The sequence below is a fragment of the Helicobacter equorum genome, assembly GCF_900198655.1.
Taxonomy (GTDB): Bacteria; Campylobacterota; Campylobacteria; order Campylobacterales; family Helicobacteraceae; genus Helicobacter_F; species Helicobacter_F equorum.
This window is the reverse complement of the sequence record NZ_FZPO01000030.1, coordinates 1-57,671: the sequence shown is the minus strand read 5'-3', so window position 1 is coordinate 57,671 and position 57,671 is coordinate 1. Positions and strand designations below refer to the sequence as shown.

Below are 57,671 nucleotides of genomic sequence, written 5' to 3'. Positions count from 1 at the left end.
TCAAATTCGAAGTTTTTTGGAATCTCAACTTGTAGCATTTGCTCCATATTATTAATAGAATCTTGTTGCTTAGTGATATAGTTTGCATATTTAGATTCTATACATGCCTGTTCTTTGGCTTGCAAACTTACATCTGTAAGATCCAATCCAAAATGTTTGCAAAGTCCCTCAAGGGCTTGAGAATTTATCTCATTGATACCAAGAAGCTGTAAGAGTGAAGCTTTATCGCCAATGCCCTTTAATCCTAATGAATCTAAGAGTTCTTTATTTACCTTGCTAGGCGTAATAAAATTATGTGTAAGAAACTCTAGTATCCTAACAATGTCTTGCTTATCTTTTAGAATCTTATCGTATTCATCTTGTGTGAGTAAGCCAAACTCATAGCCATATTCCCCTAAGCGCAAATACGCATTGTCTTCTCGCAACAACAATCGATACTCTGCCCTGGAAGTAAAAACCCTATAAGGCTCATTAGTGCCTTTTGTTACAAGATCATCAATCATCACACCGATATAAGCAAGACTGCGTTGTAAGATAAATGGTTCCTTGCCTTGAATGCGTAATGTAGCATTAATCCCTGCCATAATACCCTGTGCTGCCGCCTCTTCATAACCTGTAGTGCCATTAATCTGCCCTGCTAGATACAAGTTTGTGCATTTTTTGCATTCAAGTGTATGATACAATTCAGTAGGTTGTATATAATCATACTCTATAGCATAACCATAGCGCGTGATTTTGGCATTTTCTAATCCCTCGATAGAATGAATCATCGCCTCTTGTACCTCCACTGGAAGTGAAGTTGTTAGTCCATTGACGTAGTATTCTACACAATCGCGTGTTTGTGGCTCCAAAAATAATTGATGTCGCTCTTTGTGTGCGAAACGATTTACCTTATCTTCGATACTAGGGCAATATCTTGGTCCCACTCCTTGAATCTGTCCGGTAAAAAGTGGTGCTCGATAAAAGTTTTGGCGGATAACTTCATGTGTTTTTTGATTGGTGTATGTTACAAAACACGGAATCTGTATGGGATTAAAATCCTTAGTTCGTGCACTAAAATGTGGCGGATTCTCATCACCATTGTGTTTTTCAAGATTACTAAAATCAATGCTACGCCCATCAATCCTCGCACAAGTCCCTGTTTTTAACCGCCCCACTTCTAAGCCCATTTGACGAAATGAATTGCATAATGTGCGCGCACTAAGCTCACCAAAACGCCCATTTTCTAGTTTGGTTTCACCCACATGAATAAGCCCGTTTAAAAATGTGCCTGTAGTGAGAATAACACATTTTGCTTTGTATTCTTTGTTGAGATTGCTTTTGACTCCTATGACTCCAAAGCTTCCATTTGAATCTTGTTGCAACAACAAATCCGTAATAAGTTCTTGAGAGAGTGTAAGATTTGGGGTATTGAGTGCAAATCTTTTTGCAATGATAGGATACATATCCATATCAATTTGTGCGCGTGTGCCACGCACAGCTGGTCCTTTGGAGGCATTAAGAGTGCGAAATTGCAATCCACACAAATCCGTAATTTGCCCCATGACACCACCAAGTGCATCTATTTCCTTGACTAAATGCCCCTTGCCTAATCCTCCCACTGCAGGATTACAACTAGCAAGAGCAATATTTTGGATTAAAATTGTAAAAAGATGCGTTTTTGCACCCATTTTTGCACTCGCAATTGCTGCCTCTAATCCAGCGTGTCCTCCGCCCACGACAATCACATCAAAAGTATTTTCCATGATAATTTCCATTATATTGTGATGATTTTAAGATAAGGGTGGCATTATAGCAAATTTTTGGAGTGTCTTTTGCTTTGAGATGGTTTGAAATACTCTAAGATTCTAATAGGCAAGGATTATGCAAGAATACGACAAAACAACAGATATAGTGGCTAAAAAGCAACTTTGTGCACAAGCGTTTGCTGATAAAAATTATAGTCAATGCGTGGGATTGTGTGTGGAGATTCTCACACTTGATCACTTTGATATAGATACTTGGAATCTTGCAGGGATAACGATGATAGAACTCAAAGAATATGCTAGAGCTATCGAATATCTCGCAGAGGGGCTACACCTTGCGCGCGAGAGACTAAAAAGTTTGCAAGTACAAGTGCTACACAAATATGATGAATCTTCTACACAAGACATACAAGATCCGCTGCATACGACACTACGCCAAATATTGCGTCTTTGTGAGGGTTTATGGCTTAATCTTGCGGAAGCCTATCGACGCGATAATAATCCCCAAGAAGCTATCACAATTTTACACCAGGCCTTAGAATCTATTCCGGTTTTAAACGAAAATCCCACCTTACATTTTAATCTAGCAAAAGCCTATGTGGATGCGGGAGATCCACTAAGCTCGATAGAACATTATGTCATATCATTACGCTTAGATCCTAATGATTTGGGGGCAATGTTTAATCTTGCAAATGCTCAAGTTACCTTGGCGCGTTTTCCTGAAGCGATAGAACTTTATGAAATGGCGTACAAAAGAGGATTTCTCCAAGCCGGTGTGAATCTCGCCAATACCTACATTAAACTAGGATTTTTTACACAAGCGCTTGAAATATTTAGAGAGCTTTATCCTGTCTTTGAAAATGAAAGTGTGTTTTTATTTAACTATGCCAATGCCCTAAACTACCTCAACGCAGACTTTGATGAAACCAAACATTATTATTTGCGTGCTATAGAGTTAGATCCTCAAAGAGTGGAATATACTATCAATTATGCGCATTTTTTACTAAAAAATCATCATTTTACTGAAGGTTTTGGCGTATATGAAATGCGCAAAAAATTTGATAATATGCTTCCTATCAATCTTCCACATTTATGGAATAAGGGCTGTGAAGACACACAGAATCTACACCATAAAAGAGTGCTTGTGCATTATGAGCAAGGTTTTGGGGATTGCATAATGTTTGGGCGTTTTATCCCTATACTTACTCAAATTGCCAAAGAAGTCATTTTTTGCGTCCAAGAACCGCTAAAAAATCTCTTTGGCGATGCCCTTGAGCATATTCCCAATCTCACAATTCACACACAAATCCTAGATGCAGAATCCTTTGATGTGAGTATTTCACTGCTTTCACTTCCCTTAGCGCTTGGCATACATACAAAACAACAAATCAAAGAACAACAACGCTATCTTGTCTATCAAAACATCATTAAACGCGCACTTGTGCGAGGTGATATACAAGAAATCTATGGTATGAAGCCCAATATCCTAAAAATTGGTATTTGCTTTCATACAGATTCAAATTTCGCTGAAGTAGAACTAAAAAATATCGATCCTAAAGCACTTTTGACAATGTTACGAGAAGTTTTTCCCAAAGATTCAAAAACACAAATTTATAGCGTCAATTATAATGGGATTGAACGCGCATTGTGTGAAGAATTTGGGGTGCATGATTGCAAAGAAGAAATGCAAGATTTTTTGCAAACACGCAAAATCTTAGAAAAACTAGATGTAATCATTACGATTGATACCGCACTTGCGCATTTATCTGCAAGTCTTGGCAAAAGCACACTTGTATTACTGAATAAACGCTTTGATTGGCGGTATGATAAAGGTATAGATAGTGTGTGGTATGAAAATATTTTGGGTTTTGTGCAAAGCGATATGGGAAAATGGGAGAGTGTGCTTCATAATCTCAAAAGCTACCTAAACAGCGGATATAGCGAATATAGTCATGATATGCTCAATTGATATTTTGGAACGACTTTATGGGCTAAAACTCCTAGAAAATGCGCCCAAATGGTGGTGGGTTAATGCTGGGAGTTTTGAAGTGATACTAGGTTGTGTGCTTGTGCAAAATAGCAAATGGGAAAATGTGCAAAAAACGCTCCACGCCCTACGCAAAAATGGAATCTTACCTATCTTTAGCGGGGATTTTGAAAAAGATTATCATGATGAGCTACAAAATTATCGTGCAATTTGCAATATCGCCACACTTTCACAAGATGTGCTAAGTTCTTATATCTTTGGTTTGCAAAACCAAAAAGCACAACGACTAATTCTCTTGGCACAAAACTTATTGCAAGATTTTGAGAGCTATACATCTATGACACACAATCTCACTAAAGAATGGCTACTAGCCCAAAAGGGATTAGGACTTGAAAGTGCTGATTGTGTGCTAAATTATATGTGCAAGCGTGAGGTAATGGTAGTAGATCGCTATACTTACAAACTTTTGTGTGCTCTTGGGATAGAAATTCCCGATTATGATGAATTACAAAGCTTTTTTATGTGCGGTGTGAAGGAAAATATGGATCGTGCCTACGCTCTATATGGTGAGGCTAACCTCCCCTATATGTACGCAAGATTCCATGCTAAAATTGTAGAATTTGGCAAATGCAAATATGATCCAAAGATTCTTATAAGCTAATACACTAAAACTCATAGCCTATAGACATTCCTACTGCCTGTGTAATGTTATGAGGCTCGTGGTATAAGCCTATGAATCTGCCATTGCGATATGCACTATCGGCACTAGAATCTGCGATATTCCAATATTGCAAATACGCACCAAACACAATAACACCACTATAGCCATATTCATCTAAATTGCGTTTGATACCTATATCCAAACGCACACCATATCCTCTAGTTTGTGTAAAATAGAGATTTCTATCAAAGCCAATATCTTGAAAATGGCTTATATTATACCCGCGCAATAACTGCTGATAAGTAAAGATTCCATACAATGATATATGGTGAGAAAACGCATATTGCATATGAATAAAAAGAGGCATATATATATAACTTTGCTCTCTAGCATAGCCACTACTTGCACTAATAGCATTATCCAAATCCCAAAAGCCAAGTCCAAATCCTGTATATACAAATGTCTCTCTACCTCGATAAATAAAAGAGCCAAAGCGATATTCTAATGTGTAATATGAATCTTGTGAGGCACTTCGTAAGGGTGTGCACAATGTGGTATCGGTGATACTACACTCCGACCCATCATAACGAGTCATCCCACCAAAATAAGTCGCATATATTTGATGCCTAAAATGCTGATGTGTCATATACGCATAACCCCCAACACCATACATAGCACCGCTTATATTCATCACTTGTGGCTCGCTATATTTATAATACCCTCCACTGACATTCATACCAAAGCCAAATTCTTGTGCGTAACTCATCGCACAAGATAAAACGATGTAATAGAATCTAATCCACAAAAAGTTCAGAGTGCGCATCAAAAACACCACCTGCAAAAAGCACAAGGAACAATGCACCTATGCAGATTCTATAAATCCCAAATGGCACATAACTAAAGCGAGAGACAAACGCAAGAAATACCTTTATAGCCACAATCGCACACAAAAATGCCACAACCCCACCAATTAAGAGAATGCTAACATTTGTATTATCAAGAATATGGAGGTTTTTATACACATCATAGCCTGTGGCAGCAAACATTGTAGGTAGCGCCAAAAGAAACGAAAATTCTGCCGCCACACGACGATTTAACCCAAGTAATAAGCCACCTATGATTGTAGCCCCACTGCGTGAAGTGCCAGGGATCATCGCAAGACATTGCATAAGTCCGATAAGAAATGCTTGTTTGTAGCTTATTTGTGTAACTTCATTGGTTTGATGCACTTTGTTTTTGTGCCAATACTCTATCAATAAAAACGCAATCCCACCCGCAATAAGCATAATTGCCACGACATAGCCATCAAAAAGTTGCTTGATGTATTTATACAAAAACAACCCACAAATACCAGTAGGTACAAAACCTATGCAAAGCTTAATCCAAATATCCACACCTTGAAGTAATCGAGGATAAAATAAAAAAAGCACTGCCAAGATAGAGCCAAACTGAATAGCAATCTCAAAGGTTTTTAAAAACTCATCTTGAGGCAATCCAAGCATACTTGAAGCCAAAATCATATGTCCCGTGGAAGAAATAGGAAAAAATTCCGTCAATCCCTCTACTATACCTAACACCACCGCATCAAAAAAATCCATACTTTTAAACTCCTTGTATAATATCCCTACCTTTTATCGTGGCAAACAAAACGTAGATTGTAGCAAATTTACATTTAAGCTAGTTTTATGCATAATTCAAGAAATCTAAAAACACACGAAAATTTGGAGCATCCTTCATGAAAAAGATTTTACGATCTATTATATATAGATTAAGGACCATCCTTACAGCACAACTCAATACAAAACTTGATACATTACTTATGCTTTCTGCTCACAATCTCTCATTACGCAACGCTTCATATGCACAAATGCTTAGTGCTACTCCTAAGGGGGGGGGTTAGGCATAGAGTCTAGTGAATTTAGTGTTTATAGCCAAAATGGTGAAGATGGGATCATAGATTTTTTGCTTCATACCCTAGATCTTAGTTCATATCCAAAAGCTTTTGTGGAATTCGGTGTGGAAAACTACACAGAGGCTAATACAAGATTTCTACTTAAATTTCGCAATTTTCAGGGATTAGTAATTGATGGTTCGCAAGATAATATCAATTTTATTAAACATGATGAAATATATTGGAAACATGATTTACACGCGCAATGCGCATTTATCACCAAAGACAATATCAATGGTATTATTCAAGATTGGTTAGATTCTAGAGAACTAGATAACGTCGCGATTCTTAGCATTGATATTGATGGCAATGACTACTACATATGGGACAATATTACTTGCGTTTCTCCAGCTATCATTATTATAGAATACAATGCGATTTTTGGTGCAACAAGAAGCATTAGTATCCCATACAAAGAAGATTTTATGCGGTATGCGGCTCATTATAGTGGACTCTATTTTGGTGCGAGTATAAAAGCACTCATAGAACTAGGCAAACACAAGGGATATGCTTTCGTTGGGGCTGATTCAAGTGGCACAAATCTATTTTTTGTCAAACAAGAATGTGCCAAAGCTTTAGATTCACTCATAATTTATCCCTTAGAAGAATATTGCAAACGCCATCATGTGCGGCAAAGTCTAGATGAAAATGGAAATCCAACTTTCTTAAGTCACACGAAGCGTTATGAAGCTATCTCTTCTCTCCCATTACATGAAATGCATACACACTAACCTTTGAACTCTATTCTTTCTATCCACACACTTCCAAAGGTTACAAATTCTCTCAAACTAAGGAATCTTAGAATCTCTTGGGGCTTTGATATACAATATAATAAAAACATTGATTTAATTTTTTCCCTGAAGACAATCTTATATTCATTATGCAGTATTGTTTGCAAAGGATTTTAAAAGAGTATTGATAAAAATGATTCCACTTAAAGGAAGTATTTGATATATACTAACCTCATATCACAATCCCAAGCATACACAATAATTCTACACAAATATGGATTTAAGTGTAATGTTTTGGTTTTAGTTTTAGTTTCACAATCTCACTAGGAGCCAAAAACCGCATTGCTGGTCCCCAAAATCCCACCCCTGAACTTACATAAAGTTGCGTCTTAGAATCTACTTGATAAAGCCCATGGATATAATGCTGATCAAGCCACACAAAAATCGAGAGTGGGAAGACTTGTCCAGCGTGTGTATGCCCACATAGCACAAGATCAAAAGCACTTACATCATTTTGACGCACGAATTTTGGTTGATGTGCCAATAAAATACTTGGCTTATTTGGGTTTAATCCATTTCTAGCAGCAGATAAATCAGGGGGTAAAATACCAAATCTATGCCCTGCCAAATCACTTACGCCCGCTAAATTAAAACTTTGTAATTCTATATTTTGATTTTCAAGTATCGTAAGATTGAGGGTTTTGAGAAATGCACTAATAGATGTTATGCCATGGTAATATTCATGATTGCCACTTACATAATACACACCTTCTTTGCTTTGGAGGTCATTAAGTGGGAGTAAAAAATCTTTGGCAAATTCAATATTTTCATCAACTAAATCCCCGACAATCACAACAATATCAGCATTAAGCGTATTGATACGATCCACAACACCTCGGACAAACTCCCCTTCAATCATCTTACCCACATGCACATCACTAATCAAAGCGATAGTTTTTGGGGTATCTAAACCCTCTATTTCTACCTCTACTTCTTGCACTTTGGGGATACTTAGAGCATTTTTAATACTTTTTGTGCTAAATATTATAAAAAGTGCCAAAACTCCCAAATCTAGCACGATTTTTAAAAATCTCCGTCGTTGTGAATCTAAAATGTGGGATTTATCCTCTATCACTCTGCCCACGCCACGCACCATATCGCCAATAATACACGCCAAAAAGAGTGCATAACTCACAATCACACACGAACCAAGTGCGATGTATGTATGATGATCAAATCCACGATCTTTTGCCAAAAAGAAAAAAGCCACTTCACCAATATACAAAAGGCTAAGTAGCACAATAAGCAACACTCTATGATGAGAAAAAATAAATGTATGGCGTAAAAATCGCCTATAAGTATAGATTTTTATCAATGCCAAAACAACAAAAATAACCCCAACAACAAATAGAATCTTCATGCAAAACCTTATTATGTAGTAGTCACAAATTTACAAACAAGATTCTAACATAACTTTTAGCTCACTAAATTTTTTGTATCAAATGTGATTTTTATAAATCTTTTATGCAAGTTTTGGTGTAATAGCACCCCATATAAATTTTGCAAGGAGTGAGTATGGCATTACAAGTGTATTACGATAAAGATTGTGATTTAGGGTTAATCCAAAAGAAAAAGGTGGCAATTATTGGTTTTGGGTCTCAAGGACACGCGCACGCAGAAAACTTACGGGATTCTGGAGTAGAAGTTGCTATTGGGCTCTATAAAGGTGGTAAAAGCTGGGCAAAAGCAGAAGCAAAAAACTTCAAAGTCCTTGAAGTAAGTGAGGCAACAAAATGGGCTGATGTGGTGATGATTCTAATCCCTGATGAATTGCAAGGCGATGTCTTTGAATGCGATATCAAAGCAAATTTGAGCGAAGATAAAATCATTGCTTTTGGACATGGGTTTAATATCCATTTTGGACAAATCAAAGCACCAAAAGGCGTAGGCGTGATTATGGTAGCACCAAAAGCACCCGGACACACAGTGCGAAGCGAATTTCTAAAAGGTGGAGGAATACCTGATCTAATCGCGGTAGAACAAGACACAAGCAAAGGAGATGCAAAAGCGATTGCGCTAAGCTATGCGAGTGCGATTGGTGGTGGTAGAAGCGGGATTATTGAAACGACTTTTAAAGATGAAACTGAAACCGATCTTTTTGGCGAACAAGCCGTGCTCTGCGGTGGTGTAAGCAGTCTTGTTAAGGCGGGATTTGAAACACTTGTAGAAGCTGGATACCCTGAAGAAATGGCATATTTTGAATGTTTGCATGAGCTTAAGTTGATCGTGGATTTGATCTATGAAGGCGGCTTGGCAAATATGCGATATTCTATCTCAAATACCGCAGAATACGGCGATATGGTAAGCGGTCCTAGAGTGATTAATGCCGAATCTAAAAAAGCGATGAAAGAGATTTTGAGCGACATTCAAGAAGGACGCTTTGCAAAAGACTTTATTTTAGAGCGTAAAGCAGGTTATGCAAGAATGAATGCGGAGCGCAAAAATCTAGCCAACCATAAAATCGAGCAAGTGGGTGAGAAACTTCGTGCTATGATGCCTTGGATTGGCGCAAATAAGCTTGTCGATCAAAACAAAAACTAAAAAACGAGGTTGTGAGAAAACAAGGTGGTAAAGAAGGCTATGGCGCTTATGTTTTGTATGTGGAACTATGCTAATAGTCTATCTTCTCTTATGCAAACACAAATAGATTCTAAAAGCCTATGCGGTGCGAATTTCTAAGGAATATAAAACACAAGAAGAGGTTTAGATCGTCTTAATGAATGTTTTGGTGGGAGAATCCACACCTTGACACTCATACAACCAAAAGAATGACTTTGATATTATCTCTCTTGGAACACAAAGTGTGAAAAAGTTACATGAAACCTTATGCGATTTGAATGGTGATGTGGCATTTGCATATGACAAAGACAACACACCTGTCATTCAAAGAGGCAAACTTGTAGCTGAAATTCCTTATTTGGATCATTTTGATGATATAGTGTTTATCCAAGCCTTTATCTGGTAGTGCTTCTTCTCCTGGCATTGTGAGCCTTGCATTGTAAAATGGTAAAACCATAGAATGCACAATACACGATGGTGTACTTGGAAGTGATGTGTTTTATGATGAAAAAGGGCACGTATATCTTGAATGTGTGGCACTAGAGATTAGTAATCTCACATAGCATACAAAAATACCCAAAATTTTGCTATAATTGCAGACTTGTTTTCGGAGTATAGCGCAGTCTGGCTAGCGCACACCCTTGGGGTGGGTGAGGTCGTGGGTTCAAATCCCGCTACTCCGACCATGAATACATATTTTCTATCCTAATCCCTATCCCTCAGACTAAACTTTTACAAAACTTAAATACTCTCACACACATTTGCCATCTTTAGTAGTGTCCAAAAATCGCTCATACATTTAGTATCATCATATGTGAATATCACTCATCACTCCCTTAAGAAGGCAAGACTTTTTGCGTTAGGTTTAGATTAAAACCACTTAATGTGCTAAAAGTATGCCCTACACCTGCGCTCTCCGAATTTGAATTAAGCAATCTAAACTCCTCTATACCTAATTCTCGCAAAATCTGTGCGCCAATGCCTAATGTTTTGAGATCTTGTTGTGGTTTGGTATCAAGACAGATGAGATACCCACTCTCTTCTTGAAGCATTTCTATACTCTGTAAAAATGCTCTATGTGCTTGAAGCGAATCTTCAAAATGCTCATAATCCTTTTGGATTATATGGAATTTCACCAATGGATTTTTTGGGGGTAGATTCTGTGTAAAAGCATATACGATATGTTGATGATGAATATGATCTATAAATATATATTTGAGACATTTTTTATCAAGAAATTTCGCCTCCATTTTGCTTTGTAAAGTGATAAGCTTTTCGTATTGAAGACGATATTGAATAAGATCTGACACATATAGAATCTTAAGATTATGTTCCTTGGCAAATTCGGTAATATCAGTGTTACGCGCCATAGTGCCATCATTTTTCATAATCTCACAAATCACACTCACAGGCTTAAGACCTGCTAGGCGACAAATATCAACACTTGCTTCCGTATGTCCCGTGCGCACAAGCACTCCACCTTCTTTGGCAATAAGTGGAAATATATGCCCTGGTCGCACAAAATCCTTTGGTGTGCTATAATCTTGACACATAAGCTGTATTGTCAAATCTCTCTCATGTGCCGAAATACCCGTCTTAGCACTTGCCGCATCAATAGAAATTGTAAATGCTGTCTCATGATTTGAGCTATTTGTTTCCACCATAGGCGCGAGATCCAATCGCGTGGCAATTTCTTGGGTCAATGAGACACAGATAAGCCCACGCGCTTCTTTTGCCATAAAATTGATTTTTTCTGGGGTGCTAAAAATCCCCGCCATAACCAAATCACCCTCATTCTCCCTATCTTCATCATCCATTACTATAATCATTTCACCCTTTTTAATAGCCTGTAATGCCTCTAACACGCGTTGTTTATACATAGAATCTAACCTTAAAGTAATATTACATTTATTATAACTTGTCATTCCTTAAAGACTTGAAAGACTTGTTGTTATATAATCGCGATATTTTAGCAATACTTCTTACCAAAAAGGAAAATCATGAATATTCGTATATCATTTTTTATATATATCGCGGTGGTTTTTTGTGTCTTGTGGCTTAGCGGGTGTTCACACAAGGATACAATCCAATCTTTTAACGATAAATACTATAGCGGAAATCTCGCCTCTGCCTATAAACTTGCAAAATCCAAATATGAAAACAAAAATGATATGGTGCTATGGGGCTTTGAATCTGGAATCATAGCCTCACAACTTAATAAGCAAGAGAGCTTTGCATTGCTTGATGAAAGTGAAAAAATCTTTAGTCAATATGAGCAAGAAGGGTTATTTTCTGGAATTTTTAGTGGAGCGGCATCGGTGGTCGTCAATGAAAACGTCACAACATATCGGGGCAATATCTATGAAGGTGTGCTGATGAATTATTACAAAGCACTTGTGCTTATGAAAGAGGGTAAAAATGCCCTTGCTAGAGTGGAATTCAATCGCGCCAATGATCGCCAACGACGCGCCAAAGATTATTTTGCAAAAGATATCCAAAAAGCTATGGTGGATCAAGAAGCACAAAATGCCAAAGACACAAGCACACAAAGACTTAGCACACAACAAACCACCAACGAAGCAAACTCGATTCTTGCACGACAATATTCTAACCTCAAAACATATCAAGCCTATAATAATTTCATAAATCCTGCAGTCAGTTATGTTTCTGCGCTTTTCTTTATGCTTGAATCTGATTGGGCAAAATCATTAGATCTCTACAAAGAATCCTATGGTATAAGTAAGGCAAAAGTCATTGATGAAGACATACAAATTTTGGAATCTCGTCGCAAACAAGCAACAAATTTTTACACATGGCTTATTATTGAAGATGGTATAAGTCCCACAAAAGAGGAGGTTACTATTAATCTCCCTACCTATCTTGTAAGTAATAATATTTTACATGCTGGTGTGGCATTTCCCAAGCTTGTAGCGGGTAAAGAATTTTATACAGACCTCAAGGTAGCAGGTAAAGACAAAACCTTTAATGTCTCAACGATAGCGGATCTTGAAGGTGTGATCGCAAACGAATTTCAAGCACAATTTGGCTTTATTATGACACGCGCCATAAGTTCTGCAGTTCTTAAAGCAACCACACAAGCTACATTAAGCGATCAAGTCGGCATATATGGAAGTTTAGTGGGTATGATTTATTCTTTAAGCACCACATCAGCGGATGTGCGAAGCTCAAGTGTCTTGCCTAAAAAAATCCATGCGGTGCAAATCCCAAATACACAGGGCAAATACCAACTCATAGGGAATCAAAAACCGCTCATCAATCTTGAAATATCTCCTGCTTGTCAGCCACAAAACGACACAGCCTTGAGTGCACAAAAATTGATTTTGTGTCAAAAAAATGATAACATTCTTTATATCAGATTGCGACCAACAACCATAAGTATCCAAAAATTGCGTGGGCAATAAATAACCAAACACATAGAGGATGTAACCATGAAAATAGTGCCTAAGATAGTTGTGACTTTATTAAGCATTGTGCTTTTAAGTGCGTGTAGTAGCGGTCCAGAATATGTAGATTCGGGGGATTCACGATCATATGCAAGTATGGGTCTAGATTATCACGATATAGAAAGTGTCGTGGAAAAATCTGTTGATTCATTGCTCTCAAGCGGATATGTGCAAAATATCAAACAACCAAAAGTGCTTGTTATTTCAGATATTATCAATGATACTATGCAAAACGTTGATGTCGAACAACTTAGTAGAAAAATCACACGAAATATGCGCAATAGCGGTAAATTTAAGCTCTCTTTGGCAATTTCTGGCACTGGAACAAGTGGCGATAAGATGATAGATTCTGTGCGAAAACAAACGCGTGGCAATGAGGAATTTGATCAATATAGTGTGATTGAAAAAGGACAATTAAAAGGTGCTCAGCTTTCACTTTCTGGGAAAATTTGGCAAAAAAATATCAAAGTCAATGGGAAGCAACGCACGGATTATTTCTTCTTGCTCACACTTGTTGATTTAGCTACAGGTGAAGTGGTGTGGGATGATGAAGCAAATATCATCAAAATAGGTTCCAATAAATCTGTGAGTTGGTAAGATACAGATACGTACATGCAAAGATTTATCTTGGCGATAGGTATTTTGTTGCTAGGGTGTCATGATACCCCTACTCCGCCAAGCTGGTATTATGAAAGCCAAAGTGATACAAACAATCTCTATGGTGTAGGAAATGCAAAAAATCTCCAAACTGCCAAAGATAATGCCATTGCCGACATGCTCTCTCATATGCAAGTTTCCATAAGCTCAAATTCACATCTTAAGCAACAATATCGTGATGGTGTAGAATCTAGCACCATATCTCAAAGCATTGACAAAGACATTACTAAAACCACGCTTAGTAATGTATCTTACACAACAAAGCATGTCGGAGGTGAATATTTTGTGCGCGCCCAAATCACAAAGCAAGACTTCATAGCACAACTCCAAAAGACACAAAAACAAGCCTTACAAACACTACAATCCCTGAATCTCACATGTCAAGATATCACACTCTCCCAATACAAGACCCTTGCACAAGAACTTGATAAGGCGTTTGGTACAAAAAGCTATCTTGATGCGTTGGGAGAAACACTCGATATTTCTTTATCGCCATATATGCAAATTTTAGAATCTAACTCACCAAAACCTACTATTGCCCTTGTGTTTGAATCCTCGCTAGATTCATCGTGGCTAAAAAATTACCTACAAAAGGAATTAATCAAATTTTATCGCCTAAGTCCGCAATCCTCACAAAAAATCACCATTTCCTTTAGTATGCCTACACCTACAAGTATCAAACTACATGTCACTATCACAGATTGTAATGCAAATCCGACATTTGTAACACAAATTTCAGAATCTTTACCAACAAATGCTAGTCTTGATACACTTGGGAATCGCGTGGGTGTGCTCCTATACAAAAAACTTCTAGAAAACATACAATAAAGGCTCTCACAATGCAAATGAACACGCAAACTTTTATATTTTCTGCACTATGGTTCGCGCTTATTATTGTCTTGGCAAATTTTAGTGTGCAATATCCTATCTTTGGCACACATTTAACATATGGTGCATTATGCTATCCACTAAGCTTTTTACTCATGAATATTTTGAGTGAAAAATATAGCAAGGATCAAATCTTAAAAACCTTGCATTTAGGACTTGTGTTAGCATTTATTCCCAGTATTTTTGCAACAGAGTTTCGCATCGCATGTGCAAGTGTGTGTGCATTTTGTTGTTCGCAAATACTTGATGTATATGTGTTTTTTTATCTCAAACAAAAATTCCCAAAAATTTGGTATCTTAGAAATAACGGCGCGACTATGATATCTCAACTCGTTGATACAATGATTTTCTTTCATATTGCATTTTTATTCACCAAACCATACGAAGATGTGATACTTATGGCATTATCAGACTATGCCATAAAAATCATTCTTACCTTATGTAATACGCCACTTTTTTGGAATTTTGCCATACGCGGTAAAAATCTCTATAAAACAACTTTTGCAAACAGAAAGGATTCATTATGACTAATCTTATATCTAGGCTTTTTGGTGCATTTGCCTCTATGACATTTCCCTCGATCATTCAGTCTTTTATTAATCGCGTATATGTCGCTTTGTTTCGTATCGACCTTAGTGAATTTGAGGAAAGCAAAAACTTTACAACACTCAACAAACTCTTTACGCGCAGGCTAAGACAACCGCGTATCTTTGATACGACTCCAAATGTGCTTATTTCTCCTACAGATTCACTTATCACAGAATCTACGACAACCTCTAAACACAAAGCACTGCAGATTAAGGGTATGGAGTATGATATAAATGAACTTTTGGGCGAGAAAATTCCGCAAGATATGGAATTTTCATATATTAATCTTTATCTCTCTCCGCGAGATTATCATCGCTACCACGCTCCTTGTGATATGTATATTGAAGAGATTCGGTATTTTGGTGGAGAACTCCTCCCAGTGCATATCCCAGCGCTTAAAAAATTCAATAACCTCTTTATTCGCAATGAGCGTGTTGTGTTAAAAGCCAAAATGTATAATGGCAAAACAATCTATTTTGTCGCAGTGGGTGCGCTCAATGTGGGTTCGATTGTTTTTCATTGTGAGCCAAAGATTCACACCAATGCCAAAAAAGGCAATGAAACTTATACCTACGCCTCACCCATCGCCATACAAAAAGGCGAAGAGCTTGGAATGTTTAATATGGGATCGACCATTGTCCTTTTTATTGAGGATTTCACACCACAGATTCAAAGTGGTGATAAGGTGCGATATACACAGAATCTTGGGACTTTAGCATAAGGAGAAAAAATGTCAGCAACACTACAAACAACGACGATAGAAATTAAAGACTTACTGCAAAAACTTGATGCACTTTTGGTAGCACATTTTTATCAACGCGATGAAGTCGTAGCTCTCGCGGATTTGTGTGGAGATAGCTTAGAACTTTCAAGAAAAGCTTCCCAAAGTCCAAAGAATCTTATTGTATTTTGTGGCGTGGCTTTTATGGGGCAAAGTGTCAAAGTTTTGGCTCCACAAAAACGCGTGATAATGCCAAAAATGGCGTGTTGCTCAATGGCGCGAATGATAGATTCACAATATTTCGATAGAAGTATCGCCATATTAGAATCTTATGGTATACCAAAAGAAGACATTTTCCCCATCACCTATATCAACTCAAATGCCGATGTCAAAGCCAAAGTCGCCAAGATGGGTGGGCTTGTCTGCACAAGCGCAAATGCCAAAAAAATCTTTGATTATGCCAAGTCTAAGCAGAAAAAAATCTTTTTTCTCCCTGATAAATGTCTAGGACAAAATCTTGCAATAGCGGATGGCAAAACATCTTGCGTTATAGGGAATGCAAGTAAAGAAAAAGTCCTTGGTAGTGATGTTATTTGTTATGATGGTTTTTGTTCGGTACATCAGCTTTTTAGCGTGAGTGATGTGGAGTTTTATAGACAAAAATACCCAGATATACAAATCGTTGTGCATCCAGAATGCGATCCTAGCGTGGTGAGTATAGCGGATTTTGTGGGATCGACTAGTCAAATTATTTCATATGTGCAAAGCCTGCCTTTAGAACAAAAAGTTGCCGTTGGTACCGAATTTAACCTTGTCAATCGGTTACGCCCAAAACTCAATGGAATAAACACAACCTTTGTGCTTTCTGCCTCCAAACCAGAATGTCCAACGATGAATGAAACAACACTACAAGATGTGCTTGATTGTTTGAGGGCATATGAAGATCATATGCCAATCAATGAAGTATTTTTAGATGATGATACACAACATTGGGCAAAAATAGCCTTAGATAGAATGCTAGAACTCTCCTAAGGGAATCAAATGCTAGCCCCAATTGTGCTTTTTACCTATAATAGAGTAAATCATACAAAACAAGTTATAGAAAGCCTCATACAAAATGCTCTAAGCCCACAAAGTGATCTTATTATCTACTCTGATGCTCCAAAAAATACAGAAGCTACTCAACAAGTCAAAGCTGTACGCGAATATCTAATAAACCTCAAAAATCTTATCATGCAACAAGGGGGGGGGCAATTTAAAAGTATTGTAATTATTGAGCGTCCGTATAATTTTGGGTTGGCAGATTCTATTATAGATGGAGTTACTACCACGATGAATAAATATGGTAAAGCGATTATCTTAGAGGATGATATCGTAGTCTCACCTGTATTTTTAGATTATATGAATGATGCCCTTAATCGTTATCAAGCACAGACAAAAGTATGGAGTATCAATGCATGGTCTTATCCTATAGATTCTCACGGCTTAGGTGATAGTTATTTTTGGTCTATACCTCATTGTTGGGGATGGGGAAGCTGGGGTGATAGATGGCAATATTTTAAGCGTGATATCCAATGGGTGGAACAAAATTTCAATAAAGAAGATATGAATGCAATCAATCTTTATGGGAGTGCAAATTATTTTAGAGACTTTATTCTCAATAAACAGGGTAAGATAAAGAGCTGGGCGATATTTAATTACCTCATAGCCTACAAACATAATGCCTTAAGTCTCGCCCCTAGTATGTCTTATGTCTATCAAATTGGTTTTGATGGAAGTGGAGTGCATTGTGGAGAAGAGGGAAGTGTATTGAATCCATCTACTATTAATACAAAGTTTCCAATAAGTTATCCCACAGAAGTTAAGATCTCTCATCTTGCATTTGAGAGAATTTGTGCCTTTGAAAAATCTCTAAAAAAACCTCTATACGCAAGGATAAAAAATAAACTCTTAAGAATCTTCAAAAAACTTTTGGCAACTACCTAAGGGTTATATGATTTCTTCTTAAAACTCCTTTTATATTATCTATGTATGGAGTTTAATTCTTGATAGAGATTCTGAACATTTTTTATACCAAACTTATTAACATGCAAACAAAAACTTGCATACATTACATTGTGATATGCTTATTCAATGTAAAATTAAATGAATGTAGGTGGATTAGGTGGGTTTGATGTAAAATGAGCTTTGGTATGAAATAAGTGGTGTTTTTTATATGCACTTTTAGCAATGTGGCTTATCATCTTAAAATGAGACTAGAGAAGCATATTTCTAATCTTTATGAATGAAGTATATCAAGGCAAATTAAATTTTTCAAAGCTTCTTTAGCGTTAAACGAACTAGGGAATATACAAAAAGAATTTAAAAATTTTACTCCAAAGCAAATCATTTGGGGCATTGAAAATGTATCTTTTATGCCACCTTGGGGTGATAATATTAGTAACAATTTTTAGGATAAGGTGTATCACTCATGCCACTCACAAACGCAGAATTAGCAGATAGATAAATATTAAGAAAGGCGCCAGTAGCGCTACCTATAACACTTAAAACTTTCTTCTTTTGTGGCAAGTTTTCATTAAATTCGCATTGACAGATATTTAAAGAAGTGTAGATTCTGTATTGTTTAATTGTTTTCCTACTCATCACACCACCTTTTGAGATTCTGCACTATTAGGTAATGTATTAGCTTGCGCATAGCAAATGAGAAGTATTAACATCAAGATATATTTTTTCGCTATTCAATCTCCCAAAAATACAATTGCCTAACAATCACATTGCTTCTTTCATCAAACATTTACACATCGCTATCATTATAGCATTTCTCTATATTCATAACATTAGCTATAAGTTTTATTGGTTAATCTCTTAATTCCAACACTCAATATATAATTTAAAAAGAAAAAGGTATAAATATAAAATACACAAGCTATTTTTCAGCCTCTGTATCAGGTAGCGTCTCAACCAAAAGTAATTTATGATTTTGCTTATCAATCATGATATGGCTTTGCTTAGCATCTTGTAGCACCAACCCATCACGCCCATTTTTGGGAAAAAGATACTCATAAAATACTTCATTGTGATTCTTCCAAGGGCTATGACATATAATCTTTGCATCTTGTAGCAACTCATCAATATGTTGCAAGACATTATTTTTTTCTTTGGCACAAGTTTGGAGAGACATAATGCGATCTTTGAGAAACTGCACACGCTTAAGGGTTACGACATATTCAGCTATCGCTTTTGTGATCTTAGGATCCACTTGTTCTTTTAGGTGCTTTTTTTCTTCCACGATTGTTTTTAACTGTGCGATTATAGGCTTACTTTGCTTAATAAATGTATTATCCTTACCCAAAAGATGCAACAAGGCATTTATTTGCTTAATGTAATGCTCTATTTGGGCGTTGTTTTGCGTTATGGTATCACGCAATTCATAATATTGTGCTGCTATATAAATCTCATTTTCACTTCCCACAAGTGTTTGAAGCTCAAGCGTATGAGAAATATAGATTTTAGCGTGAGAATGGAGCTTATGTATTTTTAGATTCTTTGCATACACACTGCCACCACTAACCTCATCGATTTCAACATCACACCCATCGATTTTTCCCATTTCTGAATGTTTGATTTTAATATTTTGTGCTTGCACACTGCCTTTTAAAAAATCGATCTCACAATTTGTAGCCTTGATACTTGAGCTTTGGTGGGTTTGCCCATGAATCTTGACATCTATTCCGATAATCTGTGCTTTTTCGCCAATAGATCCTACAATATCTATTTGTGCTGCTTCAAGGATTGTGCCCTGCCCCAACGCATCATCGTGTGGATTTGGACATGTGATACTAATCATCATATTTTTTTCGATACCACCGACAAGACTTCCTGTTGATCGCATATTGACTTCTCGAAATTCCTGCATTTCAAGGAGTTTAAGCGTATTATCGCTAAAAGATACGTAACCCTTACTAAGTGTTATATATATGATTGTGTCTTGGGATTCTGTCTTGCCAAAAAGTCTTTCATCATAATGTATCTCTAATGGCTTACTTTCTTTAGAATCTGTATATTCTCCTTTGGATTGTGCTGTATCGTTTGGTACCTGCACATAATGTCCGCATAAATTTCTCCCACTCACGCCACTTTGGGGCACACTCACATACAAAACCTCTTCATTAGAATCCACCGCATACGAAGCAGATTCTAAACTCATGGCATTTTTATGCTCCCATGCTTTTTTGGGAAGCAAAAGAGCACTAGAGCAAATCTCTGGCTTATACACATGTGCGCGCATTATCTCTATACACACATCATTAGAAAGCACATTTGCGACATCTTTGCATTGTTCTTTAAGGGAAATTATCGCTTGGGATTTTTTTGTATCATCTACAGATTCGACAATAACACCCAAGAGGGCTTTTTGTCGCTCGATTTCTGCATATAGATTCTCCCAAAATTTCTCTTTTGTGGTATCTAATCCCTGTTTTAAGATTAGTGTCAATGTATACGCATAAGGATCAAGCTCCAAACTCACAAAATGTACCAAATCCTCTGCACTAAGCTCACGCACACTAATATCAAAACTCTGGATAAGATCAAATCCTGCTACATTATACGCATCGTTATTTTCCAAAAGATCGGTGCATTCTTCTGGGCTAAGTTTGATATTTTCTTCCTGATGAGGAAACTGCTTAAAAGTATGAATGCGCAAAATATCATATGTCGCACCTTCAAGTGCATAGGTGACACAAATACTTTCTAAGCATTCTTTGATGTTTTGAATCTCACGCACTATCACAGAATGAAAATCCTGCATTCATATTCCCCTTAAAGCTTTTGGTGTTATAATTCCGAAATATTGTAGCTTTTTTACACTTAATTTATTTTTGTATTAACTAAAGAGGATTTGTGATACGCAAAGCATTTTTAACAAATAGTATTGGCACTTTATGTTCTCGAGTCTTTGGGCTTGTTCGCGATCTTTGTATGGCGTCATTTCTTGGAGCTGGAATTTTGAGTGATATTTTTTTTGTAGCATTTAAGTTTCCTAATCTTTGTCGCCGAATTTTTGCTGAAGGTGCATTTATACAGAGTTTTTTACCAAACTTTATTCAAGCTCGCAAAAAAGGGGCGTTTAGTGTGCTAGTCTTTGGGATATTCTTTGGGGTTATCTTTATCCTTAGTCTGTTTGTATGGGAATTTAGCGGACTAGTTACAAAAACTTTGGCAAATGGGTTTTCTGAAGAGCAAATAGCATTAGCAAAGCCTATTGTTGCTATTAACTTTTGGTATTTGGAGCTTATTTTTGTAACAACATTTTTAAGCTCATTGTTGCAATACAAAAACTGCTTTTGGGTAAGTGCTTACAATACCGCCCTCCTCAATATCTGTATGATTATTGCACTTTTTTTTGTGCGTGATATTGAGGATATGCGTGCGATATATATTTTAAGTTATGGAGTGCTTTGCGGAGGATTGGCACAAATTGCGTTGCATTTTTATCCGCTCTTTAAACTTAACTATTGCCGACTTTTTAGTGTCGGCATACAAGAGATTTGGCGTGTGTGTAAGCAAAAAAATGGGACACAAACTCCAAGATTCAAACAAATACTTGCAGATATCCGATCTTTTTTTATGCGATTTTTCCCCGCAATGCTTGGTAGTTCTACGGCACAAATCGCCTCCTTTCTTGACACGGTAATCGCCTCATATCTGGGTGCTGGGGCTATTAGTTACCTCTATTATGCTAATAGAATCTTTCAGCTCCCATTAGCACTCTTTGCTATTGCTATCTCTACTGCTCTTTTTCCTACCATAGCAAAAGCGGTAAAAAATGCTCAATACACACAAGCTCTTCAGTTAATGAAAAAATCTTTTTGGTTTTTGTTGCTTGTATTGTGGATGTGTGTAGTTGGTGGTGTCATACTCAAAGATGAAATCACATGGTTACTTTTTGAAAGAAATAAGTTCATGCGAGAAGATACACTTGCTGTGGGTATGGCATTTGGTATGTATATGTTAGGACTGCTTCCATACGGATTGGCAAGGATTTTTTCTCTTTGGCTTTATGCGCACAACCTACAAGGCAAAGCTGCCAAAATCTCTGCAACATCTCTCCTTGTTGGTGTTGGATTCTCACTTGTGCTTATGCACCCTTTGGGTGCAAGTGGCTTGGCATTGGCGTCTTCACTTGGTGGAGTGCTACATTTTATCCTTACGATTAGAATCTTTGGTATGCAACACTTTATGGATATACTCAAAAATACAAAAGGCTGGATTTTCCTTGCTATAATTACAGCTTTAGAAATTCTTATTTTATATATTTTTAAACTTTACGAACACCATTTTGGCATACTCACATAAAGGAACACAATGAACATAAAACTCTATGATAGTGCAAAAAAACAAAAGTGCGATTTTGTAAGCCTCAAAGACAAACAAGTGCGATTATATGTTTGTGGTCCAACCGTGTATGATGATGCGCATTTAGGACACGCGCGTAGTTCCATTGCTTTTGATCTGTGGCGACGCATCCTTATAGCCAATGGATATAAAGTGTGTTTTGTTAAAAATTTTACAGATATTGATGATAAGATTATTAAAAAAGTCCAAGATTCACACACCACAAACTCACAAGATACTAGCGACCTCTACACACGCTTAGAATCTCTCACCGCACATTATATAGATTCCTATCTCCATGATATGGATGCTCTTGGAGTGTTGCGCCCAGATTTGGAACCCAAAGCCACCCAAAGCCTCCAAGCTATTGTCGGTATGATAGAAACTCTCCTCCAAAAAGGCTATGCATACAAGGGAGAAAATAATGACGTATATCTAAGTATCGCCAAAGATTCACGCTATGGCACTCTCTCTCATCACAATCAAGATCACACTAAAAGTCGCGTAGAATCTGCAGGTGATAAACTTGAAAGCAAAGATTTTGCACTATGGAAAGGCTATAAGGGTGAGCAAGACATAGGGTATGAAAGCACACTTGGCAAAGGGAGACCAGGTTGGCATATTGAATGCTCGGCGATGATAGAACAACATTTAGCATATGATGATTGTGAGTATGCCATTGACATTCATGCTGGAGGTGCGGATCTGCTATTCCCTCATCATGAAAATGAAGCCTCACAAACACGCTGTGCCACTCAAAGAGAACTTGCAAAATATTGGCTACACAATGGGTTTGTAAATATTAATGGCGAAAAAATGAGTAAAAGTTTAGGCAATAGTTTTTTTATCAAAGATGCGCTTAAAGTCTATCATGGCGAAATTTTGCGAAACTATCTTCTTGGCACACATTATCGATTGGTTTTAGATTTTAACGAGGAAGATTTGCTTGTTTCTAAAAAGCGCCTTGACAAACTCTATAGACTAAAAAAACGCATTAAACCTACACTTTTATGCGCACCAAATACACAAAATGCTGATGACCTCTCTGTATCTTGGCAACAACACGCAAATAAGGCAAATGCACAATTTATCAGTGAATGTCTGCACGCGCTTAATGATGATCTTAATATCTCTAAAGCTTTGAGTGTGATTGAAGAGATGATGAGTAACGCCAACGAACGCCTTGATACAAATCCAAAAGATACCTTGCTTATGCAAGAAATCGCCCACAATCTAGCAATTATAGAACTTTTGTTAGGGATTGGAACTCTAGATTCTACGACATATTTTCAGCTTGGCATTGATAAATCCACTAAACAACACATACAAACTCTTATTGATCAACGACTTGAAGCAAAAAAACAAAAAAACTTTGCTCTTGCAGATTCTATCCGCAATGATCTAAAGGCGTTGGGTATAGAAATTATGGACACACCGCAAGGCACAATGTGGGAAAAACAAATCTAAAATTAAGAGAATGCAAATGCCAAATATTTACCGAAACCTAGAAATTGATATCTTACGTGGAATCTGTGTTATTAGTATTATCATGATTCATACAACATTCTGGAGTGGCGGAGCTTATGTTCCGTGGCCTGTGCAATCTCTATCCCTTCTTATTGATGTTCCAGCTTTCTTTTTTATTGCCGGAGCAAGCATAGCCTATACACAAAAAATCCAACCTATCAAGGTAATCTACAAGATGATATTTTATTTTGGTGTCACACTCCTTATCTATGATATCATACAAAGTATCATAACTCATACAATAAATTTCGACGCCACACTTAGCGCACTTGGTCTATATAACCTTAAAACACCCCTTTTACCAGTATTTGGGGGATCGTATTGGTTTGTGCCAGTATTTTGTGCAGTAAGTATCCTAGCGGCTATCATCTTAGAATACTTCCCAAAAGCTATAGCAGGATTTATTCTTGGAGGGTTAATATTGTATGTATTAGGTTACTTTATGAATTTTCCTGTAGGAGGTAAATTTTTACATACAAGCTTGAATTTTTGTATATTTTATACAAGCTTGTATCTTTTGGGTTATCTTTTTATCCAAAAACAATATTTTTGCAATTACCAATTTGCTCTTAGTCTAATAGTTGTGGGATTTTTAGGTTTTATCTTGACATACTTTCTTAAAGGAGGAAACCAAGTTTTCATCTTACAATCTTCCAAATTCCCAGTATCCCTGCCTTATGTCTTGGCTTCACTTTTTGGCATAGGATTGCTTCTTATAACTTGGAATCTTTGGAAAAAATTCTCAAGTATAAATGGGGGGGGGGTATCATCAAATTCCTTACATTTGCTGGACAAAATGCAATCTATTTCTATATCGCGCAGGGTATTTCCTCAAGTTTTTTACTCAAAATTGCCCCAAAGATTCAGATTTTTTGGATACCAAAACTCGCTTTATGCTTTTGTATTAATTTTCTTTTGTGTGTTTTATGTGTAGCTATCTTAAAGATATTCTTTGGATATCTTGAATCTTTTTTACAAAAACTACGCTAAAAGCTACAACAAGTCAATGTGAAAAAATGAAAAAAAGATAAATAAAATTTTACTAATGTATTGTCTAGTTGGCAAAAAAAACTTACAATTACCAATATTTGCAACATATCTCTTATTGTATTAAGGAGACACTATGGCAGACGCACAAACACAAAATATGCCACGGATTCTCATCCTTGGTGGTGGTTATGGCGCCCTAAAAACTGCACTTGGCTTACAGAGACGATTGTCGCAAGGCAAGGCACACATCACGATGATTAGTAAACATGACTACCACTATCAAACGACCCTTTTACACAAAGTCGCCGTAGGAACGCTAAGTGCGAGAAAAGCAAGAATCTATTATCGCAAGATTCTTGATCCACAAAAAATCACCTTTATTAAGGACAAAGTATTAGAGATTCACCCAGAAACAAAAAATGTTGTTTGTCGTCGCACAGGAAGTTATAATTATGACTACCTTGTAATTGGGCTAGGCTTTAAGCCCGAAACCTTTGGCATAAAAGGCGTAGATAAACACACATACAAACTCTCTTCACTCAATGCAGCCCTCAAACTCACAGACAATATCGAGAACAAATTTAAAGATTTTGTGCTAACCAAAGATCCCAATGATCTTCGCATTATCGTGTGTGGCACAGGATTTACAAGTATAGAGTTCGCTGGAGAACTTGCGACACAACTTGATGATCTTTGTCAAATTTGTGGTATAGATCGCTCAATCCCACGTGTGATTTGCATAGGACGATCTGAAGAGATTCTTCCTGTTTTCAAAAAACCTCTTGCTGATGCAGCAAAAAAGAAATTGCTTGATTTAGGCGTAGAAATCATCACTGGCGCAGAAGTCAAAGAATGTAAAAATGATGGTGTGATAATCCAACTATGCAATACAGGAGAGCAAAAAGAGATCAAGGGCAACACGATCCTTTGGGGAGCAGGTGTGCGTGGAAGTGATGTTATTGAGCACTCAAGTTTTACAAATAAACGCGGAAGAATCCCTGTAGATTCGTATTTACGTTGTTTTGAATACCCAGAAGTATTTGTCGTAGGCGATAGCGCACTTGCCACAAGCAAAGATGTCATCCACGCACCCACTGCGCAATTATCCGCACAAATGGGAGATTTCGTGGGCACATACCTTAGTAACCTCATTGTAGACAAACCAAATAGAAAAGACTTCCGATTTATCCATCGTGGTACCATGTGTAGCATCGGACATACTGATGGTGTTGGGGTAGTGTTTAACAAAAATATTAAGGGCGAATTAGCGGCGTTTATGAAAAATACTATTGAAAATAGATGGCTTTTAAGCATTGGTGGATTGCCTATGGTATTTCGCAAAGGACAATTCCGCTACCGCACAAGCAGCTAGATTCTAGACCTAAAAAATGTATATTCTCTTTAGTCCAAGTGAAGGCAACCGAATACACAACATCACTCCCAAAATTCTAGCCTCCTTATCCTAACCACTTTTTGGGACATCACAGCCTTTAAGATATTAAAAAATATCTTGATAAAAATACCCAAAAAATTTATTTGATTTATCTCTTGATCTTTGAAGTTCCAAGCCTATAATTTCTTCAAATGCCTTGTAATTATCACTCATACCTAAGCGTATTGGATCTAAATACAAAATTTTGCGCGCTTGATAACAAAAGTGGTGAAGGTTTTGGCGAATGGATAAACTTCATAAATAAGCTAAAAGAACAAGTTTCACAAGGCTAGATTTTTTAAGCTAAAATTTGTTTCCAAAAAGTTTTCAAGCATTTTTATAATTTTGCTCGTAATTTTAATAAAAAGGAGCAAAAATGCTTAAAAAACTTTTAGTTTATGCGCTATATTTAAGTATAGCTTTTAGTGCGGCAAATGCTGCAAAATTAACAGGGGTCGGCGCTACTTTTCCTATGCCTGTTTATAAGGAACTTTCAAAAATTTATTTTGAACAAACAAAAAATCAAGTAAGCTATTCAGGTGGTGGCAGTGGCAAAGGGATAGCAAGCATAAGTGCTAAAAATGGTGATTTTGGTGGAAGTGATGAGCCACTAAACAGAGAAGTTTTAGCTGAAAAAAATTTGATTCAATTTCCAGCTGTAATTGGTGCAGTAGTGCTTGGATATAATTTGCCAAATATTAAAGATTTGCAATTAGATTCAAATACATTAGCTGATATTTATAGTGGCAAAATAACAAAATGGAATGATGCAAAAATAGCTCAATTGAATCCAAATTTAAAACTACCTAATAATGAAATAATTGTTATTGTTAGAAGTGATGCTAGTGGAACTACATTTAATTTCACAAACTACCTTGCAAATAATGAACAATGGCGCTCTAAATACGGAGTAGCAAAAAGTATAAATTGGGATGCAAAAGTAGTACCTGTTGCTTCAAATCCACTAGTAGCTACAATGATACAAAAAACTGCTTTTAGTATAGGGTATTTAGAATATTCTTATGCTCAAAAAATGGGCTTAGCAAAGCTAAAAAATTCAAATGGAGAATTTGTATCACCAGATCCTGTAAGTTTCAGTGCGGCTAGTAAAAATGCAAATTTTTCTAGCGAAAATGACTTTTATAAAATCCTTACAAATGCCAGCGGTAAAGGCTCTTATCCACTAGTAGGAGCGAGTTTTATTTTATTGCATAAAGATGGCAAAAATAATAAAGAAGTAGCGGATTTCTTTAACTGGGCTATGAGTGATAAAAAAGCCCTAGATGCTACAAGAGCACTAGGATATGAGCCGATTGATTCGCAAACTAGTGAAAATATCAAAAAATACTTAGAGCAGAAACTTTCAAAATGATAGAAAAAAACTTTAATTTTTTGGTAAAACTATGCGCATTTAGCATAGTTTTACTTATGCTTGCATTGCTTTTAGTGCTTATTTTCGGTTCATCTACTGCTTTTGAACGCTTTGGCATAGGCTTTTTATTTGATAGTAGCTGGGATATCAGCAAAGAGCATTTTGGCGCAGCCGCGGCAATTTATGCGACTTTGCTTAGCTCGGCAATTGCGATGATTTTTGCTTTGCCTGTTTCACTTGGAATAGCAATTTTTCTTACGCATATTTTAGCTAATCGTTTCAAATCGTTTTTTAGCATTTGTATAGAGCTTTTAGCCGCAATTCCTAGCATAATTTATGGAATGTGGGGCTTTTTGTATTTTGTACCAATTGTGGGGGCTATTTTTGGTGGTTCTGGTGTGGGGCTCTTAGCTAGTGGTGGTGTTTTAGCGATTATGATTTTGCCACTAATTGCCTGTATTGCAAAAGATGCGATAAATGCAGTGCCAAGAGCTATGGTTGAATCTGCTTATGCGCTTGGTAGCACTAGGGCGCAAGTGCTTTGCTCTGTGGTTTTAATACACGCAAAAGGTGGCATTTTAGCCGGAGTAATTTTAGCACTTGCTAGGGCTTTGGGTGAAACTATGGCGGTAGTTTTTTTGATGGGCGGAATTTTAAAAGTTCAGCCTAGTTTAGTAGAGCCCGCAAGCTCAATCGCACTAACAATTGCTTTACAATTTGGCGAAGCAATAGGAAATGCCACGCACCAAAGCGCACTTTTTGCCTTGGCTCTTATTTTATTTGGTATTTCTGCAATTTGCTCATTTGGAGTTAGATATGCTTTTAACAAATGAAATAAAAGACAAAATTTTTAGTGCAATATGCATATTTTTTGGTTTTCTTGGTGTTAGTTTTTTGCTTTTTATTATTGCTTGTTTAATTTATAAAGGAATCGGCGGATTTAGCCTTTCTTTATTTACTATGCCTACTGCTTTTGGTGGTCTTGGCAATGCAATTTTAGGGCAAATAATTTTAGTATTTATGGCTAGTATTTTGGGATTATTTTTTGGTTCTTTTGCTGGTATTTATATTAGCGAATATATCAAAAATAAGGCCCTAAAAAATGCCTTTAAATGTTTAGTAGAAGTAATGCTTAGCACACCTAGCATTATTGTGGGTGTATTTATTTATGCCACTTTTGTAAGATTTTTTGGCTCTTATAGCGGTATAGCTGGTGCATTAGCACTTGGTTTTATTATGCTTTGTGTAGTAGCTAAAACTTATTTTGAAGCACTAGAATCTGTAAGTGTAAAACTAAAAGAAGCTAGCTTTGCTTTGGGTGCAAATAAAATGCAAGTAATAATGAGTGTAATGATAGCAAATGCTAAACCTGCACTTATTACTGGCGTAATTTTAGGTATAGCTAGAATAGCGGGTGAAAGCGCGCCATTATTATTTACAAATGCTAATAATGACTTTTTTAGCTTTGATATTTTTAGCTCATTACCAAGTCTTAGTGTTAGTATTTATGAATTTAGTTTAAGCAGTGAAGAAGACTTACGAAATGCAGCGTGGAGTGGGGCAATGCTATTACTTATTATGGTGCTAGGAGCAAATTTAATAAGCAAAATAGCATTTATGAAAAAACAATAAATTAAGGAGAATACAATGAATAGAAGAAGTTTTATTAAAACGACAATGGCAATTAGTTGTGCTAGTTTTTTTGCGCCATCTTTAATGGGTAAAACGCAAGATAAAAATGCGATTTTAGGCTTTAAGGCAATAGATATAAATACAAAAGATACTTTTGTAGTGCCAGAAGGTTATGAAGCTAAACCGCTTATTTCGTGGGGCGATCCATTATTCTCAAACGCAAATGCTTATGATGAAAGTAAAAATATAAATGAAAAAGCTATACAAAATGCTAATTTTGTAATGGGCGATAATAATGATGGTATGTTTATGTTTGAGCTTGAAAATAACAGAGCCTTAATAGCTGTAAATAATGAATATATTAACCCAGAAATAATGTTTAATCACAAAGGCAAAAATATAAGCCTACGTGATGTAAGATATATGCAAAATTCTTGCGGAGTTAGTATCTTTGAAGTAAAAAGACTAGAAAATGGCTTTTATGAACTAGTAAAAGATAGCAAATATAACCGCAGAATCACAGCCCAAACTGCTATGAAAATTTCAGGTCCAGCAAAAGGTAGCGATAAATTAAAAACAAAATTTGATAAAAGAGGTGAGCTTGTATATGGCACTATAAATAATTGTGCTAGTGGCAAAACTCCTTGGGGAACTTATTTAACTTGCGAAGAAAACTTTAATGATTTTTTTGATGCTAGTGCAGAATTTAGTCAAGATGCTTCACAAAAAAGATATAAGCTTAAAAAAGGTGGTGGTTTATACGGCTGGAGTCTTGATGAAAGATTTGATTTATCAAAAAATCCAAATGAACCAAACCGCTTTGGCTGGGTAGTAGAAATTGATCCTTATAATCCAAACTCTACACCTATAAAAAGAACAGCCCTTGGTAGATTCAAACACGAAAATGCCGAGGTAGTGCTAGATAAAAGCTCTCATGTAGTGGTGTATATGGGTGATGATGAAAAAAATGAATTTATATATAAATTTGTCTCAAAAAATAAATATGATGGCGAGGCAAAAGATCTTTTAGATGAGGGCACTTTATATGTAGCAAAATTTAATGGCAAAGTAGGGGATAATAAAGGCAGTGGTGAGTGGATAGAGCTAGTATATGGCAAAAATGGACTTAATGCCAAAAACGGCTTTAACTCACAAGCTGATGTAGTAATAAATGCAAGACTTGCCGCTAGTATAGTAGGCGCTACACCTATGGATAGACCAGAATGGGTAGCAGCAGATCCAAATTCTGATTTTGTTTATGTAACACTTACAAACAATGATACAAGAGAAGAGGTAAATGCCCCAAATCCTAGAAAAAATAATATTTACGGACATATCTTGCGTTTTGTAAATAGCGATTCACATATAAGCACAAAATTTAGCTGGGATATATTTGTATTAGCCGGTAATGAGCCTTTTAGCAAAACTGGTGCTAGCAAAAACATAAATAAAGATAATATCTTTAATAGTCCAGATGGATTAAAGTTTGATAAATATAGCAGACTTTGGATTCAAACAGATGGCAAATATAGCAATAAAGGTGAATATGTAAATATGGGTAATAATCAAATGCTTTGTGCAGATCCATTAAGTGGAGAAATAAGAAGATTTCTTAGCGGACCTATTGCTTGTGAGATTACGGGTGTAATTATCAGTGATGATTGCAAAACTATGCTTGTAGGCGTGCAGCACCCGGGCGAAAAAGGCGCAAATAGCACTTTCCCCTACGGCAAAACACCGCGAAGCACAATTATGCAAATAAGAAAACTTGATGGTGGGATTTTAGGTTCTTAAAAACTATAAAGAAGCATTAGCTTTTTTATTAAGGAGTATGCAATGAGTAGAAAAGATTTTATGAAAACAGCTGGGATTATTGGCATTGCTGGTTATATGGTTTTTGCTGTTATTGGCACTATTGCTTATGTTAGTTTTTTTGCAAATCATTCAAATAGCAAAAAAGCAGATTCAATTATAAGTTTGAATTCTGTAAAACAAAAAGTAATAAGCCTAACACAAACAATGCACAAATATTATATGGATTTCAAAAAGATGGCAATTTGTATAATAGCTATCTAAATAAAAGACTTGAATTGAATCCATAATCAAAATCAGTAATTATAAAACACCTAAAAGGGATACAATGAGTATTTTAGATATAAAAAATTTTAGCTTTTATTATCCAAATAAAAGCGAAGCGAGCGTTAAAAATGTAAATTTAACGTTAAAGAAAAATAGTGTAACTGCACTAATAGGACCTAGTGGATGTGGCAAAAGCACTTTGCTACGATCTGTAAATAGAATCTGTGATATCACAGAGGGTAATCGCTATACTGGTGAAATTATTTTCAAAGGCAAAAATATTCTCAAAAAAAGCACAAATTTAATTGATTTACGCAGTAAAATAGGTATGATTTTTCAGGCACCTACACCTTTTAATATGAGCATAAGAGCAAATGTGCTTTATGGATTAAAAATTAAAGGCGAACGCGACAAAACCATACTTGAAACAAAATTAGAAAGCTCACTAAAAAGAGCGAATCTTTGGAATGAAGTAAAAGATCGGCTAAATAGCGATGCTACTGCATTAAGTGGCGGACAAGCCCAGCGACTTTGTATCGCAAGAGCTATCGCGCTAAGCCCTGAAATTTTACTTTTTGATGAGCCGACTTCCGCGCTAGATCCCATAAGCACAGCGGCGATTGAAGAGCTAATTTTAGAGCTAAAACAAAAATACACCGTATTGATTGTCACGCATAATATGGCACAGGCTATGAGAATAGGTGATTTTACTGCATTTATGTATATGGGTGAAATGATTGAATCTGGCGCTAGTGAAGAAATATTTAAAAAGCCACAAACTAAACTTTTAAAAGCTTATTTAGGAGGCAAAATAGGATAATTTATTTTTTTTTAACAATTCCACAAAAAAGCCCGAGTTTAAAAATTCACAATAAACAAAGGAGAAGCAGTGACAAAAATTATAATAATTGACAATGAAAAAGATGTGTTAAAGCTTTTAAAACATCATTTCAAAGCTGAAGATTACGAAGTGACTTGTTTTAAGTCTTGTATCGGTGTTTTAAAAGAATGCCAGAATGCAGATTTGCTTTTAATTGATATAGATTTAATTGCAGAAAATGGATTAGATTTTATTAAAAATATTCGTGAAGAAGGCATTGAAATAGGCATAATTGTAATTAGTGCAAAATGCGAACAAAGTGATAAAATAAATGGCTTTTTAAGTGGTGCTGATGACTATATAGCAAAGCCTTTTGATATAATTGAGTTAAAAGCTAGAATAAAAGCTGTTTTGCGCCGCATACAAGGTATAAAAAATGAGCTAAATTTTAAAAATATACATGTGGATTTATCTCAAAATAAAGTGCGAGTAAAAAAGAAAAATATAAAACTTTCTGCACTAGAATTTCGTATTTTAGTGCATTTTTTAAGCAATAAAAAACGGCTAATTGAACGCTATGAATTAGCTAGTGAAGTTTGGGGTGATGATAGTGTCAAAGATAAGGCAATAAACATTGCTATTTCACGACTAAAACGCAAATTAGGAAAAAGCGGCAAAGCCCTTGGCGCAGTCCGCGGACAAGGGTATATATTGTGCTAAATTTATGTTGATTTCGCACCGCTTTTACTTTTTATCAAAAAACACTTTTATGAAGCATCATACTTGAGTTAATTTTTTAAATCAATGCTTGTGAGCACTCCTTCATATTCATTTAGAGTCTATAAAACATATTTTTCAAATCACTTTGTGATATAAAATCTAAAATAGATTCTTGTCCCAATGTGTTTATTCATTTAATGATTTGATTATTTCTCTACCTACTTTATAGGCTAAATGTACAGGTACAGCATTGCCTATTTAAGCCTTGTTTTTATTGTGTGTTAAGAGCTTTTTTTTGCATTTTCAAACAAAAATATCTTAGATGATATTTTCTAGGTCTCATCGCTTTTAATCTATTTATCATCAGCGATTTTTTGGTATAACTCTAAGCTTTCTAGGACTAGATTCGTGTCTATTTTTGCATTACAAAGCCCACATGTATAAGTATATATCCGCCCACAAATACCGGGCCACCGATGATATTCAACCTCACTCTGCACTTTGTGCCAAGTGCTTTTACGATTACAAGGTTATTTTCATCTATGCTTAATGCTTTTGAGGGTATTGAAAGGCACATTTAACTCTCTTAGTAATTGCATTGGGACGGATTGTAGTATCATCAGAGATTATATTGTTAATTTTGCTGTTTTGTATAGAAATGTTTATCATATCCTAAAGTCATGGTCACTTCCCATTAAATTTTAAATCTTTAGGCAATCTATCCACTATCTCCAGCACCTCCTCTCTACTCAAGGGCTTTGTTTTATCGCATACAAACGCCTAGTGAAACTCTAGGCTTACTTTCTCAATCCTTGTGCATTTCTTAACGCATAAAAGATGTAGCACTAGATTCGTAACGCGAGCTAGTAACTTCCTAACAAGATTTCTGCAAACCTTACCTAAAATTCAAAAGAACTAAGATATAATTAAGGAATATTAAGAGATTTTAGGAGTATATATGCTTATCACCCCTCGAACATTGAGTGGATTCAAAGATTGCCTACCAAAGGAGGCAATGGCAAAAAAGAAATTATTACAAAAAGTTAGTGAAGTATTTTTGAAATTTGGCTTTGTGCCTATTGAAACACCGCATTTGGAATATGCTGAAGTGCTTGTCAAGCAAGGTAGTGATGAGATTCAAAAAGAACTTTATCGCTTTAAAGATAAGGGTGATCGTGATGTTGCACTGCGATTTGATCTCACCGTCCCATTAGCGCGTTTTATTGCCCAATACCAAAACCAACTCCAACTTCCCTTTAAACGTTTTGCTATAGGCAATGTGTTCCGTGGTGAGAGAGCACAAAAGGGGCGATACAGGGAATTTACGCAATGCGATTTTGACTTTATTGGAAGCGATTCGCTCTCTTGTGATGCAGAGATTCTCCAAGTTATCTATGCTTCACTTGTAAATTTAGACATTGATGAATTTAGTATACGCATTAACCATCGTAAGATTCTTAATGGTATTTGCAAGCATTTTGGTATCACACAACCTCAAGATATTAATGCAACCTTGCGTATCATCGATAAGCTTGATAAAATCGGAGAGGAAGGGGTATTGAGTGAGCTTGATAGCGAACTTGGCATAAAAGAACAACAGGCAAAAGAAATCTTGCAATGTGTTTCAATCAAACAAAATGGCTCTGGTGAAGAATTTTTTGCGAGTATCGCACATCTCAAACAATGGAATGATGAACTCAAAGATGGTATTGAGGATATTGAGCGACTTTATGAGATTCTAAAACCACTCCAAATGGATAAAGATTGCTATCGTGTGCATTTTTCTATTGCTAGAGGACTTGGATATTATACAGGTATCGTATATGAAACAATCCTCACACAAATTCCAAGTATTGGTAGTGTATGCTCTGGAGGACGATACGACAACCTAACCACTACATTTTCCAAGCAAAAAATGAGTGGTGTGGGTGCGTCTATAGGTGTTGATAGGCTTCTTGCAGCAATGAAAGAACTTAAGCTTTCAGAGGGTAAATCCACTTCTGCACGCGCGTTGCTTGTCTGTATGAGTGAGGAATATATGGCTTATGCACACACTCTAGCAGAATCTTTTAGGCGATCAAATATTGCTATTGAAATATACCCCGACATCGTTAAACTCAAAAAACCATTTAGCTACGCAAACACTCTAGGGCACGAATTTGTACTTGTCATAGGAGAAAGTGAGTTTAAAGCAAAAAGCATAACACTAAAAAATATGACAAGTGGCATGCAATTAGAAGATATATCTTTCCTCAAAACGCTAGAGATTCTCAAACAAAACTAGGGAACAAAGGAGCAAATATGCAAACACGAACAAAACAAAATAGCACAAACAAAATCACGCCAAAATCTATGAAAATGCGGTTTCCCATAGATTCTGTATGGAATCTAAAAGCGCTTTTTACCTCACAAAAACAAGCACAAAATGCGTGTATAAAAGTACAAAATGCGTGTAAGAATTTTGCCAAAACTTATGAGGGCAAGTTGTATACTCTCGCACCAAAAGAATTTGAAATCGCTATCAAAGAATATGAGAATCTTTGTGAGAATCTAGGTAGGATTATGACTTATGCGTTTTTGCTTTTTGCGCAAGACACGACAAATGGCTCAATATATGCGGAATTTGAGCATAAAGTCAATAAGGCACAAAATGATATTGTCTTTTTTGACCTAGAACTTGCAAGACTAGATTCACAAAAACTTAATGCCTTCATACAATCCGCTCCACAATACAAATTTTATCTCCAAAATATCGTCGCACAAGCCAAACACAACCTAACCCTCAAAGAAGAACAAATTATTCTTAAGCTCTCCCCTATCGGAAGTGATGCGTTTGGGCGACTTTTTGATGAGCACCTTGCACAAATGAGATTTAATATGGGTGAAAAAAATCCCTTAAATGAAGAAGAGATTCTCTCGCGCCTACACCACCCACAACAAAAAATGCGCAAAAAAGCACAAAAGGTTTTTAGTAAAAAACTTGCTAAATCACGGCATTTGCTTACCTATATCCTAAATATCGTTCGAAAAGATGTCGCACTTACTAAGCAATTGCGTGGCTATCCAAAAAATGAAAGTTTCCGTCACATCAGTAATTGCATATCACAAAAAAGCGTCGATACACTTATAGAATCTATTACGAAAAACTTCCATATCGTGCAACAATACTACAAGCTCAAGGCCAAAATGTTGGGGCTAAAAACACTCAAAGACTATGACAGATATGCACCACTAGAAACCAAAACACAAGACACAATAAGCTATAACAAAGCATTAGAGCTTGTCTTACACTCCTTTAATACATTTTCTCCGCATTTTAGTGACATCATCAAAGAAGCAATCAAAAATGGTTGGGTAGATTCACATCCTAAGCCAAATAAACGAGGTGGAGCATTTAGTCATGGTGCAGTGCCTAGTGCGCATCCTTATGTATTGCTAAACTACACGGATTCAAGGCGTGATATTTTTACCATAGCGCATGAGTTTGGTCATATGATTCACCAAGAGCTTAGTAAAAAAATGGGGTATCTCAATATGGACACGCCACTCACTACAGCCGAAACAGCATCAGTATTTGGCGAAATGCTACTCTTTGACACACTAAAAACCCAATTTGGCAAAGAAGAGCTTATCCCATTGTATGCTGGAAAGCTAGAGGATATCTTTTCCACACTTTTTAGACAAATTGTTATGACAAATTTTGAACGCGCTATACATAACACAGAAGGTGAGCTACAATCCCAAGACTTTGATAGAATCTGGCTAGAGGAAAATGCCAAAATGTTTGGAGATTCACTCAAGCTTACCAAAAACTATGCTTCGTGGTGGTGCTATATCCCACACTTTATCCACTCTCCATTTTATTGCTATGCCTATAGTTATGGGCAACTTCTTGTATTGGCGCTTTTTGGACTCTACAAACGCGCACAAACCCCAAAAGAGAGACAAAAATTTATCAAAACCTATACCGAGTTTCTCTCTCTTGGTGGTAGTCAAAGCCCAAGAAAACTTGTCAAAAAGTTTGGCTTTGATATTGAAGATAGCGCATTTTGGGATATTGGTATTCATGAAGTGCAAAAACTTTTTAGCGAGTTTGAAGGACTGCTTGCATGATTTGCCAAAATATCAAGCTAAAAGCCCTGCTTACCAAACATGCAAAAGAAATTTTGTATCTCCTTATTGAGCAAAATATTTCCTTTAGTATTTTGTGTGATATCTCTAAAACAACCTTTGATCCACCATTGCCATCAGACATTGACAAAAATCTTGATACACTTACTCTATTTGTGCTTGCAGGCTACACATTTGAGAGTATTGAGATAGGAACACATAGCATTAGTTTTGAGGCTGGATTTGGAGCGCGTAATTTTGGGAGTTTGGTAACTATCCAATACGATGGAATCGTGCAAATCCTATTGCAAGATTCTACATTGGCACAAGAAATATCGCTTTTTATTAATGTCAGCAATCCTAATTTGTATAGCGGTCTTGAAATTACGACACAAGATTCAGAGGGTTTAGAGCACTCATTTTTTGCTCTCTCTTCAAACCCCAAAAATGCGTATTTATTTGAAACAAAAGATGACAAATCATAATCCTACGGAGCAGTTGTGAAGCTTTTTTTAAAATTCTTTATCTCGGCAATTGTTGGGGCTTTGTGGTTTCATTTTGGTGGAAATGACTCAGCTATGGCGCTTGTATTGTTTATGGTTGTGCTTGGTATGATGTTTATGAAACCTATACAATACCAAGATCCAAAACGACGCGAACAATATATGCAAAAAATACGCGAAAGCAGGGAACGCAAAGTAATGCTTGAAAAAGAACGACTCGAAGAAAGAAAACGAGCCAAGCAAAATTTACGCGAACAAGAAGCAAAACTTAAAAAAGATTTTGAAAACAAACTAAAAAATAATCGCTAGATTCCACGCGCATCAAGAGCACGATTGAGCGTTTTGGTAAGCTCGTATTCCAAATTAGGATTAAACTTTCGCAAGAGTGTATCGGCATTAATAATAATCTCGTGCGTTGTATGTTTATGCACTACAAGTGCAAATAAAAAAGCTTTTTTCTTATAATCACTAAGCTCCATTTCATCATAATATGTAAAAAAGTCATTAGAAGCTTTTTGCAGAGCTTTTGTATCGCTTTTGGGATTATCCACAATCTCCATAATCGCTTTAAGCCTATCTTGAACTTTTGGCGTTTCCTCATCAAGTACTACGACCTTTTTAGGTGTAGGACCAAATAAATACAATAAAACAATGACTCCAAATAAAAAAGTAAAAAAGAAGCTCACAAGAATAAAAAGTGCTTCAGGAGAGAGAGTATCCATTAGTATTGTATCCTTAGATTTTTGGCTAGATTATACCAAAAGCACCCAATGTTTGCAAATCCTACCAAGTCATTTCAGTGCGCCATATCAAAATCAATTTTACTCTTAGTCTCTAAAATCCCCTATATTGCAGAAGTATTATAAAAGTGGTTAGTTGGACCATTACCCTTTCCTAGATTCAATGCATACAAAATAGCATTAAATACATATTCTTTAGCTATTTTGATAGAATCTAATGGCATTTTGCCAAGTGCAAGATTAGCTGCGATTGCAGAGCTTAGCGTGCAACCCGTGCCGTGCGTATTTTTGGTTTCTATGCGTTCAGATGGCAATACGAAAAAATCCTTTCCATCAAAAAATACATCACTGCAATCCTCTTGTCTATGCCCACCTTTTAGCAATACCATCTTTGCTCCAAGATCACACAAGCTCTTTGCGGCGTGCTTCATGTCTTCGATACTTGTAATCTCAAATCCGCACAATTCCTGTGCCTCTGGAATATTTGGTGTAAGTACATCAGCAAATCTAAGAATCTTCTCCCGAAACACATTGCGTACATTCTCTGGCATCAGTGCAAAACCATTTTTTGCAAACATCACCGGATCGATGACAAGATTCTCTGGCTTATAGTGCGCAAGATTATGCGCAACACACTCAATAATTTCACAAGATCCAAGCATACCAATTTTGGTGGCTTTGGGTGGGATATCCTCAAAAACAGCCACAAATTGTTCATCAATAGCTTTTGTAGGCACATCAAAACTAGAAATAACACGCACGGTATTTTCTGCTACTACACTTAGCACGATACTCATCCCAAACACATTGTGCGCACCAAAGGTTTTAAGATCCGCTTGTATGCCTGCTCCTCCACTGCAATCACTTCCTGCGATACTTAACACTGGAATACAATCTTTATTTTGTGCTTTCATACCATACTCCCAAAAAAGATACAGGATTCTAACATGTTTTTAACATACATACTAGATATCTAAGTAAAATACAAGTTTTTTGATTTTTTGGTAATACTTGGGGGGGGGGTTGTGCAATGATAACGATTTTTAAATCTTTCTATAAACCATAATGAAGATCCAAAACCGCATTCTATACAAATTTCATTGATATTTTTACTAGAATACTCAAGTAAAATTTTGCCTTTTCAAATCGCCTCTCATCAAGTCAATGTTTTGGAGAAAGCCCAAAAACTTGCTTAAATTTTCTACTAATGTTGCTTGATCGGTTTTGGCGTATTCTGTTATTTGCGCAACATTATCAAACTCTTTTTGACAATACAAAAATGCCAAGTATGAATATAAGGCAAAGCCTTGCATGATCTGCTACGCAAAGCTTATAAAAACTCGAGTATATTGCACACTTAGATACAAAAATAATTCTTCAAATTTATGCGACACAAAAGGCAATAATTCCTCTCTAGATTCTTGAATATAAAACTCAAAGTTTTTTGTGATTGTAGAGAGCATATCAGAATCTCGGATCGGAGATGAAATACCTCAAATCCTTGTACCCAAGAATGAAAGTGCAGGCGCTCTTTATGCTTGCTTACAAACTCAAGCAAACTTACATTATCAAAAAAATAATAAAAGTGCCCATATCTAGGGTTGCTAGCTTGATTTATATCACTTGTTGCCCATACATCAAGTGCTGTTATATTGCTTAGACAATAATTATCTGCTTGCAAAAATAAGTCTTCGTTTGCCCTAATCACAAAATCACCACTTTTGGTGTACATAATCTTTTCGCCACACAACACGATTACAAAACAATGCATATCAATATACACCTGTTGTTTAATGCCACTTTGTGTTTGGGTATACTTTGCAAATGCTACATGTGATGTGCTAAAAAGTTTTATGTGGGGTGATTTTTGTAAATCCCTAGGAAAATACGCAATCCTATCCATACAAACCTTTATATACATATCAAGAAACCCTATCATTATACAAGTTTTTTGTTATATCAAGGTATTACATAAAGAAGATAAGACTTATGAAACTTAGGATTGAAGCGACGCATGTCTTTTTAAGTATAACCACATTTCGTGCAACGTAGAGCTAAGCCATGTGTCTAGAATCTTTACAAGAAATATACACCAAGCTTGAATTAGTTAGCAAAGACTCCATAACGCATGATTTTTTCATAACGCTTTTTCATATATTTTTCATCATGCTCAAGTTCTTCGAGAGATTTCAAAAAATACTCTTCTATGGCTTTTGCTGCTCCCGCCTTGTCTCTATGTGCACCTACCGATGGCTCCATAATCACATCATCAATGAGTTGCATTTTTTTAAGTTTATCAGGAGTGATTTTTAGTGACTTTGTTGCAGTTTCTAGCTTACTTGGATCATTCCATAAAATTGCAGCACAACCCTCCGGTGATATAACACTAAATACAGAATACTGCATCATAGCAAGTCTATCAGCCACAGCAACAGCCAACGCACCACCACTCCCACCTTCACCTATCACAACAGAAATAGTATGTGTTTCAAGCGCTGCAAAATCCTGAAGATTTTTTGCAATAGCCTCACTCTGTCCGCGCTCCTCTGCACCCACACCAGGATATGCACCCGATGTATCAACAAGCATTAACACAGGCAAACCAAATTTTTCCGCAATTTTTGCGGCACGCAATGCTTTGCGATAACCCTCTGGATGAGGCATACCAAAATTACGCATAAGCTTATTTTTTGTACCTCTTCCCTTTTCCTCACCTATCACGACAGCGGGTTGCACACCAATTTTTCCTATAAAGCACACTATAGTCTTATCATCACGAAAATGACGATCGCCACAAATTTCATATTTATCTTTAACAATTAAATCAATATAATCCATCGCATAAGGTCGATCTGGGTGTCGCGCAAGTTGCAATTTTTGATAATCACTCATATTACCATACACTTGCGCTATCTCTTTATCCAAAGCCTTTTTAAGAATCTCTATTGCAGCATGATCACCACGGATATCAGCAGACTCTACATCATCTTGTAAACTTTTGATTTTTTGCTCAAAATCAAGGTAAGTAGCCATCTTTGAAGCCTTAAATCCTTTTAAAAATAATTACACCATTGGTGCCACCAAAACCAAAAGAATTGCTCATCACAGCATCAACTTTTGCTTGTCTCGCAGTATTTGGAATATAATCAAGATCACACTCTGGATCAGGAGTTTCTTGGTTGATTGTAGGTGGAAGCACGCCTTCTTGCATTGCCATAATAGCAATCACAGCTTCTAGAGCACCTGCTGCACCCAAACAATGCCCAATCTGACCTTTTGTAGAACTTACAAATGGGACATTTTCTTTTGATCCAAAAGCACTCTTTAACGCCATAGTTTCAAACAGATCGTTATAAGCTGTGCTTGTGCCATGTGCATTTACATAATCAATTTTTATATTTGCCATCTTAAGTGCAGCTTTCATCGCACGCAACGCACCCGCTCCACCTGGAGCTGGAGTCGTGATGTGATTAGCATCACTGCTTTCACCAAAACCTACAAGTTCTGCATAGATTCTAGCTCCGCGTGCCTTAGCACTCTCATAATCCTCAAGCACCAATGCACCAGAACCCTCACCCATAACAAAGCCGTTTCTATCTTTATCAAAAGGTCTTGAAGCCTTTTGTGGCTCATCATTTCTGTCAGAAAGCGCTTTCATCGCCGCAAAACCACCGATACCTACAGGACATATCGCAGATTCAGAACCAACCACAAGCATTTTATCTACTTCACCTATCATAATAGACTTTGTCGCTTCGATAATAGCATGTGTGCTTGCTGCACAAGCTGTAACGCTAGAAACATTGGGTCCCTTAAGACCAAATTCAATGGATGTAAAACCTCCGAGCATATTCACAAGTGCAGAAGGAATAAAGAACGCACTAATTCTCCTTGGTCCTTTTTCGGCACATACTATAGAATTTTTTTCAATATTGCCAAGTCCACCAATCCCTGCCGCAGAACTTACACCAAAGTTATCAGCAATATTTGCACTAACTTTTCCATCACTTTCGAGCAATCCAGAATCTAGCATGGCTTCCTTGGAAGCTTTGAGGGCAAGTTGAATGAATCTATCAGCTTTTTTGACTTCTTTGGGATCCATTACTTCATCAGGGCTAAAATCGGTAATTTCGCCAGCAATTTTTACAGGAAAATTTTCCACATCGAAACAAGAAATTCTTTTAATTCCACTTTTTCCCTCAATGATAGCCTTAAAAGAATCGCTCCTATTAAGTCCTAGTGAATTAATCATGCCAAGACCTGTTACTACTACTCGACGCACATAATCTCCTTGTATAGTGTAATAAAATTAAAATACTCTAAAGGGTAGATTCTCCACAATAAAGAGAATCTAAATCACTTATTACTTAGCTTTTTCAATATAACCTACAACATCTTTTACAGTTTTGATAGCTTCAGCATCTTGATCTGGAATCTCAATACCAAATTTTTCCTCAAGTGCCATGATCATTTCAACAACATCCAATGAATCTGCATTAAGATCATCGATAAAGTTTGAATTTTCCTTCACCTCATCAGCATTTACACCTAATTGTTCAACAATTACTGCCTTTACATCATCAAAAAGTGCCATATAAAATCTCCTTGCATTTAGAATTAACTTACAAACAAGTCGGAATTATAACCAAGAAAAACAAAAATAACCTTAAACTTTATAGCCAACCTACATATAAAGCCCACCATTCACCTTCAAAACTTCACCGGTAATATAACTTGCTTCATCACTTAAAAGAAACGCTACAGCATTCGCAACTTCCTTTGCTTCTCCAAATCTCGCTAGAGGAATATTTTTGATATACATATCTTTAATCTCATCCTTGAGAACTTCTGTCATATCTGTGCGAATAAAACCCGGTGTTACACAATTAAAGCGTATATTTCTAGGTGCACCCTCATAGGCGAAGCTTTTTGTCATAGCAATCATACCGCCCTTACTTGCAGCATAATTTGTTTGTCCTGCGTTGCCCCTTTCACCCACAATAGAGGAAATATTTACCACAGATCCGAAGCGTTGTTTGCTCATAACCTTAAGCGATTCTCTAGCACCGATAAATGCCGATTTCAAATTTGCATCAATCACACCCGTAAAATCTTGTGTGCTCATTCTTATAGCAAGTTTATCATTTGTAATCCCTGCATTATTAACAAGATATCCTAATGCTCCATCGCTTTCAATAATCGCTTTGATAGCATTTGAGAATCCTTCTTCATCGGTGGCATCAAAACACACAACCGCGGCTTTGCCACCCTGAGATTCTATTTCGCTTTTAAGTGCATCAGCAATTTCTGGTTTGCTACGATAATTAATCCACACTTTTAATCCATAACTCGCCAATACCCTACAAATTTCAGCACCTATACTTCTACTCCCACCTGTCACAAGAACATTTTTACCAGCAAAAGTCATACTCTATTCCTTTATGTAAAAAAAATATGATGTTACACCATCAAAAGACATTATAACCAAGATCAATTAAGGAAATGCTTTAAGAAAGCTAAGAATCTGAGAAGAACCCCCATACAGATACCTACGGCACACAAAAATCTAAGTTACTCTGCTGTGTTCCCACCCTGAAGTGTTGTCTTAGAAGCCTATTGCATAGGTCTATAAGAGGGCAAATGAATTATATACAAGCTAGACTTAAAGAAAAATTTAAAATTAGAAAAAACTAAACTTACAAACAACAAGCAACCCTAGCTCTCGCTAGGTGCTTTTGGATAACAGAATCTATAACCTCTGCGACGCACTGTTTCAATGGTGCTAATACAAAGAGGCTTATCCATTTTTTGGCGAATCTGATTGATAGCTACTTCGATAACATTTGGGGTTACAAGCTCTGGCTCCTCCCAAATCGCATCTAAAAGTTGCTCTTTGGATACAATCTGATCGCGATGTCGTGCTAAATGCGTTAGAACCTCAAAAGGCTTGCCTTTCACTTCGATTTCTTGTCCCTTATACGTGATTTTTTCCTCATCTGGGTTAATCACAAGATCTTCAATTTCAATCACGCTAGATCCCCAAAACTTGAGTCTAGCTTCCACGCGGACAAGCAACACCTTCATATTAAGTGGCTTTGCAATGAAATCATCGGCGCCATCTTTAAAAGCCTCAATTTCGCGCTCTGCATTCGCTTTGTCAGAAATAATAATCACAGGAGTGCGCGGAGATTTTTCCTTCACTTGAGGAATGATTTCCACTCCCGCACCATCAGAGAGATTGTATCCGCTTATAACCAAATCATAATTTCGGATACTAATAAAATACTCACCATCTTTAATATTTTCAGCTATATCTGTTTGATAACCACCTGCACCAAGCGTATCGCTAAGATCCTTGCTAAGTGATACATCATCCTCTATAATTAAAATTCGCATAATCTTTCCCTCTTACAAGATTCAAACTCTTAAAAAACCCAGGCATTATAACACATAAAATATTTTTTTGTTAAAAAACCTTATAAAAAGACTCCAAAAAGCCTATATCTCAAAGCATTGTTACAAATAAAAAGAATTTTTTTCAAGTAAGGTAAGCTATTACGCATAGCACAATATGTATTCTCATCCAAGCAAGAATCCTGAAAGTTTAACCCATGTTGCTTGAGATAAAATGCCTTAAAATCCATTTTTTTGGCAGTGCGTAAAAGTGTAGCATCATGCTCACCACGAGGCCAAAGCAAATGGGTAGTTTGTATCCCAAGATGTTGTGAAATGAGATCTTTTGAAAGTTGTAAATCTTCGTGCCAAGGCTTTATTACATAATTTGAAAGCTGATATGTGTGCGTCATAGAACCAAAACTGATAATATCTTGTGTTTGTCGCAACTCTTCCCAAGTGCATACCACCGATCGAGGATTTTCTTTTAGCGCTATCATAGATTCATCATGAGGGAGTTCACTACTTTGTGTATTAGGATTGCTTATAGCTTGTTTTGAGGCTTCATCAATCCATTCTGTAGCAATAAAAAGTGCTGCCTTGGCATTATATTGCCTCAATACAGGCATAGCATTGGTATAAAAATCTCTCCAACCACCTTCAAAAATTACAAGAATATATTTTTTCTTGCTAGATTCTAAAGACCCCGTATTATATTTAAGCATCACATATTCATCAAGGCTTAAAAACTCATAACCCTTCTTTTTTATATATGCAATCTGTTTTTCAAACTCCGCCACACTTACGCTTTGAGATTCTGCTCTGTCTCTAATGTGCTGATAGCTAATGATAGGTATATTTTTCATAGATAATTCACCAATGACATTTGATTAATGCGACTTGTTGAAGCCAAAACCGCATTGTAGTTCGTCGTGAGATTGGAAAAGTGGTTATAGGTTTGTGCCATATCGGTGCCAATATTATCATTTTTGATAGAAGCAATTTGCACCTTAAGCACTTCATTGCGTCGCAAAGCATTTTCAAAACTCCTTCCATGTGCGCCATTTTGGGCAATCATCTTTTCTATGTGGTTGCTAAAATGCCCAAAAAGCTCAATGCTATTTTGTATGCCGATATTGCGCATATCTGGCACATAATTATCCCCATATGCGTCTGGTCGATAAATTCCATTACGCACAGCCTTAATCATTTCATCAAGCCCATCAAAAAAATTGATATCTGGTTGGTCGATTGTGAGGGCATTATTGGCATTAAATGTCAAAAAAGTTGTGTGATCATGCAATGCCTGTTCGGAAAAATCATTGCTTTGATCATTATAGATCATAAATTTCATACGCGAAATAGATCGCATTTGATCGGAAATCTGTATACGCCCTTGTGGGGTTAAGGCTACTTCTATTTTGCCTTGTTGGGCTTGAAGCAAAGATTCAAAAGCTCTTTTACTTTCTTGCGTTGGTGTGCCATCTTCTAGCTGTGCATTGATATATGCTTGTGAATCTTGATTAGAATAATTCAGTGCAATACCAATAGCGTCCATTAATTGCCTATATGTTAAGTCATCAGCTTTTGTAACACTCACCGCAGGGGGTTCATCGTGTGGATTATAAAGCGGAATATGAATCTCTTGATTAGACTTTGAATCTGGAATAACCAAAAACGATCCATCTTTATTGCTAAGCATAACGCGTGCTTGGAGTGGCACACCATTATGATCACTAAGATTTAAATTATATACCTGTCCATCGACGCTACCACCTGCAACATCAGAAAGCTTGGTATCATCATTAGCAAATCCCATACCGCCACTTAGAATCTGCTGCACGTTAGACACTAATTTTGATCCGCGATTTTCAAACGCCAATCTATCATATTCTGCCTTATAATCACTCCTAAGCCCATCGCGCAATTCCCCATTACCATATGTAGAAAGCGAAAAGCTAAACCCGCTCTCACCATTAAATGGAGGCTCATAAGTGTCTTTGTCTTTGTTTTTGACATTATTGTCCCTAAAGACCAATTCACCATTAATCATCTCTCCCTCGAGTTTGCCACCAAAATACATGCTCACTTGCTTGATAATATCACGAAATTGCATAGAATCATCAATAGTAATTTTTAGATCCTCTATAGGTTCAGGATTTATTTTCCCATCATTAGTATTTGGGCGTGTGCCGGCAAAAACTAGTGTATCAACACCTTCTGGCAAAACATCACGAACCTTTGTTGTAAGTGTGGCAGGAACATTGTCTTTGGTAAGAAATGTTGAAGGAATTTTAGAAATTCTATAATCATAATTATCCCGCAACGCCATAATGGTATTTTGTGAGTATTCACCTATGAATGGACTCTTTTGAAAACTCGTAACTTTTGCACCTATGGAAGCAAGCTCATCAAGATTTTCTACATCCTTATCGCTTGATATGAGATGAAAATCCAAATTTGCGTTACCGGGTGCTAAATTTTTTATTTCAATTTGCCCCCAATAATTTAAACTCACATCCACAACCTTATTTTTAGAGGTGTTGCCAAACTCCTTGCCTATCTTATCTAATAAATCTTGCACTTTTGTAGCGTTTTTTTCATCTCCAAAACCCACATCAAAAGAAAATTTACTCTTAAAACTTGTGCCATCAGGACGCACACCACGCATATAAAAATACTCTTTCCCATTATTATGTGTGATCCTATCATCATCGCCCAACAAATCCCTTAGGGTGTCAGTAGCCTTAATATACACTTCTTCAGGGATATCGCCACGGCGGATTCTATCCATAATATCAGGATTTAACTTACTTTGATTAAGCTTCCGTACATTAGTGGTAATGGTTTTGTAGTTATCAGAATCCCTACCAAAAAAGAGCTCATTACCAGTAATATTGTATGGCATAAGATTGCGTGAGCTTATCAATGCTTCCAAACGCTCATTATTTCCTTTATATGTGCCATCAGGTTCAAAAGGACGAATCTTGACATTACTTCCAGCAAAGAGAAATTCCCCACCAATTGAAGTGTTAGCAATATTAATCATATGTTCTTTAAGTTTTTCCAAATCTCGTGCAATTGCCTCGCGTGAGATAGGAGAATGTATATCATTTGCTGCTTGAATGAGCTTGGTATTAAATTGCACCGCTGTTTGAGAAAGCTCTGCCAAAGCCTTATCAGTGTTAAGTGTACGTGTGTAAGCGGTATTAGAATTATCTATGCCTTGATCAAGGTTTAATTCTTCATATTCGAGCTTTAGATTCTGATTAAACACTGAACTATCTTGATATCCATACTGAATCTTTAGTCCTGATGCAATTTTTGTGTTAATGTCAGAAAGCTTACTTTGCATCGTGCCTTGATAATAATTCATTTGGTTATATTTAGTCCCAAAAGTGATACGCATTATTCTCACAACCCCCTTACAAAAGGTAAAACTCTACACAACTATCGCAATTATAATAATAAAATGTAATGTCCATGTCAAAAACCTGCATTTTCTATTCCATAGTTTTCTACTAGCTCTCCCTAAATATAAATAACTCTTTAATATATGTTTACTGAATTGCACAAAGCAATTTTGATACCCAAAATATTTTTTAGATTCAAAAAAGGACAACTATATATTAATAAAGATTGTGTAAAATCCACGCGTTTTATCCCCTGTAAACTTAGACAATATTTTTCTAAACAACAGATAATTTAGGAGCAACGATGAAAGGCGTATATTTAGACAATAATGCAACAACTATGGTAGATCCCAAAGTCAAAGAACTTATGGACCCATTTTTTTGTGAACACTATGGCAACCCAAACTCTTTACATAAGTTTGGCACACAAACCCACCATCCTATCCATAAAGCAATAGAGGAGCTTTATAGGGGCATTAATGCAAATGATGAAGATGATATCATCATTACTTCTTGCGCGACAGAATCTAACAATTGGGTGCTTAAAGGTGTGTATTTTGATCTTATCCATAATAGTAATAAAAACCACGTAGTAACTACCGAAGTTGAACACCCAGCAGTGGGTGCAACTTGTAGCTTTTTGGAATCTCTTGGCGTGCGTGTTACTCGCTTACCAATCAATAGTAATGGCAATATCTCCCTATATCAGGTGCGTGAGGCAATCTGTGAAGATACTGCACTTGTTAGTATTATGTGGGCAAACAATGAAACAGGACTTATTTTTCCTATAGAAGAAATTGGTGCGTTATGTAAAGAAAAAGGCATATTATTCCACACAGATGCAGTGCAAGCTATCGGTAAAATCCCAGTAGATGTACAAAAAGCAAATGTAGATCTCTTGAGTTTTAGCGCACATAAATTCCATGGACCAAAGGGCGTAGGTGCGCTCTATATCAGAAAAGGCGTGGAATTAACTCCATTGTTTCATGGTGGAGAGCATATGCGTGGGCGTCGTAGTGGCACACTAAATGTCCCTTATATCGTTGGTATGGGAGAAGCTATGCGATTAGCTATAGAGAATCTAGATTATGAAAATACGCAAGTTCGTGCATTGCGCGATTATTTAGAAGATGAGCTTCTTAAAATCAAAGATGTGTTTGTTGTAGGCAGTCGTGAAAATCGTGTGCCAAATACGACGCTTATTAGTGTGCGTGGCATTGAAGGCGAGGCGATGCTATGGGACCTCAACAAAGCAGGAATTGCTTGCTCCACAGGTAGTGCATGTGCAAGTGAAGACCTTGAAGCAAACCCTGTGATGGTAGCTATCGGTGCAGATAAAGAGTTAGCCCATACAGCCATTAGAATCTCACTTAGTAGATTTAATACTAAAGAAGAAATTGAATATATGCTAGATGTGTTTAAAAAAGCAGTAGAAAGGTTGCGCAATATTTCTAGCTCTTATGAATAAATGACATTAAGAGAATCCGGTACAATTAGATTCTCTTAATTCCTTAAGTCAAGTTAAAGTTGCTTGGTACACTTTTGGGCAGAAAGCATCCGTCCAAAATTGTGCTAATCATTACAAATGAATACACAAAACAAATTCTTAACATAATAACAATTAAGGAACAAATATGGCAAAAAATGACTTACTCGGTGGTGCTCTTTGGGACGCATATAGCAAAAAAGTGAGTGAAAGAATGGATAATCCTACACATTTAGGCGTGTTGACACAAAAAGATGCAGATGCTAGAGGTGCAAAACTTATCGTTGCAGACTATGGTGCAGAATCTTGTGGTGATGCGGTGCGATTGTATTGGCTTGTAGATTCAAATGATGTGATTATTGATGCGAAATTTAAAAGCTTTGGCTGTGGCACGGCTATTGCAAGTAGCGATATGATGGTAGAACTTTGTCTTGGCAAAAAAGTGCAAGATGTTGTTAAGATTACTAATCTTGATGTGGAGCGCGCGTTGCGTGATGATCCTGATACACCAGCTGTCCCAGGGCAAAAAATGCATTGTTCGGTTATGGCATATGACGTAATCAAAAAAGCAGCAGGAATATATTTAGGCAAAAGTGAGGAAGACTTTGAAAATGAAATCATTGTATGTGAATGTGCACGCGTAAGTCTTTCAACAATCAAAGAAGTTATTAAGCTTAATGATCTTAAAACCGTAGAAGAAATCACAAACTACACTAAGGCAGGGGCATTTTGCAAAAGTTGTGTCAAACCTGGTGGACACGAAAAGCGTGAATATTACCTTGTGGATATTCTTGCTGATGTGCGTGCAGAAATGGATCGCGAGGCACTCAAAGATAATGTCGCAAAAAGTGCGAGTGGAGAATTAGCGTTTAAAGATATGACAATGGTGCAAAAAGTTAAAGCAGTAGATTCTCTTATTGATGCGCAAGTGCGACCAATGCTTATGATGGATGGTGGCAATATGGAAATTTTGGATATCAAAGATTCTAGTGATGGATATATTGATGTGTATATACGCTATCTTGGAGCATGCAGTGGTTGTGCAAGTGGGGCGACAGGGACACTCTTTGCTATAGAATCTGTATTGCAAGAAAACCTTGATCCAAATATCCGCGTATTTCCAATCTAATAATGATGATACATGGGAATAAAAACATACACTTAGGCGCATTAGATAGTTTTAGAGGAATTGCTGCTATTAGCGTGGTAATCTTTCATTTGTCCATTAGTTCAGCTGTGAGTGAGTGGGATTTTTTTCGCCACTCCTCACTATTTGTACCTTTTTTCTTTGTATTAAGTGGTTTTGTTATAGTCTATGCCTATGATACAGCTACTTTTACCTTCAAGCGTTTCATGATTGCACGAGGCTTTAGAATCCTACCTTTATATTATCTCGTGCTACTTGCGTTTCTTATTTTAGAATATCTTAAGTATGTATTTTACTCCCAATTTGGGGTTTTCAATAACCCTCCCTTTAGTAAAACAAATGGTATAGATCAGATACTACCAACCTGTTTATTGCTACAATCTTGGCTCTCTTGGACATATCCACTCTCATTTAATTACCCCGCTTGGAGTTTAAGTGTAGAATGGTATCTCTATATATTTTTTGGAATCTTAATGTGTATCCCAAAATTTGCGCGTTATGGAATTATGCTTCTTAGTGCTAGCTTTGCATATTTTCATCTTATAGGATTTATAAGGATCGAGGGTGTCTCTGGTATTTTATATTTTTGTAGTGGTGTGCTTGTGTATTGGGTTTTTACCATCTGTAAAACAAAACCCTTGTCACCATTATTGCTTACAATCCTAGAAGCTCTTATGATTATTGTAAGTGTCTATATCATTACTTGTAATCAGGAACAATATGCAGTGTTTGTCTTTAGTGGCTTAGTGCTTATCTTTGGGCTAAGCTCATATTGGAAAAATACAGCCTATAGGGGGGGGGGGATTACCTATATAGTAGAAACTAGATTGTTTAGATTTCTTGGCACACTCTCATATAGTATCTATATCTCCCACGCTTTTATTATAGGAATCTTTGGTGTGTTGCCAAGATTCTTTGTCAAATATGGCTATGCGCAGACTAATTTCATAAACGAAAGGTTTTATATAAATTTTGGTAATCCTCTTTTAGCAAACCTTTATCTATTGGCTAATCTCTGTGTTGTCGTGGCTTTTGCCTATCTCTTACATAAATACATCGAAAAGCCATGCATAGCTTTTGGTAAAAACCTCACAAACAAACGCACATAATAATCTTTTTAGTTATTTCAAGCTACAATCCAGCCTCAAATTGTAGCAAAGGAATATGATGGGTATTGGTATAGTATTTGGTGGAGCAAGTTATGAGCATGAGATTAGCATTGTTAGCACAATTGCACTAAAAAAAACGCTTGGAGCATACATAGAGCACTATATTTTCTTAGACGGCAATCATCGCTTTTGGCTTATTTCACACGAATATATGAAATCTTCATTTTTTGCCCAAGGCTTATATAAAACAAAAGCCAAAGAACTCTTTTTAGGCAATGGTGGTTTTTACTATCCACAGGGCTTATTTAATAAACCAAAGATTCTTAAAATTGCAGTTTTATATAGCCTCATACATGGGGCTGATGGCGAAGATGGCACACTAAGTGCGCTTTGTGAATTTTTTACAATCCCTTATATCGCACCACGCGTGCAAGCTTGTGTTTTGAGTTTTGATAAATCCCTCACAAAGCTTTTTGCAACCCAAAGGGATGTGCTCACTCTAGAATCTCAAATACTCACACAACAAAACACACCGACACTTACAATCCCATATCCTGTGATTATTAAACCTGCAAGACTTGGTAGCTCTATTGGCGTGAGCGTAGTCACGCAAGAAAGCGAATTACGCTATGGACTTGATAGTGCGTTTGAATATGATACGCGTGTGCTTGTTGAGCCATTTATCGAAAATGTCAAAGAATATAATCTCGCAGGGTGCAAGATTGGGGAAGGATGGGTTTTTTCTATCGTTGAAGAACCTTGTAAAAAACAATTTTTAAATTTTGAGGACAAATATTTAGATTTTTCACGCACACAACAAGTGCTACGCGCTGATATATCCCCTGCACTAGAGCAAGAATTGCAAGAAAATTTCAAAAAAATCTACACTGATGCATTTGAAGGTGCACTGATACGCTGTGATTTTTTTGTGATACAAGATCGTGTCTATCTCAATGAGATTAACCCGATCCCTGGTTCTGGTGCACATTATCTTTTTGCAGATTTTCTAGGCACTCTCCAAGCACTTAGTGCAAATCTCCCGCATTCAAAGCGTATTAAGCCAAGCTATAAATATATAGAGCAAATCCAAAGAGCGAAGGGTAAATAAACGTTATGGCAAGCGCACAAATCTCTTATCACCATAACACTTTTGCTATTAGTTATGCATTACAGAATCTACATATTACAAATCCTCGTGGTGTGCTTGTGTTTTTGCATGGGTGGGGAAGCAACAAGGAGCTTATGAAACTTGCTTTTGGGGAAAGTTTTAGAGATTATGTGCATCTTTATATTGATTTACCCGGTTTTGGAGCAAGTCCAAATACCCACATTCTCCACACACACGATTATGCCAATATTATAGAATCTTTTCTTTCTTATACACGCACACATTTTAATGAGCTAGATTCACAAGAATACATTATGGTCGGGCATTCCTTTGGTGGCAAGATTGCGACCATTCTTGCCAAGACACAACTTATTCTCTTAAGCAGTGCGGGGATAGTAGTCCAAAAATCCCTTAAAGTGCGTGCCAAAATATTCCTTGCAAAACTTTGCAAAAGCCTTGGCATCAAAGCAACCTTTTTGCGATCCAAAGACGCCGACAACCTCAATGAAGTAATGTATCAAACCTTTAAAAATGTGGTAGATGAGGATTTTAGCCCCTTGTTTTTGCAATGTAAAGCACAAGCCTATATATTTTGGGGCAAAGATGATAGTGTTACGCCACTAAGCAGTGGAGAACAAATAGCCTCGCTTTTAGCCAATAGCCATTTTTTCGCGCTTGAAGGGGATCATTTCTTTTTTCTCAAACAAGCCAACAAAATAGAATCTCTTTATCAAAATGCCATATCACACAAGGAGTATAAATGCAAACATATTACATCTTAGTTTTTGGAAAAGTGCAAGGCGTGGGATATAGAAAGTTTGCCAAATACCACGCCGACAAACTTTCTATACAAGGAAGCACACGCAACCTTGAAGATGGTAGTGTAGAAATCTATGCCCAAGGGGAACAAAAAGTGCTCGATGCATTTATGCAATATTTAAAAAGTGGCCCAGAGCGTTCCGATGTAATGCATATACAATCCCAAAAAATAGCACCGCGTGAATTTAGTGGATTTGTAATTTTAAAATAAGTGAGAAAGTATGACTATAGAGTATTTTATCGGTATCGTGGCAAGATTTTTGCTAAATTTTGAGTTTGCATATTATCTGATTACACTCTTGCAATGGTATAACTACAGCTTGTATCGCATTATTTTTATGCACCATAAGCTTATGTGGCATATATGGTTTTTTCTCTTGCCACTTTCTCTTGCCACTGCGCTACAGATTCAAGGATATACAGAATATGTCATGCTCATTGCCCTTACTTTGCTTATAGCCCTTGGAATATGGCGTTTTAAACAAGATAAGCCACTCAAGTTTACCAAACGTGTGCAACGCTTTTTTGCCTTATGCTTACTTTTTATCCTGCTTAATGAAGGGTTGGGAATCTTATTTGAAACCTCTACCCCTTTTATGAATCTCTTGCCGTTGGTGTTTGCACTAGTGGTATCCAATCTCTATGAACGTGTGCTACTCAAGCAATACAGACAAATCGCCAAAGACAAGCTAGGAGTGATGAGTCGCCTCAAAATTATCGCTATCACTGCAAGCTTTGGTAAAACAAGTATCAAAAATTTCTTGCAACAGATTCTAAGCACACACTTTAGTGTCTATGCGACACCGCGTAGTGTCAATACGCTTACAGGTATTATGGCAGATGTTAATGAGAATCTTGATTATAGTGTAAATATTTATCTTGCTGAAGCAGGAGCGCGCCTTAAGGGAGATATTGATGAAATCACACAATTTTTACAACCACAATACGCAATAATTGGCGAAGTAGGTGCACAACATTTAGAATATTTTAAAACACTAGAAAATATCACAAATACAAAGTTTGAAATTCTCAATTCTTCACGCCTTAGAAAAGCCTTTGTATTTGAACAAAATACCCTACCAAAGGATTTAGATTCACAAAAAAAGAAACTTATTAGTCTCTATCCTACTGGTTGTAGAAAGATCAAAGCCACGCTAGAGGGCACAAGCTTTGAACTAGAATATAAGGGAAATTGGTATCCATTCCACACGCAAATCTTAGGGGCTTTTAATGTCGGAAATATTGCTGCTGCTGTTAGTATGGCATTAGAACTTGGTATGCGTATGAGCGATATCCAACATAGCGTTAGCAAATTTGAACCAGTGCCACATCGTTTACAAAAGATTTTCACAAATCAAAAACTTATCCTTGATGATAGTTTCAATGGCAATCTCAAAGGTATGCTAGAAGCTGCGCGTTTGGCATCATTATATGAAGGGCGAAAAGTTGTCGTAACACCGGGTATTGTAGAGAGCAATCAAGAATCTAATATAGAACTTGCAAGATATTTTGACAAAGTTTTTGATATTATTATTATCACTGGCACTCTCAATGCAAAAATATTTTCTAAACATATTTCAAAAGCACAAAAAATTATCCTCCATAGTAAAGAATCCCTAGAGAGTATGCTTAAGGCTTGCACTTTGCCTGGCGATCTTATTCTTTTTAGTAATGATGCACCAAACTTCATTTAAAAGGAGAGTGATGCAAAGAATCTATGCTCCGTGGCGCAAAGAATATTTTGGATCAAAGGATACATCTTGTGTATTTTGCGCCATTAGCGCTTCTCCTGAATCAGACAAGAAAAACCGCGTATTTTATCGTGATGAAGTCTGTTTTGGTGTGATGAATCTCTATCCTTACACGCCCGGACATTTTATGCTTATCCCACACACACATTGTGATTCACCAGAATTATTAGATTCTAAAGTTTGGATACACATACAAACCCTAAGTCAAAGAGCCTTTGGAATCTTGTATGAATATGGTGCTAGTGGGGTGAATATGGGTATGAATATCAAAAAAGCCGGTGGAGCAGGAATACCTGAACATATCCATATCCATTTTGTTCCACGCTACATAGGAGATACAAACTTTATGACTTCTGTGGCTAATGCACGCACATATGGAGTAGATTTTGATGAAATTTTTGAAAAAATCGCAACACTTGCCAAAAAACATCTACACTAAGGGGAGAAGTATGCGAATTGTAGTCTTAATGATGTGTTTAAGTTTTGGAAGTATGAGTTTTGGAGCAAATGATCGATACAATAATATGCTATTTAGTAATAACTATACAGAAGTCCGCAAGGGGATTTCCTTAGGAGCCGATGTCGAAGCAAGACTACGCGGTAGCACACCACTTTATGATGCTGCGCGTAAGGGTAATATTGAGATTGTGGGATTGCTCATAGAGCGTGGAGCTGATGTTAATGCTATATGCCATGGTGAAACTGCATTACTCAAGGTTGTGGCATTGGGTAATGTGCGTATGGCAAAAGAACTCATACAAAAGGGCGCCAAAGTCAATGTAGCCGATGAACATTTAGGCAACACACCCTTGCATTATGCTGTGCTCAAAAAAAATACTGCTATGATAAATCTCCTCCTCTCTAGTGGTGCAGATATGTATGCCAAAAATAATCGTGGTGACACACCAGCGCGTGTAGTGCTTGCCAACAAAACTATGCCAGCAGTAAGCATAGAAAATGATGATATTATCTTGCGTGCAAATGCCTTTAATCTAGGCAAAGGAAGTGTAGGTCTTAATATCAGTAACAAAACAGATGAGTTTGTTACAATCACATACCTTGCACTTTATGTCGATGGAGATTTGATAAGTGAAATAGGTGTCAATAAAAAACTTGCACCAAGAACTGGAGGATCAGTGGGTGTGCTTAGTGTGCCACAAGAAACCTATGAGGGTGCAAAAATCAAAAAATCTGGCTTGGCAAGTGTGAAATATGGCTTTGCAGTCGAATACGACATAGGTGGAAGATCGCGAAGCTTATACAAAAATACAAAAACAGAATTTCAGCTATGGTAGCAATAAATAACAAAAAATATCATTTGTTTAAGACATTGTCATATAATCCTCTAATCTAAAAACAAAGGAGATACAAATGATTGATCTAGCAATTATTGGTGGTGGTCCTGCTGGACTTACTGCAGGATTATATGCAACACGAGGCGGGATAAAAAATGTTGTTTTATTTGAAAAGGGAATGCCTGGCGGACAAATCACAGGTAGTAGTGAAATAGAAAACTATCCGGGCGTCAAAGAAATCAAAAGCGGTTTGGACTTCATGGAGCCATGGCAAGAGCAATGCTTTAGATTCGGATTGAAGCACGAAATGACAGAAATTAGTATGGTGAGCAAACAGGGCGATATTTTTACAATCACACAAGGCGATGGCAAAGTCGTAGAAGCCAAAGCGGTGATTTTTGCGGCAGGTGGACGACCAAAACGATCTGGTGTAAAAGGCGAGGATATATTTTGGGGGCGTGGTGTAAGCACTTGCGCGACTTGTGATGGATTTTTTTACAAAGGTAAAGATGTAGCAGTCATTGGCGGTGGCGATACAGCACTTGAAGAAGCGATCTATCTCTCTAGAATCTGCAACAAAATCTATCTTATCCATAGACGAGATGGTTTTCGTGCTGCACCTGTAACAATCCAACATGTCAAAGAAAATCCAAAAATAGAGATTATCACCCCCACAATAATAGAAGAAATCAAAGGTGATAATAGCGGTGTAACGGGTGTAACAATCAAAAATATCCAAAGCGGAGCTGTGCAAGATTTGGCAGTATTTGGTGTTTTTGTATTTGTGGGTTATGATGTAAATACACCGAACCCCAAA

Annotated in this window: 58 protein-coding genes, 1 tRNA gene and 1 other RNA gene (1 of these 60 running past the window's edge); 40 read left to right on the top strand and 20 right to left on the bottom strand. The window is 36.7% G+C overall.

Translation table 11 applies throughout. The features are described 5' to 3' along the window. On the bottom strand, positions 1–1,745 hold the 5' portion of the coding sequence (gene mnmG, locus C6H22_RS05750) for a tRNA uridine-5-carboxymethylaminomethyl(34) synthesis enzyme MnmG (RefSeq protein WP_104694373.1). 151 nt of this gene lie to the left of the window's left edge; the window shows 1,745 of its 1,896 coding nt (coding positions 1–1,745); its start codon is at positions 1,743–1,745; its stop codon lies beyond the left edge, outside the window. A gap of 118 nt (positions 1,746–1,863) precedes the next feature. On the opposite strand from mnmG, the gene C6H22_RS05745 reads away from it, so the two are divergent. Next, a complete protein-coding gene (locus C6H22_RS05745) occupies positions 1,864–3,714 on the top strand; it encodes a tetratricopeptide repeat protein (RefSeq protein WP_104694372.1) in 1,851 nt (616 codons plus the stop codon). After that, positions 3,698–4,393 carry a 3-methyladenine DNA glycosylase gene (locus C6H22_RS05740; protein WP_104694371.1) on the top strand — a complete coding sequence of 232 codons (696 nt, stop codon included), beginning with the start codon at positions 3,698–3,700 and terminating at the stop codon, positions 4,391–4,393. The genes C6H22_RS05745 and C6H22_RS05740 overlap by 17 nt, the downstream gene beginning before the upstream one ends. Positions 4,394–4,397: 4 nt before the next feature. Here the strand turns inward: C6H22_RS05740 and C6H22_RS05735 are convergent, their stop codons facing one another. Both C6H22_RS05735 and C6H22_RS05730 read right to left on the bottom strand, forming a co-directional pair. Further along, a complete protein-coding gene (locus C6H22_RS05735) occupies positions 4,398–5,219 on the bottom strand; it encodes a hypothetical protein (RefSeq protein ID WP_158654637.1) in 822 nt (273 codons plus the stop codon). Further along, complete coding sequence (locus C6H22_RS05730) at positions 5,188–5,991, bottom strand: undecaprenyl-diphosphate phosphatase (RefSeq protein WP_104694369.1); 804 nt, start codon at positions 5,989–5,991, stop codon at positions 5,188–5,190. Before C6H22_RS05730 ends, C6H22_RS05735 begins: the two co-directional genes overlap by 32 nt. A gap of 137 nt (positions 5,992–6,128) precedes the next feature. Between C6H22_RS05730 and C6H22_RS08640 the strand changes: the two genes are divergently transcribed. Together C6H22_RS08640 and C6H22_RS05725 are read left to right on the top strand one after the other, a co-directional pair. After that, positions 6,129–6,293, top strand: a complete 165-nt coding sequence (locus tag C6H22_RS08640) for a hypothetical protein (RefSeq protein WP_158654636.1) — start codon at positions 6,129–6,131, stop codon at positions 6,291–6,293. Between the two features lie 62 nt (positions 6,294–6,355). Continuing rightward, complete coding sequence (locus C6H22_RS05725; RefSeq protein WP_104694368.1) at positions 6,356–7,075, top strand: hypothetical protein; 720 nt, start codon at positions 6,356–6,358, stop codon at positions 7,073–7,075. Between the two features lie 280 nt (positions 7,076–7,355). Here C6H22_RS05725 and C6H22_RS05720 read toward each other — a convergent pair whose 3' ends face one another. Further along, entirely contained in the window at positions 7,356–8,495 is a 1,140-nt protein-coding gene (locus C6H22_RS05720; protein WP_104694367.1) for a metallophosphoesterase, read from the bottom strand. A 155-nt stretch (positions 8,496–8,650) separates the two neighbouring features. Between C6H22_RS05720 and ilvC the strand changes: the two genes are divergently transcribed. From ilvC to C6H22_RS05710, 3 genes are all read left to right on the top strand, one after another. Further along, positions 8,651–9,676, top strand: a complete 1,026-nt coding sequence (ilvC, locus tag C6H22_RS05715) for a ketol-acid reductoisomerase (protein ID WP_104694366.1) — start codon at positions 8,651–8,653, stop codon at positions 9,674–9,676. A 262-nt stretch (positions 9,677–9,938) separates the two neighbouring features. Beyond that, positions 9,939–10,100 carry a hypothetical protein gene (locus tag C6H22_RS08635; RefSeq protein WP_158654635.1) on the top strand — a complete coding sequence of 54 codons (162 nt, stop codon included), beginning with the start codon at positions 9,939–9,941 and terminating at the stop codon, positions 10,098–10,100. 202 nt (positions 10,101–10,302) lie between these two features. Continuing rightward, positions 10,303–10,380 (top strand) — tRNA-Pro (locus tag C6H22_RS05710). 150 nt (positions 10,381–10,530) lie between these two features. Here C6H22_RS05710 and C6H22_RS05705 read toward each other — a convergent pair. After that, on the bottom strand, positions 10,531–11,574 hold the full coding sequence (locus C6H22_RS05705; RefSeq protein ID WP_104694365.1) for a bifunctional 3,4-dihydroxy-2-butanone 4-phosphate synthase/GTP cyclohydrolase II: 1,044 nt from the start codon (positions 11,572–11,574) through the stop codon (positions 10,531–10,533). Positions 11,575–11,694: 120 nt separating this feature from the next. On the opposite strand from C6H22_RS05705, the gene C6H22_RS05700 reads away from it, so the two are divergent. The 8 genes from C6H22_RS05700 (at position 11,695) to C6H22_RS09100 (ending at position 18,465) form a co-directional block, all read left to right on the top strand. Further along, on the top strand, positions 11,695–13,116 hold the full coding sequence (locus C6H22_RS05700; RefSeq protein WP_233707062.1) for a COG3014 family protein: 1,422 nt from the start codon (positions 11,695–11,697) through the stop codon (positions 13,114–13,116). Positions 13,117–13,143: 27 nt separating this feature from the next. Further along, on the top strand, positions 13,144–13,755 hold the full coding sequence (gene lpoB, locus C6H22_RS05695; RefSeq protein ID WP_104694364.1) for a penicillin-binding protein activator LpoB: 612 nt from the start codon (positions 13,144–13,146) through the stop codon (positions 13,753–13,755). A 15-nt stretch (positions 13,756–13,770) separates the two neighbouring features. After that, on the top strand, positions 13,771–14,643 hold the full coding sequence (locus tag C6H22_RS05690; protein WP_104694363.1) for an LPP20 family lipoprotein: 873 nt from the start codon (positions 13,771–13,773) through the stop codon (positions 14,641–14,643). Between the two features lie 11 nt (positions 14,644–14,654). Next, positions 14,655–15,230: a queuosine precursor transporter gene (locus C6H22_RS05685; protein ID WP_324826077.1), complete on the top strand. Its 576-nt coding sequence runs from the start codon at positions 14,655–14,657 to the stop codon at positions 15,228–15,230. Next, positions 15,227–16,012: a phosphatidylserine decarboxylase gene (locus tag C6H22_RS05680; RefSeq protein WP_104694362.1), complete on the top strand. Its 786-nt coding sequence runs from the start codon at positions 15,227–15,229 to the stop codon at positions 16,010–16,012. Before C6H22_RS05685 ends, C6H22_RS05680 begins: the two co-directional genes overlap by 4 nt. Positions 16,013–16,021: 9 nt before the next feature. Next, positions 16,022–17,044 carry a quinolinate synthase NadA gene (gene nadA / locus C6H22_RS05675; RefSeq protein WP_104694361.1) on the top strand — a complete coding sequence of 341 codons (1,023 nt, stop codon included), beginning with the start codon at positions 16,022–16,024 and terminating at the stop codon, positions 17,042–17,044. Between the two features lie 9 nt (positions 17,045–17,053). Further along, positions 17,054–17,998 carry a glycosyltransferase family protein gene (locus C6H22_RS05670; RefSeq protein WP_104694360.1) on the top strand — a complete coding sequence of 315 codons (945 nt, stop codon included), beginning with the start codon at positions 17,054–17,056 and terminating at the stop codon, positions 17,996–17,998. A gap of 305 nt (positions 17,999–18,303) precedes the next feature. Continuing rightward, the gene (locus C6H22_RS09100) at positions 18,304–18,465 is read left to right on the top strand and encodes an Imm70 family immunity protein (protein WP_324826079.1); all 162 of its coding nucleotides are present in this window, start codon (positions 18,304–18,306) and stop codon (positions 18,463–18,465) included. On the opposite strand, the gene C6H22_RS05660 is transcribed toward C6H22_RS09100, so the two are convergent. Further along, positions 18,449–18,655 carry a hypothetical protein gene (locus tag C6H22_RS05660; protein WP_104694359.1) on the bottom strand — a complete coding sequence of 69 codons (207 nt, stop codon included), beginning with the start codon at positions 18,653–18,655 and terminating at the stop codon, positions 18,449–18,451. The two genes, C6H22_RS09100 and C6H22_RS05660, sit on opposite strands and share 17 nt — an antisense overlap. Before the next feature lie 283 nt (positions 18,656–18,938). Beyond that, on the bottom strand, positions 18,939–20,822 hold the full coding sequence (locus tag C6H22_RS05655) for a hypothetical protein (protein WP_104694358.1): 1,884 nt from the start codon (positions 20,820–20,822) through the stop codon (positions 18,939–18,941). A gap of 92 nt (positions 20,823–20,914) precedes the next feature. Between C6H22_RS05655 and murJ the strand changes: the two genes are divergently transcribed. From murJ to C6H22_RS05600, 11 genes are all read left to right on the top strand, one after another. After that, the gene (gene murJ / locus C6H22_RS05650; RefSeq protein WP_104694357.1) at positions 20,915–22,369 is read left to right on the top strand and encodes a murein biosynthesis integral membrane protein MurJ; all 1,455 of its coding nucleotides are present in this window, start codon (positions 20,915–20,917) and stop codon (positions 22,367–22,369) included. 9 nt (positions 22,370–22,378) lie between these two features. Then, the gene (cysS, locus tag C6H22_RS05645; protein WP_104694356.1) at positions 22,379–23,875 is read left to right on the top strand and encodes a cysteine--tRNA ligase; all 1,497 of its coding nucleotides are present in this window, start codon (positions 22,379–22,381) and stop codon (positions 23,873–23,875) included. Between the two features lie 16 nt (positions 23,876–23,891). After that, positions 23,892–24,869 (top strand): acyltransferase family protein, encoded by a 978-nt coding sequence (locus C6H22_RS05640; protein ID WP_158654634.1) that lies wholly within the window; start codon positions 23,892–23,894, stop codon positions 24,867–24,869. A gap of 189 nt (positions 24,870–25,058) precedes the next feature. Next, positions 25,059–26,297: an NAD(P)/FAD-dependent oxidoreductase gene (locus tag C6H22_RS05635; RefSeq protein ID WP_233707061.1), complete on the top strand. Its 1,239-nt coding sequence runs from the start codon at positions 25,059–25,061 to the stop codon at positions 26,295–26,297. Between the two features lie 436 nt (positions 26,298–26,733). Continuing rightward, the gene (pstS, locus tag C6H22_RS05630; protein WP_104694354.1) at positions 26,734–27,729 is read left to right on the top strand and encodes a phosphate ABC transporter substrate-binding protein PstS; all 996 of its coding nucleotides are present in this window, start codon (positions 26,734–26,736) and stop codon (positions 27,727–27,729) included. After that, on the top strand, positions 27,726–28,562 hold the full coding sequence (pstC, locus tag C6H22_RS05625; RefSeq protein ID WP_104694353.1) for a phosphate ABC transporter permease subunit PstC: 837 nt from the start codon (positions 27,726–27,728) through the stop codon (positions 28,560–28,562). Before pstS ends, pstC begins: the two co-directional genes overlap by 4 nt. Then, positions 28,546–29,361, top strand: a complete 816-nt coding sequence (pstA, locus tag C6H22_RS05620; RefSeq protein ID WP_158654633.1) for a phosphate ABC transporter permease PstA — start codon at positions 28,546–28,548, stop codon at positions 29,359–29,361. The genes pstC and pstA overlap by 17 nt, the downstream gene beginning before the upstream one ends. Before the next feature lie 15 nt (positions 29,362–29,376). Next, positions 29,377–31,155, top strand: coding sequence for a PhoX family protein (locus C6H22_RS05615; protein ID WP_104694351.1), 1,779 nt, complete (start codon positions 29,377–29,379; stop codon positions 31,153–31,155). 42 nt (positions 31,156–31,197) lie between these two features. After that, the gene (locus C6H22_RS05610) at positions 31,198–31,437 is read left to right on the top strand and encodes a hypothetical protein (RefSeq protein WP_104694350.1); all 240 of its coding nucleotides are present in this window, start codon (positions 31,198–31,200) and stop codon (positions 31,435–31,437) included. Between the two features lie 64 nt (positions 31,438–31,501). After that, a complete protein-coding gene (gene pstB, locus C6H22_RS05605) occupies positions 31,502–32,260 on the top strand; it encodes a phosphate ABC transporter ATP-binding protein PstB (RefSeq protein ID WP_104694349.1) in 759 nt (252 codons plus the stop codon). 69 nt (positions 32,261–32,329) lie between these two features. Then, positions 32,330–32,980 (top strand): response regulator transcription factor, encoded by a 651-nt coding sequence (locus tag C6H22_RS05600; protein ID WP_104694348.1) that lies wholly within the window; start codon positions 32,330–32,332, stop codon positions 32,978–32,980. Between the two features lie 412 nt (positions 32,981–33,392). Here the strand turns inward: C6H22_RS05600 and C6H22_RS05595 are convergent, their stop codons facing one another. Then, entirely contained in the window at positions 33,393–33,557 is a 165-nt protein-coding gene (locus tag C6H22_RS05595; RefSeq protein WP_233707060.1) for a HypC/HybG/HupF family hydrogenase formation chaperone, read from the bottom strand. Positions 33,558–33,938: 381 nt separating this feature from the next. Between C6H22_RS05595 and hisS the strand changes: the two genes are divergently transcribed. The 4 genes from hisS to C6H22_RS05575 all read left to right on the top strand — a co-directional run bounded on the left by hisS (position 33,939) and on the right by C6H22_RS05575 (position 37,902). Then, positions 33,939–35,264, top strand: a complete 1,326-nt coding sequence (gene hisS, locus C6H22_RS05590; RefSeq protein ID WP_104694347.1) for a histidine--tRNA ligase — start codon at positions 33,939–33,941, stop codon at positions 35,262–35,264. 74 nt (positions 35,265–35,338) lie between these two features. Further along, positions 35,339–37,093 carry a M3 family oligoendopeptidase gene (locus C6H22_RS05585; protein WP_104694379.1) on the top strand — a complete coding sequence of 585 codons (1,755 nt, stop codon included), beginning with the start codon at positions 35,339–35,341 and terminating at the stop codon, positions 37,091–37,093. Then, positions 37,090–37,575 (top strand): hypothetical protein, encoded by a 486-nt coding sequence (locus C6H22_RS05580; RefSeq protein WP_104694346.1) that lies wholly within the window; start codon positions 37,090–37,092, stop codon positions 37,573–37,575. The genes C6H22_RS05585 and C6H22_RS05580 overlap by 4 nt, the downstream gene beginning before the upstream one ends. Positions 37,576–37,590: 15 nt before the next feature. Next, positions 37,591–37,902, top strand: a complete 312-nt coding sequence (locus C6H22_RS05575; protein ID WP_104694345.1) for a hypothetical protein — start codon at positions 37,591–37,593, stop codon at positions 37,900–37,902. On the opposite strand, the gene C6H22_RS05570 is transcribed toward C6H22_RS05575, so the two are convergent. The 12 genes from C6H22_RS05570 to flgL form a co-directional block, all read right to left on the bottom strand. Further along, the gene (locus tag C6H22_RS05570; RefSeq protein WP_104694344.1) at positions 37,899–38,315 is read right to left on the bottom strand and encodes a hypothetical protein; all 417 of its coding nucleotides are present in this window, start codon (positions 38,313–38,315) and stop codon (positions 37,899–37,901) included. The two genes, C6H22_RS05575 and C6H22_RS05570, sit on opposite strands and share 4 nt — an antisense overlap. A 122-nt stretch (positions 38,316–38,437) precedes the next feature. Then, a complete protein-coding gene (gene thiD / locus C6H22_RS05565; protein WP_104694343.1) occupies positions 38,438–39,247 on the bottom strand; it encodes a bifunctional hydroxymethylpyrimidine kinase/phosphomethylpyrimidine kinase in 810 nt (269 codons plus the stop codon). A gap of 207 nt (positions 39,248–39,454) precedes the next feature. After that, entirely contained in the window at positions 39,455–39,646 is a 192-nt protein-coding gene (locus C6H22_RS05560; RefSeq protein WP_104694342.1) for a hypothetical protein, read from the bottom strand. Positions 39,647–39,690: 44 nt separating this feature from the next. After that, positions 39,691–40,254, bottom strand: coding sequence for a hypothetical protein (locus C6H22_RS05555; protein WP_158654632.1), 564 nt, complete (start codon positions 40,252–40,254; stop codon positions 39,691–39,693). Between the two features lie 182 nt (positions 40,255–40,436). Further along, complete coding sequence (accA, locus tag C6H22_RS05550; RefSeq protein WP_104694340.1) at positions 40,437–41,366, bottom strand: acetyl-CoA carboxylase carboxyl transferase subunit alpha; 930 nt, start codon at positions 41,364–41,366, stop codon at positions 40,437–40,439. Positions 41,367–41,376: 10 nt separating this feature from the next. Continuing rightward, the gene (locus C6H22_RS05545) at positions 41,377–42,615 is read right to left on the bottom strand and encodes a beta-ketoacyl-ACP synthase II (protein ID WP_104694339.1); all 1,239 of its coding nucleotides are present in this window, start codon (positions 42,613–42,615) and stop codon (positions 41,377–41,379) included. Positions 42,616–42,696: 81 nt separating this feature from the next. Further along, positions 42,697–42,927 (bottom strand): acyl carrier protein, encoded by a 231-nt coding sequence (gene acpP / locus C6H22_RS05540; RefSeq protein ID WP_104694338.1) that lies wholly within the window; start codon positions 42,925–42,927, stop codon positions 42,697–42,699. Between the two features lie 90 nt (positions 42,928–43,017). Continuing rightward, positions 43,018–43,761, bottom strand: a complete 744-nt coding sequence (gene fabG / locus C6H22_RS05535; protein ID WP_104694337.1) for a 3-oxoacyl-ACP reductase FabG — start codon at positions 43,759–43,761, stop codon at positions 43,018–43,020. 107 nt (positions 43,762–43,868) lie between these two features. Further along, positions 43,869–43,966, bottom strand: an RNA gene (ffs, locus tag C6H22_RS05530) — signal recognition particle sRNA small type. An 82-nt stretch (positions 43,967–44,048) separates the two neighbouring features. Further along, a complete protein-coding gene (hsrA, locus tag C6H22_RS05525) occupies positions 44,049–44,729 on the bottom strand; it encodes a homeostatic response regulator transcription factor HsrA (protein ID WP_104694336.1) in 681 nt (226 codons plus the stop codon). Between the two features lie 80 nt (positions 44,730–44,809). After that, on the bottom strand, positions 44,810–45,592 hold the full coding sequence (locus tag C6H22_RS05520; protein WP_104694335.1) for a polysaccharide deacetylase family protein: 783 nt from the start codon (positions 45,590–45,592) through the stop codon (positions 44,810–44,812). Continuing rightward, positions 45,589–48,135, bottom strand: coding sequence for a flagellar hook-associated protein FlgL (gene flgL / locus C6H22_RS05515; protein WP_104694334.1), 2,547 nt, complete (start codon positions 48,133–48,135; stop codon positions 45,589–45,591). The genes C6H22_RS05520 and flgL overlap by 4 nt, the downstream gene beginning before the upstream one ends. 308 nt (positions 48,136–48,443) lie before the next feature. On the opposite strand from flgL, the gene C6H22_RS05510 reads away from it, so the two are divergent. The 10 genes from C6H22_RS05510 to C6H22_RS05465 form a co-directional block, all read left to right on the top strand. After that, positions 48,444–49,607 carry a NifS family cysteine desulfurase gene (locus C6H22_RS05510; RefSeq protein WP_104694333.1) on the top strand — a complete coding sequence of 388 codons (1,164 nt, stop codon included), beginning with the start codon at positions 48,444–48,446 and terminating at the stop codon, positions 49,605–49,607. A gap of 166 nt (positions 49,608–49,773) precedes the next feature. Beyond that, the gene (locus tag C6H22_RS05505; protein ID WP_104694332.1) at positions 49,774–50,754 is read left to right on the top strand and encodes an iron-sulfur cluster assembly scaffold protein; all 981 of its coding nucleotides are present in this window, start codon (positions 49,774–49,776) and stop codon (positions 50,752–50,754) included. A gap of 5 nt (positions 50,755–50,759) precedes the next feature. Beyond that, complete coding sequence (locus tag C6H22_RS05500; RefSeq protein WP_158654631.1) at positions 50,760–51,881, top strand: acyltransferase family protein; 1,122 nt, start codon at positions 50,760–50,762, stop codon at positions 51,879–51,881. A gap of 58 nt (positions 51,882–51,939) precedes the next feature. Then, positions 51,940–52,989: a D-alanine--D-alanine ligase gene (locus C6H22_RS05495; RefSeq protein ID WP_104694330.1), complete on the top strand. Its 1,050-nt coding sequence runs from the start codon at positions 51,940–51,942 to the stop codon at positions 52,987–52,989. Positions 52,990–52,994: 5 nt separating this feature from the next. Then, on the top strand, positions 52,995–53,771 hold the full coding sequence (locus tag C6H22_RS05490) for an alpha/beta fold hydrolase (RefSeq protein WP_104694329.1): 777 nt from the start codon (positions 52,995–52,997) through the stop codon (positions 53,769–53,771). Beyond that, positions 53,750–54,019, top strand: coding sequence for an acylphosphatase (locus C6H22_RS05485; protein WP_104694328.1), 270 nt, complete (start codon positions 53,750–53,752; stop codon positions 54,017–54,019). The genes C6H22_RS05490 and C6H22_RS05485 overlap by 22 nt, the downstream gene beginning before the upstream one ends. A gap of 10 nt (positions 54,020–54,029) precedes the next feature. Beyond that, on the top strand, positions 54,030–55,502 hold the full coding sequence (locus tag C6H22_RS05480; protein WP_104694327.1) for a Mur ligase family protein: 1,473 nt from the start codon (positions 54,030–54,032) through the stop codon (positions 55,500–55,502). 10 nt (positions 55,503–55,512) lie between these two features. Next, positions 55,513–55,998 carry an HIT family protein gene (locus tag C6H22_RS05475; RefSeq protein ID WP_104694326.1) on the top strand — a complete coding sequence of 162 codons (486 nt, stop codon included), beginning with the start codon at positions 55,513–55,515 and terminating at the stop codon, positions 55,996–55,998. A 10-nt stretch (positions 55,999–56,008) separates the two neighbouring features. Continuing rightward, a complete protein-coding gene (locus C6H22_RS05470) occupies positions 56,009–56,854 on the top strand; it encodes an ankyrin repeat domain-containing protein (RefSeq protein ID WP_233707059.1) in 846 nt (281 codons plus the stop codon). A 76-nt stretch (positions 56,855–56,930) separates the two neighbouring features. Next, the coding region (locus C6H22_RS05465) for an FAD-dependent oxidoreductase (RefSeq protein ID WP_104694325.1) at positions 56,931–57,671 on the top strand (741 nt) is incomplete at its 3' end.

What these genes read in the sequence shown, in the direction of transcription:
- C6H22_RS05745 (WP_104694372.1), top strand. Translation starts at nt 1,864, where the DNA reads ATGCAAGAATACGACAAAACAACAGATATAGTGGCTAAAAAGCAACTT.
- C6H22_RS05740 (WP_104694371.1), top strand. Translation starts at nt 3,698, where the DNA reads ATGATATGCTCAATTGATATTTTGGAACGACTTTATGGGCTAAAACTC.
- C6H22_RS05730 (WP_104694369.1), bottom strand. Translation starts at nt 5,991, where the DNA reads ATGGATTTTTTTGATGCGGTGGTGTTAGGTATAGTAGAGGGATTGACG.
- C6H22_RS08640 (WP_158654636.1), top strand. Translation starts at nt 6,129, where the DNA reads ATGAAAAAGATTTTACGATCTATTATATATAGATTAAGGACCATCCTT.
- C6H22_RS05720 (WP_104694367.1), bottom strand. Translation starts at nt 8,495, where the DNA reads ATGAAGATTCTATTTGTTGTTGGGGTTATTTTTGTTGTTTTGGCATTG.
- ilvC (WP_104694366.1), top strand. Translation starts at nt 8,651, where the DNA reads ATGGCATTACAAGTGTATTACGATAAAGATTGTGATTTAGGGTTAATC.
- C6H22_RS05705 (WP_104694365.1), bottom strand. Translation starts at nt 11,574, where the DNA reads ATGTATAAACAACGCGTGTTAGAGGCATTACAGGCTATTAAAAAGGGT.
- C6H22_RS05700 (WP_233707062.1), top strand. Translation starts at nt 11,695, where the DNA reads ATGAATATTCGTATATCATTTTTTATATATATCGCGGTGGTTTTTTGT.
- lpoB (WP_104694364.1), top strand. Translation starts at nt 13,144, where the DNA reads ATGAAAATAGTGCCTAAGATAGTTGTGACTTTATTAAGCATTGTGCTT.
- C6H22_RS05690 (WP_104694363.1), top strand. Translation starts at nt 13,771, where the DNA reads ATGCAAAGATTTATCTTGGCGATAGGTATTTTGTTGCTAGGGTGTCAT.
- C6H22_RS05685 (WP_324826077.1), top strand. Translation starts at nt 14,655, where the DNA reads ATGCAAATGAACACGCAAACTTTTATATTTTCTGCACTATGGTTCGCG.
- C6H22_RS05680 (WP_104694362.1), top strand. Translation starts at nt 15,227, where the DNA reads ATGACTAATCTTATATCTAGGCTTTTTGGTGCATTTGCCTCTATGACA.
- nadA (WP_104694361.1), top strand. Translation starts at nt 16,022, where the DNA reads ATGTCAGCAACACTACAAACAACGACGATAGAAATTAAAGACTTACTG.
- C6H22_RS05670 (WP_104694360.1), top strand. Translation starts at nt 17,054, where the DNA reads ATGCTAGCCCCAATTGTGCTTTTTACCTATAATAGAGTAAATCATACA.
- C6H22_RS05660 (WP_104694359.1), bottom strand. Translation starts at nt 18,655, where the DNA reads ATGAGTAGGAAAACAATTAAACAATACAGAATCTACACTTCTTTAAAT.
- C6H22_RS05655 (WP_104694358.1), bottom strand. Translation starts at nt 20,822, where the DNA reads ATGCAGGATTTTCATTCTGTGATAGTGCGTGAGATTCAAAACATCAAA.
- cysS (WP_104694356.1), top strand. Translation starts at nt 22,379, where the DNA reads ATGAACATAAAACTCTATGATAGTGCAAAAAAACAAAAGTGCGATTTT.
- C6H22_RS05640 (WP_158654634.1), top strand. Translation starts at nt 23,892, where the DNA reads ATGCCAAATATTTACCGAAACCTAGAAATTGATATCTTACGTGGAATC.
- C6H22_RS05635 (WP_233707061.1), top strand. Translation starts at nt 25,059, where the DNA reads ATGGCAGACGCACAAACACAAAATATGCCACGGATTCTCATCCTTGGT.
- pstS (WP_104694354.1), top strand. Translation starts at nt 26,734, where the DNA reads ATGCTTAAAAAACTTTTAGTTTATGCGCTATATTTAAGTATAGCTTTT.
- pstC (WP_104694353.1), top strand. Translation starts at nt 27,726, where the DNA reads ATGATAGAAAAAAACTTTAATTTTTTGGTAAAACTATGCGCATTTAGC.
- pstA (WP_158654633.1), top strand. Translation starts at nt 28,546, where the DNA reads ATGCTTTTAACAAATGAAATAAAAGACAAAATTTTTAGTGCAATATGC.
- C6H22_RS05615 (WP_104694351.1), top strand. Translation starts at nt 29,377, where the DNA reads ATGAATAGAAGAAGTTTTATTAAAACGACAATGGCAATTAGTTGTGCT.
- C6H22_RS05610 (WP_104694350.1), top strand. Translation starts at nt 31,198, where the DNA reads ATGAGTAGAAAAGATTTTATGAAAACAGCTGGGATTATTGGCATTGCT.
- pstB (WP_104694349.1), top strand. Translation starts at nt 31,502, where the DNA reads ATGAGTATTTTAGATATAAAAAATTTTAGCTTTTATTATCCAAATAAA.
- C6H22_RS05595 (WP_233707060.1), bottom strand. Translation starts at nt 33,557, where the DNA reads ATGTGCCTTTCAATACCCTCAAAAGCATTAAGCATAGATGAAAATAAC.
- hisS (WP_104694347.1), top strand. Translation starts at nt 33,939, where the DNA reads ATGCTTATCACCCCTCGAACATTGAGTGGATTCAAAGATTGCCTACCA.
- C6H22_RS05585 (WP_104694379.1), top strand. Translation starts at nt 35,339, where the DNA reads ATGCGGTTTCCCATAGATTCTGTATGGAATCTAAAAGCGCTTTTTACC.
- C6H22_RS05580 (WP_104694346.1), top strand. Translation starts at nt 37,090, where the DNA reads ATGATTTGCCAAAATATCAAGCTAAAAGCCCTGCTTACCAAACATGCA.
- C6H22_RS05570 (WP_104694344.1), bottom strand. Translation starts at nt 38,315, where the DNA reads ATGGATACTCTCTCTCCTGAAGCACTTTTTATTCTTGTGAGCTTCTTT.
- thiD (WP_104694343.1), bottom strand. Translation starts at nt 39,247, where the DNA reads ATGAAAGCACAAAATAAAGATTGTATTCCAGTGTTAAGTATCGCAGGA.
- C6H22_RS05560 (WP_104694342.1), bottom strand. Translation starts at nt 39,646, where the DNA reads ATGCAAGGCTTTGCCTTATATTCATACTTGGCATTTTTGTATTGTCAA.
- C6H22_RS05555 (WP_158654632.1), bottom strand. Translation starts at nt 40,254, where the DNA reads ATGTATATAAAGGTTTGTATGGATAGGATTGCGTATTTTCCTAGGGAT.
- accA (WP_104694340.1), bottom strand. Translation starts at nt 41,366, where the DNA reads ATGGCTACTTACCTTGATTTTGAGCAAAAAATCAAAAGTTTACAAGAT.
- acpP (WP_104694338.1), bottom strand. Translation starts at nt 42,927, where the DNA reads ATGGCACTTTTTGATGATGTAAAGGCAGTAATTGTTGAACAATTAGGT.
- fabG (WP_104694337.1), bottom strand. Translation starts at nt 43,761, where the DNA reads ATGACTTTTGCTGGTAAAAATGTTCTTGTGACAGGTGGGAGTAGAAGT.
- hsrA (WP_104694336.1), bottom strand. Translation starts at nt 44,729, where the DNA reads ATGCGAATTTTAATTATAGAGGATGATGTATCACTTAGCAAGGATCTT.
- C6H22_RS05520 (WP_104694335.1), bottom strand. Translation starts at nt 45,592, where the DNA reads ATGAAAAATATACCTATCATTAGCTATCAGCACATTAGAGACAGAGCA.
- flgL (WP_104694334.1), bottom strand. Translation starts at nt 48,135, where the DNA reads ATGCGTATCACTTTTGGGACTAAATATAACCAAATGAATTATTATCAA.
- C6H22_RS05510 (WP_104694333.1), top strand. Translation starts at nt 48,444, where the DNA reads ATGAAAGGCGTATATTTAGACAATAATGCAACAACTATGGTAGATCCC.
- C6H22_RS05505 (WP_104694332.1), top strand. Translation starts at nt 49,774, where the DNA reads ATGGCAAAAAATGACTTACTCGGTGGTGCTCTTTGGGACGCATATAGC.
- C6H22_RS05500 (WP_158654631.1), top strand. Translation starts at nt 50,760, where the DNA reads ATGATACATGGGAATAAAAACATACACTTAGGCGCATTAGATAGTTTT.
- C6H22_RS05495 (WP_104694330.1), top strand. Translation starts at nt 51,940, where the DNA reads ATGGGTATTGGTATAGTATTTGGTGGAGCAAGTTATGAGCATGAGATT.
- C6H22_RS05490 (WP_104694329.1), top strand. Translation starts at nt 52,995, where the DNA reads ATGGCAAGCGCACAAATCTCTTATCACCATAACACTTTTGCTATTAGT.
- C6H22_RS05485 (WP_104694328.1), top strand. Translation starts at nt 53,750, where the DNA reads ATGCAAACATATTACATCTTAGTTTTTGGAAAAGTGCAAGGCGTGGGA.
- C6H22_RS05480 (WP_104694327.1), top strand. Translation starts at nt 54,030, where the DNA reads ATGACTATAGAGTATTTTATCGGTATCGTGGCAAGATTTTTGCTAAAT.
- C6H22_RS05475 (WP_104694326.1), top strand. Translation starts at nt 55,513, where the DNA reads ATGCAAAGAATCTATGCTCCGTGGCGCAAAGAATATTTTGGATCAAAG.
- C6H22_RS05470 (WP_233707059.1), top strand. Translation starts at nt 56,009, where the DNA reads ATGCGAATTGTAGTCTTAATGATGTGTTTAAGTTTTGGAAGTATGAGT.